Raw genomic sequence first — 57,671 nt, forward strand, 5'->3', positions numbered from 1 at the left:
CGCCTATCGGCACCCCCCTTATCAAGGGGGATCCCCCCGCCTATCGGCACCCCCCTTATCAAGGGGGATCCCCCCGCCTATCGGCACCCCCCTTATCAAGGGGGGCAGGGGGGATCGAAGCTAAAATCCATTTTTAATTTAATTATAACCAGCTACTTATTTTCAAAAAAAGTTATTCGTTCTTGGGTGCGCTTAATTCCTTCTTGAAGTTCTTGCAGTCTTTCGGTTAATGCGTCTTCAATAAATTTTTTTAAGGAGTTTAGATGTTTAGATATAAGTTTTACTTCAGCCATAATGCTTCCGAGTTGATAATCGCTGCTGTTTGCCATTCGTCAGTCCATCCTAATTCTAGTTCATCTACTGCTAAAAAAGCTTGGGCGAGTTCTTCTGCTTCTTGTTGTTGTCGCCATTGTTGTAAAATTGAGGCGATGAAAATGCTTTTATCTTCTACTTTCTGGTCTAGGTAATTAACCAGTTCATCAGGTAAAGAAATGGAGATTTTAGCCATTGTTATCTCTTTAGCTATTTGATTCTAATATAGACTATTTTGATTGAGATAAAATAACAGAATTAAGGGGGAAAGACTCAGTTTCTAAACGAGTTAAATCAACAATTTGACTAGCTTGATCAATATCAATTCCAACTAATTTTCCTTCGCTATCAAAATCTAAAACAATATCAGGGGCGATTTCTTGAGAATCGGTGCTTGTTTTTTCTGATAGGCTAATGTATAGAGAATCGGTTTCAGGATAATAACTAAATTTCATTTTTTACTCCTTAAAGTTACGATCTGGGAAGGCGTTATAAATGGTTTCTCCATCATCTAGAGTGACAACTCGCAAGTATTTTCCTAATTCGGGAATGTATAACCAATGACGAATGCGTCCATTTGGTTCTATTTCTCGTCTAACTGGATTCTGAATAGCCTGTTGACACTATTCTCGCTTAAGATAGGGTCTTTTGACCAAGACTTATTCTTCAAAGTAGCGGGTAGTTTTCATTCATCATTTTTCTGATCGATTCCTTCTATCATAATTTTAACGAAATTTAGATAAATTTCCCCAGATACTAAATTCTCCCCCCTTTTTAAGGGGGGCAGGGGGGGGATCAAATCCCATCACACAAATGCCTATCTTCCTCCCTAACATCAGAATTAGGATTGTGCAAATAAGCCCGCACCCAATCGCAACTACTCTCCATTAAAGCATCTAAATTCAATAAATTCGAGTCTGTTTCTACCTTCCAGAGTTTGATAGTGTTGTCCCAACTACCGCTCACCAAAGTCTTGCCGTTGCGACTAAAATTAACGCTTCTGACACGGCTATTATGCCCATGGAGGGTGCGGATTTCTTGGCGTTTTTCTACATTCCAGAGTTTGATAGTTTTGTCATCACTACCGCTCACCAAAGTCTTGCCGTTAGGACTAAAATTAACGCTTCTGACAGGGCCATCATGCCCCTCGAAGGTGTGGATTTCTTTGCCTGTTTTTACATCCCAGAGTTTGATAGTCTTGTCATAACTACCGCTCACCAAAGTCTCGCCGTTGGGACTAAAATTAACGCTTCTGACAGGGCCTTCATGCCCCTTGAAGGCATAGGAGGTGGGGATTTCTTTGCCTGTTTTTACATCCCAGAGTTTGATAGTATTGTCATTACTACCGCTCACCAAAGTCTTGCCGTTGGGACTAAAATTAACGCTTCTGACACGATGATGCCCCTGGAAGCCATGGAAGGTGGGGATTTCCTTGCCTGTTTTTACATTCCAGAGTTTGATAGTCCCGTCCCAACTACCGCTCACCAAAGTCTTGCCGTCGGGACTAAAATTAACGCTTCTGACAAGGCCATTATGCCCATAGAAGGTGTGGAGTTTTTCGCCTGTTTTTACATCCCAGAGTATGATAGTTTTGTCATCACTACCGCTCACCAAAGTATTGCCGTCGGGACTAAAATTAACGCTTCTGACAGGACCATCATGCCCCTTGAGGGTGAGGATTTCTTCGCCTGTTTTTACATCCCAGAGCTTGATAGTCTCGTCATCACTACTGCTCACCAAAGTATTGCCCTCGGGACTAAAATTAACGCTATTGACAAGGTCATCATGCCCCTTGAGGGTTTGGACTATTTCTACATTCCAGAGTTTGATAGTCCCGTCATCACTACCGCTCACCAAAGTCTTGCCCTCGTCAGGACTAAAATTAACGCTCCAGACAGGGCCTTCATGCCCCTTGAGGGTGAGGATTTCTTGGCCTGTTGACTCATTCCAGAGTTTGATGGTGTTGTCCCAACTACCGCTCACCAAAGTCTTGCCGTCGCGACTAAAATTAACGCTTCTGACACGGCTATTATGCCCCTTGAGGGTGCGGATTTCTTGGGGTTTTTCTACATTCCAGAGTTTGATAGTCTTGTCACCACTACCGCTCACCAAAGTCTTACCGTCGTGACTAAAATTAACGCTATAGACAGGGCTATTATGCCCCTTGAGGGTACGGATTTCTTGGGGTTTTTCTACATTCCAGAGTTTGATAGTCTTGTCACCACTACCGCTCACCAAAGTCTTGCCGTCGGGACTAAAATTAACGCTATAGACAGGGCCACCATGCCCCTCGAAGGTGTGGAGTTTTTCGCCTGTTTCTACATCCCAGAGTTTGATAGTTTTGTCATCACTACCGCTCACCAAAGTCTTGCCGTCGGGACTAAAATTAACGCTATAGACAGGGCCACCATGCCCCTTGAGGGTACGGATTTCTTTGCCTGTTTCTACATTCCAGATTTTGATAGTTTTGATAGTTTTGTCATCACTACCGCTTACCAAAGTCTTGCCGTCAGGACTAAAATTAACGCTATAGACAGGGCCATTATGCCCCTTGAGGGTGTGGAGTTTTTGGCCTGTTTCTACATTCCAGAGTTTGATAGTTTTGTCATCACTACCGCTCACCAAAGTCTTGCCGTTAGGACTAAAATTAACGCTATGGACATATCTACCATGCCCTTCTAAGCGATTGCGTTCACTTTTGCGGTTGAGAAGTTCCTGTAAGGCATTCGTCACCTTCGTGTCGGATGCCTGCTGCTTTTGTAGGGTTTTTCCTGCTTTAATCGCTTCAACAAAAGCCTCTAATTCTTTTCCTCTATCAAACAAAGACAAGGAAGAAAACCCGCGAGCATTTGCCAGATTGAGTTCCGCTTGTTGTGTTTGTTTCCACGCCATTAAACCAAATCCAGTACTAATCACCACCGCCACCAAAGAACCCGCTGTAATTATTCGCGCTGTTCTAATTTTTTCATTTTTTTGTCGTTCTGCTTGACTAATACTCGCCTTAATAAACTCAATCGCCAAAGCCTCTAAATTAGGCAGAGAATTATTCTTTTGAAACTCAACAATTTTAGCCAACTTAGAACCGCCCCAAAGCTCACTACTCGCTTTTACTGCATCTTGCTTCTGTAAATCATCCCACTGTTTTGCATCAGCATATAAACGACTTCTGAGAACAATTATCTCCTCCTTTTCCCTAATTAAATCCTGTAACACTTTCCAAGAACGAATTAACGCCTCATGCGCTATCTCAACCGTTGCTTTCCCGTCTTCTCCCTTACTCACCAAAAGACGATTATCTATCAATTGATAGAGAACCTCCCTTTGCATTTCCTCCGGTTCAAAACTCGATTTATCCGCCCTTCTGCTAACCGCTTTTTCCCCTTCTAAACTAATTAACTCTAGAAAAATTTCCTCTGCTGCTTTCCGTTGCTGTTCATTAAATTGACTATAAATTTTATCCGCTTGTTTTTCTAGCGCACCCGTTACCCCACCAATCTCTTGATAAGTCTTAATATTTAAAACCCGCTCTTGAATATGATCTTTTTCCCACAATAAATCTAACGTATATTGTAACAGAGGTAAAGAGCCAGCCTGTTCATAAAAATCGGCAATAATTTGATTAATTAATCCCTGTTCAAAAATTACCCCATTTCTCGCCGCCGGTTCAGCAATAGCTAATCTTAACTCACTTTCATCCATATCCGTTAACATCTTGCTATACTGATCATGGATTTTTCCTAAACTGGGATAAGGACTTAATTTATCTAAAAAATCCGCCCTCATCGTCATCACAATTTTAACTAAACTATTATTATTTTCAATTAATTTAATCAAACTTTTAATGAAAATATCTCTTTCCGTCTTCGGTGTACGAGTAAATAATTCCTCAAATTGGTCAATAAAAATAAACCATAAATCAGAATTATTTTTTAATCCTTCAACCACCTTAATTAAAGTATCTTCCTTAACAGCTTGTGCTAATTGTGCTTCGGATTGTGTATATCTATTCCTTAAAAGACAATAAAAAGACTCAAAGGGATTAACATCAGGAACAAAAGTTAAATTAACCAATCTATTTGCGCCAAAATTATCCTTTAACTTAGGAATTAAACCCGCTTGCACGAGAGAAGACTTACCACTTCCCGACGCACCTAAAAGCAATAAAACATTCTTTTGCTTTAAATAATCGGTTAACTCAACAATCCAATTATCTCGCCCAAAAAACCTATCCTTATCATCTACTTCAAACTTCCTTAAACCCAAATAAGGTGAACCCGTAATTAAAGTTTGAGCCTGAATCTCAACTCCTGACTTTTGGGTGATAATATATTGATTGATTACACCGCCACTAATATCACCTGCAATTCCCTTAAATTCACCATCACCAATAAGACCTTTAACATCACCACCTATTTCTGAATAATAACTTTTATCAGTCATTTTTGCTACCCCAAAATTATTCTTTTCAAGTTAACTTTAAATTGCAGTTTTAGAATTAGCACTCTTTAAGGACTTCCTACTAAACCAAACAATTTAGCCAAACCGCCTAAAATCGTTACAATTAAAGCGACTAAAATCCCTCGACTGACAAACTCTTGATTCTCTAAGCGCTTTTCCAATCCATCAATTTTTCCCTCTAGACGCTTCTCGACACCATCAATTTTTTCCTCCAGACGCTTCTCGACACCATCAATTTTTTCCTCCAGACGCTTCTCGACACCATCGATTTTTTCCTCCAGACGCTTAATTTCACCTTTAACTTCACTAAGTTCAATCTTAATATCAGTAACATCTTTTTGAAGATTATCTAACTTTTGATTGATTTGAATTAGAAAATCTTTAAGTTCTACCTCAACAGTAATTGACATAAATTTCCCTCCTAAATAATCCTCAACTAATTAATGTTCTGACTAATATTTCCACCACTAATATCTCCTGCAATTCCCTTCAAAGTACCATCTCCCACCATTCCTTTAATATCATCACCAACATTAATATTATACTTACCTGCGGCAAATTCTTCAGGTTTTAATTGCTTAAGTAATTCTTCTGCTGTCTTAATAACCTCTGCATCTCTATCAATTTTTGCTTCAAGTAACTCTTCTTTGAGCAGTGTTTTTACCCCCTCTGAATCTGGTTTTTTCTCATGTTTATCGACGATAAGCTAAACGGCTTTTACTTCGGATCACCGATATAGACTCCAAAAGGGTTATAGCTGTTGGATCATGCAGGTTAAGCGCCGTTTAGCTTATCACTATCATCTGTTTTCCCTTTTTCTGCAAATTTCTTCTTAATCAACGCTTTTAAACCCTCATAAGCATCCTTAACGGCTGTTCCTGCCGTATCCTTAGCAGCAGCCGCCGCACCAGCAGCCAACGCAGCGAGAATTATTTCCATTGCCTGAGACTCCAAATTAGATATTGCTGACTCAATTTTAGATCAAAGCAAAGTATCTGACGCAATTATGGCGCAGGTATTGGGCGCAAATGGCTTGCTCGTCGGGGTTGTTGGCTACTACTGCCAGTTGCACATAGGTGGGATAGTAGCGACAGAAGGTGTAAATCCCACCGTCATCGATGCCCTGCTTGTTCGGTAAAAATCGTTCGCACTGAGGGATGATTTCGACGGGATAGCCGAAAATCTGGACAAAACTGGGAGTAGCAGTCCTCTAGATGCGCCCAATCAAGCGCACACTCAGATGAAAATTGCTCAAATTCACTTTAACCTAGATTTGTAGAAGTTGGATTAAATTATCTCAAGGGAACAAAACCGGCTTTTTCAATTAATTCCTGTCCTTGATCGGTTAATAATAAATCAGCGTAAGCTTCCCCCGCTTGTTCGTCTAATTGACCATTTTGTTTGATAATAACAAAAAGACGACGGGTGATCGGGTATTCTCCCTTTTGAAAAGCTAATTCATTCAGTTGATTACGCTTCTGGGGACATTGGGAAGACGGGATCGAAGGTTCTTGATAGGGGGCAACTAACTTATTTTCGCTTTTACCGAGGGGTAAAGTTTTAATTCCACACTGGGGAACTACTTCCGGTGCAGAAGCATAGTAAATTCCTCCTAAATTTTGGGAAACTTTTCTGAGAGCGGGAGTTGTACTATAAACGTACTTAATGTTACTGCCAAAATCGGCTTTTTCTAAAACCTGATCGATAAAAAATTCCACGGTTCCCCCATCTTCCTTGCGTCGGGAATAGGGAATAATCGCTAAATTAGGCCCGCCCACTTGCCGCCAATTGCGAATTTTTCCTGTATAAATATCTTTTAACTGGGTAATTGTTAGACCGGAAACCGGTAAATCGGGATGAACTGCGATCGCAATTCCATCGATAGCCACGGGAACCTCTTTTAAGGTCAATCCCCGTTGTTGAGCGCGTTGTATTTCCTCATCTTTGAGCGATCGAGATGCTTGGGAAAAAGCCAATTGATTCTCGATTAACATCCGAATACCGCTGCCGGTGCCGGGGGTTCCCGTAGTGGGATCGGTATAGACGAGGCGAAATTTCGGCCAGACTTGCTGGATAATAAAGTCCACTTCCTTGCGAATCGGGGCCCAAGTGGTACTTCCCCCGTAGTTAAATAATCCTTCCGGGACATTTGTAACTGCACCTAAAGTTTCAGAAATTTGATTATTCGAGGAAGAAGAATTAGATCGATCATTGAGATTGGGAAAGGTTTTGTTGAGCAACCACCAAGCAATTCCTCCTAAAAGTGCCGATGTCACCATAACCGTCAACAGCAGCGGAAGAATTTCATTTTTCTGGGACATAAAATCAGGATCACGATTCGGACTACTTTAATGATAATCCCAGCTTTTTTTAATGACCCTAACTTTTACAATTCTTTCGGGTTGTGCCAAGGGTTAAGGATCAACCATAGAGACACGAACAACAGAAAGCAGAGCGCAGAACACCTTCCAACAGCAAAAAACTTGAACAACAAAAACTAGAACAGCAAGGGATGGAGGCAACCCCATCCCCAAACTAGACAATTATGCTATTCTTTTTTATACATCACCTCCACCACGGTATGTACGTTACCTCTGGGATGAAAATCCCCCTTAACTTTCATCTGCAAGGGTTCGCAAGCGGCCACCAAATCATCTAAAATTTGGTTAATTGCTTCTTCGTGGGAAATATAACGATCGCGATAACTATTAATATAAAGTTTAATCGCCTTTAATTCCATCACCTTTTGATCGGGAACGTAGCTAAGATAAATAGTGGCAAAATCGGGATAACCGGAAAAGGGACACTTACAGGTATATTCCGGCAGAGTGATCTGAATATCGTAATTTCTGCCGGGACGTGGATTAGGGAAAGTAATTAATGTTCCTTCGGCAATTTCTCTTTCCCCGTACTTAACTTCAATTTTTTCGGAAGACTGAACCATGTTTTTTTCCTAACTAGACACTGTTTTCTATCATAGCTGGAATATTCTCTCAAGAGGTGTTACCGAATCAAGAGATGAATAGTAAGTAGCTGGTTATAATTAAATTAAAAATGGATTTTAGGTTCGATCCCCCCTAGCCCCCCTTGATAAGGGGGGAAGCCGAAGGCGGGGGGATCCCCCTTGATAAGGGGGGTGCCGATCCCCCCTTAGTCCCCCCTTAATAAGGGGGGTGCCGATCCCCCCTTAGTCCCCCCTTGATAAGGGGGGTGTCTGACAACTTTTAACGCCTACCTACTTAACTCCTGCATCCTCTTGACAAATTAGCTTAGTCCTGGGTTGAAAGAGTGCCGAGAAGACAGTTGAGACTGAAAATCAGCCAGACCCAACTTTTCAGGTAAAAAATGCTCTATGATTAACCCTAAAGATACTGTAAAACTGGTTTCATGCTCTCCGAGATTAAAAACATAGCCGAGAGTCTCGCACCCCGATTAGTGGAGATTCGCCGCCACATTCACGCGAATCCAGAGTTAAGTGGGCAAGAATATCAAACTGCCGCCTATATTGCCGGGGTTTTGTCTTCCTGTGGTCTATCGGTGCAGGAAGCGGTGGGAAAAACGGGAGTTAAGGGAGAATTGGCGGGAAAAGGCAGTGATCGGAGAATTTTAGCCATCCGGGCCGATATGGATGCCCTACCGATCCAAGAAAGAACCGATTTAGACTTTGCTTCCCGTAAACCGGGGATTATGCACGCCTGCGGTCACGATGTTCATGCTACCGTCGGTTTAGGGGTGGCGATGGTGCTTTCCCGTCTCTCGGAACCTTTGGGGGGAAAAATACGCTTTCTCTTTCAACCAGCAGAGGAAATCGCCCAGGGGGCCAGTTGGATGATCCGGGAAGGGGTGATGCGGGATGTCAGTGCCGTTTTCGGGCTGCACGTTTTCCCCTCGATTCCGGCCCGATCGATCGGGGTTCGTTACGGGGCCTTAACTGCGGCTGCCGACGATCTGGAGATTTTTATTCAAGGAGAATCGGGCCACGGGGCCCGGCCCCACGAGGCGATCGATGCTATCTGGATCGCCTCGCAAGTAATCACCACTTTACAACAGGCAATTAGTCGGACTCAAAACCCTTTGCGTCCCATCGTCCTCACCATCGGCCAGATTAGCGGTGGTCGCGCCCCCAACGTCATCGCCGATCAGGTACGCATGGCGGGAACCGTGCGATCGCTGCACCCAGAAACCCACGCCCATCTCCCGGAATGGATCGAGAGTTTGGTCACGAATGTCTGTAGCACATATAACGCTAAATGTCAAGTAAATTATCGCCGGGGCGTGCCATCGGTACAAAATGACCAATTTTTAACCCGGTTAGTCGAAGAAGCTGGTTTAGAAGCTTGGGGACAGGATCGGGTTTTAATTCTCTCGGAACCCTCCATGGGGGCCGAGGATTTTTCCCTTTATTTGCAACAGGCCCCGGGGACAATGTTCCGTCTGGGAGTGGGTTCTCCTCACCTCCTCAATCCCCCCCTTCACCATCCGGAATTTTTAGTGGATGAGTCGGCAATTCTGACGGGAGTGATTACTTTAGCCTACGCGGCCTATAAATATTGGCAAAGGGAAGATTAAGTGGGTGGGTGGAATTAAATATAAGATGAACGTAGGTTGGGTTGAAGCATGAAACCCAACACCCGCACGGGTTACGCTACCGCTAACCCATCCTACCAATAATTGTGCCTCCCTACTTAAACCGGTTTTTCAAGATAATTTTATGGAAATTTGGGAAGATTTAGCTATTATAGCTTGGACAGAATTGCTGCTGGATAATTATGAACGGTTAATCGGGCGATCGCTTTTACCCCGGATCGGTACTGGCAAAGAACAGAGTAAAATGCTCTTTTATGCCCCTTTTGTCCTGGTTTCCCACGGTACGCAAACTAATCCGATCTTCAATTATGGTAATCGCGGTGCCCTCGATCTCTGGGGTTTAACTTGGCCAGAATTATTAACAACTCCTTCGCGAGCGACGGTAGAGGGGGAGGAAATCGCCAAAGAACGCCAAAAAATGCTAGATTTAGTCAAAAAACAAGGTTATATCAACGATTATCACGGGGTAAGGATCACGAAAAACGGTCAACTATTTCGCATTGAAAAAGCGATCGTTTGGAATATCATCGATCGTGATGGCATTTACTGCGGACAGGCTGCCACTTTTGCCGATTGGATTTTTCTCTGATTTATCGCCCCAATATGACCAACTCAGACCGAATTATTGTTCCTCTCGATGTGCCGGATTTAGAATCAGCGATCGCACTGCTTGATCTGTTGCCGGAAGTCAATTTTTGGAAAGTGGGACTAGAATTATTTGTCAGTAGCGGTGCAGAAATTCTAGGGATTCTGCAAGAAAGACAAAAAAAGAGCTTTCTCGATCTAAAATTTCATGATATTCCCAATACGGTCGCTGGGGCCTGTCGTTCCGCCAGTCGCTATCGAGTGGATTTACTTACCCTCCACGCAACAGCCGGACGGCAAGCAATGACGGCAGCTAAGGCGGCAATCTCTGACCTGCTATCGCCGCCAAAACTTCTCGCTATCACCGTTTTAACCAGCCTTAACGCCAGGGAATTAGCCCTCGACCTCAAAATTCCCCTAGAACTATCGGAATATGCCTTAAATCTGGCATTATTGGGCAAAGAATCGGGAATTGATGGGGCGGTTTGTTCTCCCCAAGAAGTGGCGCAATTGCGGTGCGTCTGTGGAGAGGATTTTCTCTTAGTTTGCCCCGGAGTTCGTCCCTCCTGGTCAAGCAAAGGGGATCAAAGTCGGGTGATGACTCCAGGCCAAGCGCTTAAAGCTGGGGCTGATTATCTAGTAATTGGACGACCGATCACCGGTGCCGAGGAGCCAAAGGTAGCATGGACAAAAATTTGTCACGAATTAGCCGATATTTAGGGGTATTACTGGTTATTTTCGGGATTAACTCACCGGCTGTTAGTCGTCCTCTTTCTAGCTGTCCGGAGGATTTAAATCTTTTAGTCGATCGCCTCTTGTCAGATTTACCCGGTTATGCTAATCGAGTTATTACCCGTTCCCAAATCGACCAAAAATTATCTACACCAGTTTTTGTGATTATTGCCGGTCGTCCCGAATTTGCACCCCTACCTTTAAGTGCTAATCAATATTCCGGTCAAATTGCCGATGACACTCAACAGGTTTTTTTTACGACTTTAGAGCGTCAGTACAGCAAAAATCGCTCTGTCACTCTCCAAAATTATCACTGGTTATTTTTAACTAAAACTGGGGAAGGATGGCGATTAGTGACGGTTTACAGTCAATTAGCTGCCCTTGAACCCGCTCAAGTCCCCTTACCTCCCCTAGAAACCAGCCAAGGCACCATCGGCCAAGCGGTGCGTCTCTGGCTGCGGGACTGCGAAGCGGCTGCATTGCGCTAAATTCGCTCGGCCAAAACAAAGCGATCGAAACCTGCTAGGTCGTTAATAATCTGAATTTGTCGATAATTGCCCTGATTTTCCAGCATTTGCGCTACTTTTTCCCCTTGACCGGCTCTCATTTCCACTAGCCAAAGACCTCCCGATCGCAGATAATCGGGAGCAGTGGCCACTAGATAGCGCAATGCGGTCAATCCGTCTTCACCTCCATCGAGGGCCAAACGGGGTTCATGTTCCCGCACTTCAATTTGTAGGTCAAGGATTTCTGCACTGGGAATATAGGGAGGATTGGACACCATACCGCTAATCTGTCCCTTCCACTTCCCTAGGGGTGTCCACCAAGAACCCTGTTTTAAGATAATTCTGTCGGCAAAACCCGTCTTGATGATATTTTCTTTGGCGATCGCTAGAGCCGTTGGACTGTAATCAATAGCATATATTGCCGCTTTTGTCAAGATACTAGCTAAACCAATAGCGATCGCACCGCTACCGGTTCCCAGATCTACCCAGATTCCCCCGTCGTCTCCTCTGACGGTTTCGCCAACAATATCGATTAATAACTCGGTTTCGGGACGAGGAATTAAGACATCTGGGGAGACTTTCAGGGTAAAATTACGCCAGACCACCGATTCGAGCAAATACTGCAAGGGAACCCTTGCTTGCAGGCGTTTTTGCCAGCGTTTAGTAATTTCCGACCAAGAATAACTCAAAGGGATTTTTTCTCGTTCGCGAAAGGATTGTAAGCGCAGGGAAAGAGTATCTAAATCTGTCACTGCTTGCAGAAAGATATCCACTTCCTTGGCAGATAGTTGCGCTTGCGCTAAATCAGCGATCGCCTGTTGGCGCCATTGACTTAATTCTTGACCGGAAATACTAGCAGACACAAGGCTTAACGATTAGGGGCGGGGGGATTATTGGTATTATTATTAGGGCGTGGCTGATTTGCCGGGGGTTGGTTGGGAGCTTTTTGGTTACTATTTGCCCGAATAAAATCAATCGTTTCTTGACTAGGATAGAGGAGAATTTTAGTTAAAGCTTCATCGTTGCTTTGTTGTAGGGTGGCGATGACATTTTCTAAGGGAATAACATCAATTTTCACCGTGGCTGCTTCGGCGGGATTAGCTTTTTTATATTGTTCTACCATTTGCAAAGCGGCGGCTTTTTCAAAGAAGAAAGGAATAAAATCCTGATTATTGCGATTGATCACCAGAAAATTACTCTCTTTTCCTGCTTTCGGCACAAATAAAGGTACACCACCTTGATACTGTTGACCTCTTTCACTGAGCAGTTTTTTCGCCGATTCTACTTCCGACTCTTTGGGAACAAAATCGATAATTAAACGATTTTGATCGGTTTGACTGGTTTGCATTTTATAGACTTGTGCCAAGGAAACAGCCTGAACTTTAACTTTGCTGGCCACTTCAGGATTCTCTTTTTTCAGTCGTTCAAAAAAGTTTTGTGCGTCCTGCTTACTAATAAAAACCCCCGTGAATTTCTGTTCTTTTTCTCCTACGGCAATTAGGGGAACTCCTTGATCATCGGCAATAGCGAAGACAGGTACAGACTGCAAGGTTTTGACGATTTGTTCTTCCGGTAAAGCGAGTGCTTTAGAATAGCTGCCCAGCAGCGAAGTCAACATTGTCGTTCCTACTAAACCAAGAGTTGCCGTCCAACGAATGAGAGATTTCATCAAAATAATTACCTCGTTATTACTATTAACCAATATTTGCCGTTAATCTGAACTATATCGTCTGCTTAACTCCTCCGATCAGGAGTTTTCTGATGAATAACCAGCCCCAAAAGTTCCCTTTATTGGCTTGCTTCTGAACCATCATAGCTAAAAAGATCCGCACTTGGTCAGATGTGGTGGCAGCAGCAGCCCGGAAACAGGGGCAATTTACGGGCTGATCTGGGGAATAATAGGGATTAATTAGATTTTTTAAGTTAAATTTCCCGAAAAAATCCCTTTAGCTCCGGTTTAAGCTTGCTTTTGCTTTCATAAGCACCAACTTGAGATCAAAAGGCCTCCTCTTGTCTGAATCAGTTAGTCAACCGGCCACCTTTTGATCTTGCCACTACTAATGACTTTCCGAGAGATGGTGCGGATGGGCGATCGCTAACCGCAGCCATTGATAGGAAACTAGATTTAAAATCAGTCCGATGATCAACAAAATTGCCATGAGAGCGATTTGATACCAGGCAATCGGTCTGACCAAAAGATCGGCGATTAGATGGGCTAAATTCAAGACAGAATAGAGAATTGTCAGCCAGAAATGGACTTTTCTCAAGGAGCGACTTTCGCTAAAATTGACCCCGATAATCGCTAACATTGGCAGCAAAAAAAAGAGCAACATTCCCCAGAAAATCGGATCGAGATTGCTGGTTTGATGGCTCTCGACGATCGATTGACCATGGAAAAGCGGCATTAAACCCAGTTGGGTGTGAAATAGGGTTCCCAAGAGGAATGTTGTCCAGAGAGCGGCAATTTTTTCGGGATATTTCGCTGTTTTCACGGTAATTATCCTCGGAATTAGTTAATATAAAAGCTCGGACTAAGTGAGAAAGTATTTTTCAATTTTTCCTAGTCACTTATCTAAGTAGGTAGGCGTTAAAAATTATCAGATGCCCCCTTTATCAAGGGGGGATTAAGGGGGGATCGGCACCCCCCTTATCAAGGGGGGATTAAGGGGGGATCGGCACCCCCCTTATCAAGGGGGGATTAAGGGGGGATCGGCACCCCCCTTATCAAGACCTAAAATCCATTTTTAATTTAATTATAACTAGCTACTTATACATTCTAAAAAAAGTTTCTGTATTTAAAATTACTTTTTACAAAAAAACACAAAATAAGACCTCTTATAAAAATCAAAAATTTTTGTTATGGTCAGGAGTCAGGAGATAGGAGATAGGAGATAGGAGTCAGGAGACGGGAGACGGGAGATTATTTTTATTTATTCTCCCCACACCCCACACCCCACACCCTCTTTCAAGTCAGGAGCCAGTAGTCAGGAGAATTAGGAATGAATAATAAATAATCAATTAAATGCCCTATTTAGGGATTTTATGCAGTTTTATGTCTATTTTTGTCATTTTTGAACTCTCAAAAATTAATTAGGCAAGAAGTCTATGTGGTAAATTTGGCCAATTCTCAATCTAAAAATGTTATGACCACAACCACTTGCGAGAGTAACTCGATCTATCCCGTGCGTTGGCAAGATAATAAAGTCTGGCTGATCGATCAAACCCGTTTACCCATGGAGTATGGGGAAGTTGAGATCACCAGCAGTGAAGCCATGGCCCGGGCGATCGAAACGATGATTGTCCGCGGCGCTCCGGCGATCGGGGTGGCGGCTGCCTATGGTATGGTTTTAGGAGCGCAGGAAATTAAAACCGACCAGAAAGAGGAATTTCTGGCTGATTTAACTAGAATAGCCGATCGATTAGCCCAAACCCGGCCGACGGCGGTGAATTTATTCTGGGCGATCGAGCGAATGTTAAAAGTGGCCAGGGAAAGTGGCCCAGAAGTGGCAGTAATTACCAAAAATCTCCTTGAAACTGCCCAAAATATCCAAAAAGAAGACGTGGAAACCTGTCGGGCGATCGGTCACCATGGTTTATTGGCGCTGCCGGAGCAACCGGAAAAACTGACAATTTTAACCCACTGTAATACTGGTTCCCTAGCCACGGCCGGTTATGGTACTGCTTTAGGGGTAATTCGTTCCGCTTGGACAGCAGGGAGATTAATACAAGTGTATGCAGACGAAACCCGGCCGCGGCTGCAAGGGGCAAAATTAACCGCCTGGGAATGTCTGCGGGAGGGAATTCCCGTCACCGTGATCACCGATAGCATGGCGGCCCACTGTATGCAGCAAAAACTGATCGATGCGGTGATCGTTGGGGCCGATCGCATTGCGGCCAATGGGGACACGGCCAACAAAATTGGCACCTATTCCCTGGCAGTGCTGGCAAAAGCTCATCATCTGCCTTTTTATGTGGCCGCGCCGCTATCGACGGTGGATTTTTCCCTTAAGGATGGTACGGGGATACCGATCGAACAGCGCGATAGTGCCGAAATTTATCAGGTGGGGACGACTACCCTTTGCCCTAGAAATGTTAACTTTTATAACCCCGCCTTCGATGTTACTCCGGCCGCTTTCATTACCGCTATCATCACCGAAAAAGGAGCGGTAACACCGGCTGAATTAATTTTTTTACAGCAATCCTAGGGGGTGAGCTTTTTCCCCACTGATACCATTTTTATTGGCGTTGTCAAATTGAAAGATGCTCCGAATCAGCCCGGAACTGAAATTACTTTGATAGGAAGGATAGCATTGCATCTTGACAATTAGTGTTTAATGAACGAATAGTGCCGATAGTTGGGCTTAAGTGGGGAACAAGACTTGCCCTGAGCCAACTTGCCCTGAGCCAAGTCGAAGGGGTCGAAGGGCTTGCCCTGAGCCAAGTCGAAGGGGTCGCTCGATTTAGTAGTGGAATTAGCCCTACAATCGGCGTAGGGCTAATTCATGAATTAGCCCTACAATCGGCGTTGTCAAATGGAAAGATGCTCCGAATCAGCACCGGAGCATTGCATCTTTCCTCTTCTGATCTGACAACGCCTTTTTATTTGTTTATATCGACTGGCACAGTGGGGAAAAATTCTGCCTCAATCCAATTGGAGGTGACGGCTAGGGAGAAAATGGGTAAGATCACTATTGACAAATAAACCAAAATGGTCTATAACGATAACATCAAAAAAGATAATGATTAAAATTTACTTTTATCTATAGTTAAATACTATTATTCAGTTAATTAATCTTAATTAATCTCCAAATGTATCTTTTTTGTTGACTTAAAAGATTTTTGTTGAGAACGTAGGTTGGGTTGAAGCATGAAACCCAACGCCGGCATGGGTTACGCTACCGCTAACCCATCCTACAAATAATTTTGCCTCCTTGCTTAATAATCCTAATGAGTCTCCAAATGTATCCTTTTTTTGACCGAGACCGAAAATGCCTAAGTCCCAATAGACTAAAAAATTAATTGAACCAGAGCTTGGTTCTCTTCTCTGAAAATCCAAGCAAATCGAAGATGTATTTTTGTTAACTAATCGGCTCTTCTCGACTTTGTGTGATAATTTTTGCTTATATAATTTCAAATACTTATCGGGAAAGACTTTAAGGACTATTTTCTTAAATAAACTATCAGTATAGACCTCGTTTCCACACAGAAACCAGAAAAGCCAAATCCTTGCATAATCGAGATTTGCATGATATTATAAAAAAATAATTAAAGCAGAAAAATCTGGGTAAATTGGGGTAGATTTGAGTAGATTTTAGGGGAGGCTAAGTATATTGGCAATCTCTGCTTTTAGTAAGTACCTAGGCAAAATTATTTACACATGACGATCATTGCCCCGTAAGGGTTTTAGCTCGATCGGGCAGGTAATTAATTTTGCATGACTACTTAATTAGAAATAAAATCAACCGGAAAAAGGGGATTGCCGAATGAAGAATAAGAAAGCGGAATTCAGAGAAGGAGGAAGGGAGTGAAGTCAATGTTAAGGAGCGGCTCTAATAATCGAAAAGCCAAAATTAGCAAATCATCGCCTAATTCGGCGAAACTGGTCAAAAAATATGGATAAAGTCCGGGTTATCGTTGTAGAAGATCACGATTTAACCCGCATGGGCTTAGTGGCGGCTCTCCAGCATCGGGAAGGTATTCAAGTGGTAGGGGAAGCGATCAGTGGATTACAGGGACTGAAACTGCTAGAGGAGACTAAACCCGATGTGGCGATCATCGATATAGGTTTACCCACGATCGATGGGATCGAGTTAGTGCGACGCTGCCAACAAAATCGGGGCGAGGACCCCCTGGCCACGAAAATCCTCATGCTAACCATGCACAAAACCCCAGAACTGGTTTTAGCGGCTTTTAGTGCTGGGGCTGATTCCTACTGTATGAAGGATATTAACGTCGATAAATTAGTCGAGGCGATTTATTGCACCTACGAAGGCAATCCCTGGATCGATCCCTTGATCGCCAATATTGTCCTGCAACAAGTGCGCCAAAAAGTTCCCGTGGGTGGGGCTGCCGGGGCGAAAACAGTGGCAATTCACGGCGTTGACCGGGAATGTCGTCAATTATTGGAAAATGCGCCCCTAACGGGACGAGAGCTAGAAATTCTCGATCTGATTGTCGGGGGTTGCAGTAATGCCCAGATTGCCTACCGACTCTATATCACCATCGGCACGGTGAAAACCCATGTCCGCAATATCTTAAATAAACTCTCTGTGGATGATCGCACTCAAGCGGCAGTGCTGGCCCTGCGATCGGGATTAGTAGCTTAAAAAAAACCGGCATCCTAACCATATAGGATGCCGGTTCGGTCAAAACTAAAAACTAGACTGACGCTGCCACTTTTGCTTCGGCTGCCATTAGTTTTTCGTAGGTTTCACGCATTTTGAGACCGACCAATACTTGGAATAAACCCGTACCATTGGTGGAACCGGGATAATCCTTGTGTTTGAGCAGTAATTCCGTCATTTCACCGTAGTATTTAGTGCCAGTTTTGCTCAAATGGCTTTCGATGTAGATCATTTCTTCGAGGTTATCGAATTGACCATCTAGTTCCAGAATCGACACTTCATTTCCCAAGAAGCCATCCGGACCATAGTAGAGTTTAATACCGGGATAAGTGCAGGTCAATTTACGACCACAGGGCCGCCAATCGATGGTGGAACCTTCATCAAACAGATAAGCGGGTTCAAAGTTTTCTACCCCTTCTTTCTGGATTAAACGGACCCGCAGTAATTTACTTTCGTGATCTTCAAGTAATTTGGTGGGCAGCACTTGAATCACCACGTCAGCGTACTGTCTTTGGGGGTCGATATAGGCACTGAAATCGGGTTTTCTAGAATTAATGGCCGCCATGACATCATCATAGGTGTGACCGCGCTCGGCCATATCCCGTTGAATTTTCCAGTTAACTTTGACTTCATCGCTAATATCGAGATAAACGCTGAAATCTAATAGGGACCGGACTCGTTCATCATATAAGGGGTGTAGTCCCTCGATCACGATTACCTTATTCGGTTCGATGATTTCGGGGGGATCGATCATCCCCGTTTCATGATTATAAATAGGTTTATTAATGGCTTGACCTCCCTTAAGAGCTTTAATCTGCTCATACATCAGGTCAAAGTTATTCGCTTTCGGATTGAGTGCGGTGACACCCACCTCTTTTCTCTGTTTGCGATCGAGGCAATGGTAGTCATCTAAACAGATCACTGTCATAAACTCGGCCCCGAATAAATCGGTCAAACGACGTAAAAAAGTAGATTTCCCACAGCCGGAGTCCCCAGCTACACCGATTAGAACCACGCGCTCTGGCTTATTGGCCATAGTTTCCCTCTAAATACACGACTAATTGTTAACCCATAGTAGTAATTAAACCAGACTCTGGATCCAGCAGCACCCCGCCGCCACAAATTTCTGCTGCTGACAGGTTCGGCAAGAGTCTCACGCTAGATTGAGTAGGTATTTGATCCTAGATTCTCTGTTCAGATCATACCGGAATCAGTGACCAAAATCAGTTATCAGTAATCAGTTATCAGTAAACAGTGATCAGTGAAAGGACAGCACTGTTAATGCTATTTCATCCTCCTCACTTAATACCCCTGACTAAAAACCCAGAGCTGATAACTGGTAACTGATCACTGATCACTGATTACTGACAGGCTGTGGTGGATGTGGAGAAATTTAGTCATTTCCTCCACTGCTAGAGGGCCACTGATGCGATTGCCTTGCATTCTCTCGCAACCTAATTCTTGCAGGATTTCTAATTGTTGTTGGGTTTCTACTCCCTTGGCGATCACTATTAAGTTAAAACTTTTCGCTATCGCCAACAATGACGAGATAAAACGGGTATCTTGGGGATTATTACTCAGGTTTTTCGTTAAAGATTGCTCTATTTTCAGTTTTTTCACGGGAAATTGACCGAGATAGGCGATCGACGCGTAACCGCTGCCAAAATCATCAAGGGTAATACCAATACCCAATTCCTGCAAATCCCCAAGAATTCGACCAGTTTCGCTGCTATTTTCTAGTAAACTTGTTTCGGTTATTTCCATCTCCAGAAAGAAAGTCCCGATTTTGGTTTCAGTCAAGACTTCTTTGAGGATGGTGAGCAACTGGGGATCCCGCAATTGGTGCGGGGACAGATTGATCGAGATGGGAGTGTATAATAATCCTCGCTGCTGCCATATTTGTGCTTGTTGACAGGCATTTTTCAGCACCCAACGATTAAGCTCAAGGATTAACTCGCTTTCTTGGATTAAGGGTAAGAAACGATTAGGAGCGATTAATCCGAATTGAGGGTGTAACCAGCGCAATAATACCTCTAACCCTTCCACTTGTCCCTGAGTCATATTAACTTGCGGTTGATAGTAAAGAGCTAATTCATTATTTCTGATTGCCTGATAGAGAAAATATTCAACTTTAGAACTACGAGTATTTTTAGGGTGAACATTAACTGACTCTATCCTGGAGTTATTATTGATATTATTCTTGACCGCTACTAAATTTTCCTCCAGTTTCTGTAAAATTATTTTTCTGTCTGTGCCGACGGGGGGACAGATAACTGAACCTAAATTTAATCGCACGGCTAGGGAGTGATTTTCGATTTCGTAATTATTTTCTAGGGTTTTAATAATTCTTTGACTAACTTTTTCCAGATCATTAGCATTATTAATTTGTGGCAGCAGGATAATAAATTCGTCCCCTCCCCAACGAGCGACTATATCCCCCGATCTCAAATTTTTTCTTAACCGTTCACTGACGATTTTTAAGAGCTTATCTCCCAGTCGATAACCTAGTCGATTATTGACATTTCTTAGCCGCTCTACATCCACTAATAACAGACCGAGCAGTTGATTACTTTTCTGGGCATTATTAATAGCATTTGACAGATATTCATTAAAGAGAGAACGGTTAGGCAAATTCGTGAGAGGATCTAGGAAAGATTCCTCTTGAGTCCTGTTATCAAAACTAATGGTCTGGGATGGGGAATGATGGAGAATTAGGGTACTTTTCGTGTGGAAGTTATCCCGGCTATAATTTGCTTCATTTTCCGTCAGATCCACTCGTACCTGTCCTGAACTTTTAACTGGTGCTTGCTCTATTTTTTCTTGACTGGCTATTAAATGAAAACTGGCATTTATATCACAGCCAAAGTTAATTAAATCACCATCTTTTAATTCATGAACCAAGCATTTAGAGCCATTGACATAAATACCATTATGACTTTTATTCCCCTCTAAATCACCATCAAGAATCCAATAGGAAAAATTTTGGCGATCAATACTCTTTTTAATTAAAGTCGCATGATAACGAGACGCGTATTTGGAGCGAAGAACAATTTGATTATCGGACTTACGGCCGAGAGAATATTTCATGTCTTCTAGGGTAATTGTTCTTCTCCCTTGAGGATCTTCCACAATGAGGAGATAACGGGAATTGGATGAACCATTAATCATTTTTTCGGTACCTCGACAAAATATAAGTTAATATGCTCCCTCAAAAAGTCATGGCTTATTCGTCTTTGACTTAATTTATTTTCTCAATAAAGTGTTGGGTGTGATTCGGAACAGTTCCTTAACGGCAATTGCGTCACATCTTCTGGTTTCAAGGCCTGAGTAACCCAAAATCTTTGTACCTGTTCAAATTCTGTACTAGGCCGATTATAGTCGATAACATGGCTAAATGCTCGGTTTTTGATGGTAAAGATTGGATAAAGGTTCGATCTTCAAGCTGTCGAGGGGATATTTATAAATATAACTTAAGAAGGAATAGTCAGCATCAAAATTATCTCAAACTAACTGTACCCCTAATTCCTTGGCTTAAAGCTGACCCCGCTTTTAGGGGGTCTTAACGAGTAATTTAGATAGTCAACAGCTTACCGACAATCAGCAATTATCAGTCATCCTTAAACTGGTACAAATGTATGAAAAATCCCGTGTAAGCATCCCACTTGCAAAGCTAATGCTTTCCAGCGTTTGGGGGGTAGAATCCCCCAAGAGTCAAAGATTAAGTGATAAAATCGGAAATAACAGCCAATTTTAGCTGAGGGTTTTCCCGGAAAAATCCCAACCTAGTAAATTTATACAAATGAGATGCAACCGATAGGAGTTCTCGCTATGGATAGCAATCGATTAATCGAAGAATTAAAAAATCCTGACTTTTATCCTCATTCTGTCAAAATTCCCGTTGAAATTATCCAAACCCATGCTTCAATTATCTTCTTGACAGGAGATTATGCCTATAAAGTCAAGAAACCAGTTAATTATAAGTTTTTAGATTTCTCCACTTTAGAAAAGAGAAAGTATTATCTAGAACAGGAACTAGAGTTAAATAAAAAAGTCGCCGATAATATCTATCTAGAAGTTTTGTCAATTAATGATCAACAGGGTAGCATAAGTTTAAATGGAGAAGGAAAAGCGATCGAATACATTTTAAAAATGAATCAGTTTCCCCAAGAATGTTTACTGAGTAAAGTTTTTGAACGGGGAGAACTAACGGAAAAAGCTATAAAATCTTTGGCTGAAAAAGTGGCAGGATTTCATCGACAAGCTGTGACTAATTCCTATATTACTCAATTTGGCAATTTAGAAGTTATTAAACAGGCTTTTGATGAAAACTACCAACAAACCGAGAAATATATTAATTTTGTCCAAACCCAAAAACAATACGATGAAACGAAAGCTTATACAGATAAATTCTTCGCAGAACACGGAGATTGGTTAGAAGAAAGACAAATAAAAGGGATGATTCGCGAATGTCACGGTGACTTACATTTAAATAATATCTGTCAGTGGCAGGGAGAAATACAATTATTTGATCGCCTAGAATTTAATGAATCTTTTCGCTTCGTTGATGTCATGTATGATATTGCTTTTACAGTCATGGATTTAACCGCTAGGGGGAGAGGAGATTTCGCTAATTTATTGGTGAATACTTATTTAGAACAAACCGCCGACTGGGAGGGTTTAAAAGTCTTGCCTCTCTACCTGACTAGACAAGCATATGTGAGGGCAAAAGTCAATAGTTTTTTGCTTGATGGTGACAGTTTTTCCGAGAAAATTAAAGCCAATGCACAGGATTATTATCAATTAGCTTGGCAGTACACCCAACCGCAGAAACCGAGATTAATTCTGATGTCGGGATTTTCTGCATCGGGTAAAAGTACCATAGGGAAAGTAATTGCTAAAAATCTTAATGCTATTCAGATTCGTTCCGATGCAGTTCGCAAACATTTGGCTGGAATTGACTTAAATCAAACAGGAAGTCTAGACATATATAGTCTCGAAATGAGTCAAAAAACCTTCGCTAGACTGGCGGAATTAGCCCGAATTTTAATAGCTTTAGGTTATCCGGTTATTCTCGATGCACGCTACGATAAATATGCTTGGCGAGAACCCTTATTAACCTATGCCCAAAATTTACAGATTCCTTTTCATATTGTCCATTGTCACGCACCTATAGAAGTTTTAAAACAACGGATTGCCGCTAGAAAAGGCGATATTTCTGATGCTACTATCGAGGTTTTAAATGCCCAAATTGAGAAAACAGAACCTTTTAATGAAAGGGAACAACCCTATCTAATTTCCCTAGACACTACTAATCCCGATTGGCCAGAATTTTTAGAGAGTCAATTAGGTAAATAGGTTGAGATGAAGCAACGATATAGCCATTCTTATAAAGCAGCAAGAAGGAGAAGCGATTATGGAAACTGTAGTGTTAAATATCGATGCAGTTAATCTGACCGATGAACAATTTTATCATCTCTGTCAGGCTAATCAAACATGGAATTTAGAACGTAATCAAAAAGGAGAATTATTAATTATGCCTCCCGTGGGTGGAAATAGTGGTAATCGAGAAGCTGATTTAATTGCTGATGTAACGATTTGGAATCGTCAAAGTAATTCTGGTAAAGTCTTTAGTTCTTCGACAATTTTTCGTTTACCAAAGGGAGGATATCGTTCTCCTGATGTTGCTTGGATAAAACGGGAAAGATGGGAAGCTTTGAGCGCAGAAGAGCGAGAAAAGTTCCCACCTTTATGTCCCGATTTTGTGATTGAATTACGTTCTCGTACTGATTCCTTAGGCTCTTCTGGTTTCTGTGTGGAAACGAGGTCTATACTGATACTTTCTTCCGCAAAATAGCCCTAAAAGTCTTGCCCGATAAGCATTTCACGATTCCATAAGCAAAAATTATCACACCTTCCTTAATCTCTTTACAGGACAAGATGCGCGAATATTTAGCCAGTGGTTTACGTTTAGGTTGGTTGATTAATCCTCAACAGCAGCAGGTGGAAATCTACCGACTAAATAGCGATGGGGAAATTATTAATTTACCTGCTACCTTATCTGGGGAAGATGTCTTACCCGGGTTTGTTTTGAATTTAACTTAGGAAGGATTGAGTACCCAGACAGAATTAATTACACATATTTTTCTCTGAACTGATAACTGATACAGCAGTTCTGGCGTTCCCTAAAACCAGAGACTTTGTACCTCACTCTTAAGATAAATGCGATGAGTTATAGTGTATAAAGTAGCAAGAAGGAGAAGCGATTATGGAAACTGTAGTGTTAAATCTAGAGACAGTTAATTTGACTGATGAACAATTTTATCATCTCTGTCAGGCTAATCAAACATGGAATTTAGAACGTAATCAAAAAGGAGAATTATTAATTATGCCTCCCGTGGGTGGAAATACTGGTAAACAAGAAGCTAATTTGATTGTTAAAGTTGGGGTATGGAACGAGCAAACTCAACTTGGTGAGGTGTTTAGTTCTTCGACAATTTTTCGTTTACCAAATGGAGGATATCGTTCTCCTGATGTTGCTTGGATAAAACGGGAGAGATGGGAAGCTTTGAGCGCAGAAGAGCGAGAAAAGTTCCCACCTTTGTGTCCCGATTTTGTGATTGAATTACGTTCTCGTACCGATTCCTTAACCTCTTTACGCGACAAGATGCGCGAATATTTAGCCAGTGGTTTACGTTTAGGTTGGTTGATTAATCCGCAACAGCAGCAGGTGGAAATCTACCGACTAAATAGCGATGGTGAAATTATTAATTTACCTGCTATTTTATCCGGGGAAGATGTCTTACCCGGGTTTGTTTTGAATTTAACTTAGGAAGGATTACAGGGAATAACAAAGGGAATGAGACAGAATCAGGATATCTCTATTGTGTCAAAACATTTCCGGAAAAGCGATCGATTGTCAGCTTGGCGATGTATAATCTCTCAAAAGCCAGCATCAAGCTACAAAGTTCTCAATATTGCCCAAAAAAACAATCAGGATTTCAGGAACAGATGCTCTGGCTTCTTCTTCAAAGAAAGAGGAAACTCTCAGTCACAACATTGATATTTGTCAATAATGTCCCCTAAAATTTTCAATCATCACTTTACTCCTCTTAAATCCCTCTCTCTGGGATTATTTCTCCTGCAAGCTTTCACTCCCCTCACCCTAGCAGCCCCCCCGCGAGAACCGGATCAAAGCGTCGGCTGTGATATTCTGGTGGTGGGTGGTGGTTTAGCCGGTGCCGGTGCAGCCTACGAAGCTTTATTATTAGGAAAAACCGTCTGTTTAACCGAGATTACCGACTGGGTGGGGGGACAGATATCTTCTCAGGGAACCTCCGCATTAGATGAAAGACGGACACAAAGAGAAAAATTATTTTTCCCGAAAGGTTATCTAGAATTTAGGGAAAGAATTAGAAAGCATTACGGGAAACGCAACCCCGGAGAATGTTGGGTAAGCGGGTCTTGTTTTTTGCCTTTTGATGGACATAAATTATTATTTCAACAGTTAGAAGACGCTGCCAAAAAAGGCAAAGGAACCCTGAAATGGTTTCCCTCCACGGTAGTCAAAGAATTAAATATTGAAACTTTACCCAATCGCGGCACCGGTCAACAGATTACCAGTGTAATTGCTATTCAACATAGTCCCGCAAAAGGTACTCCTCCCCTAAATACCGAGTTTTTATCGCAAAAAATGGAGGATATCTATCGCTACGAAAATTCTCCCCGTTTTGATAAGAAAATCCTCCGTTTTGTCCCCAAATCCTCCCAACCGAATCAATTAGCAGATTGGTATGTGATTGAAGCGACCGAAACCGGGGAAATAATCGGATTATCAGATATTCCCTACCGTTTAGGTGTCGATAAGCGCAGTTATCTCGAACCTTCTTCCTCTAGCGTCACTGGCGACCCCTACTGTACCCAGGGTTTTACCTATACCTTCGCCATGGAGGAAACAGAAAAACCACAAACCCACGAGAAACCCGTTTATTATGAACGCTATGCCCCCTATTTTAGCTATGAATTGCCGCGATTAGCCGATTTTGACCTAGTTTTCACCTATCGTCGTATTTGGAGTCCGCAACTGGGTAAAGAGAAAACCTTTGGGGGAATTACTTTTACCGAACCCGTCCCGGGGGATATTTCCATGCAGAATTGGACCTGGGGAAATGATTACCGTCCGGGGACTGCTAAGGATAACTTTATCTACACCCGTGAACAGTTGCAAGAGTTAGGACAGTTATCTCCCGGGGGATGGATGGGAGGATTACGCACCGAAACCCTCGCGAGGGGCGAAGAACACGCCATTTCCTACTATTATTGGTTAGTAGAAGGAACCACCGATTCCCAGTTAGGAGACGGGGTAAAAGTTCCCCATTTGAATAACCGTTATCTCTCCGGTTTTGATTCTCCCATGGGTACTGCTCACGGTTTGTCAAAATATCCCTATATTCGGGAAGCAAGACGGATTATCGGTCGTCCTTCCCTGACTTTCCCCGATGGTTTTACCGTCACAGAAATCGATATTTCCCGACAAAATTTTCAAAGCGATTTCTATCGTCAAAATCTTTCCCCAGCAGAATATCGGCGCTTAATTGCCACCTTGGCAGGATTAGAGGGATTTTCCGTACTTGATGGCACATTATCCCCCGACAAGGCCGTTAAACGCAAGCGATCGACTATTTACCCCGATTCCGTCGGTATCGGTCACTACGCGATTGATTTTCACCCCTGCATGACGGAACATCCCCCCGAAAAACCGGGTAATACAGAAAAAGCAGGAGAAAGACAGGGACAGGGCCAAGCTTACCCCTTCGAGATACCTTTAAGGGCTATAATTCCCCAAAAAATCGATAATTTATTGATAGCGGGTAAAAGTATCGCTCTTAGTCATATTGCTGCGGCCGCCTATCGTGTCCATTCCTTCGAGTGGTCTTCCGGGGTAGCTGCTGGCATCACGGCAGTGTATGCTTTAGATAATAATGTACTGCCCTATCAATTAGTAGAAAGTGATTTTCTCATCGGGAATAAACAATTGCGAGAATTACGGCAAAAAATCGACGCTAGTGGTAATCCAACTATGTTCCCCGATGCCTCAATTTTCCGGTCGACAGATAATTGGTATTAATTAGGGTTTACTGAAAAAACTTTTTCAGCAGACCCTAGGTACTGCTCATCTATGTCTCTCAGATTGCCAGATTTCGTCCGCCACCTAAACGGTTACGACTGTTTTGGGTTGAGAATACTATTAATAATCAGAGCGTTTTTTGGAAGATAAGGAGGATCAATCATTTCACGATGAATACCAGTGGCATAATGATTGATTCTTTCTCCTTTTGTTGCTTGTGTCCAATCATCTTGAGCTTCATAGTTTCCCTCAGCACGAATCAAATGAATAGTCCCTTGAATTTGTACATTTTTTAAATCAGAATTCCAAAGAAAATTAAAGTATTCCCACACTTGATGATAAGTGCGGTCGCGGAGTTTTTGATTCCCTAAAAAGTAACCTCTTAATTCCTGACGTTTGGGATTTAATAAGAAAGCATCAACCCCTTCTTGAATCTCTGACATATCAGCTTTTTTAGCCTCACGTCCTCCTCTGTAAGTATCCAGTAAAATGACATCAGAAACAACTCTCCCTCGACTTTCTAATTGTTGAGCCATTAACATCGCTAAAAATCCGCCAGCGGAATGTCCCATTAATTTTATATCTTGATCCTGAGCTAAATTCTCAATTAATTCAGCGTATTTTTCTAACATTAATTCATCGCTAATATAGCGAAAAGTATAGAGAGCATAATCCGTTATATACTCCGCTAAATTGGCATAAGCAGCAGCGAAACCAAGGGCGGGTGGAAATAAAAAGACGGCCTTTTCTTGCTCCTTATTAAACACCACATAAGGACGTTCTTTCGGTTGAATATTCATCTCCTGAGCATAGATAATATAATCGCTTAATTCGGCTACTGTTGGCTTTTCATAAATCATTGATAAAGGAATTTCTATGGCGATTTTTTCATAAATTAAAGCCATAAGATTCATAGCTTGTAAGGAATGACCCCCCAACTCAAAGAAGTTATCATTAACCCCTATCTTGCCAGCTTGTAGAAGCTGTTGCCAAAGGCTTACTAAGATAGTTTCCGTTTGATTGCGGGGTGCTAAATAGGGTGATTCAACTAAAGAAGTCTCATCCGGTATAGGCAATTTATGAAAGTCTATTTTCCCATTAGGATTTAAGGGAAAATCCGACAACATCACAAAGGCAGAAGGGATCATATAAACGGGTAATTTCTGCTGCAAGAAACGGCGCAGATCCTGAGAAGTTAATAAGGGTTCTTTTCTCATTACATAAGCAACTAACCGTTGATTATATAAGGTATCTTCCCGCATAATCACAACAGTTTGTTCAACGTTGGGATGAGTTTCTAAAACTGTCTGAATTTCTCCTAATTCAATGCGGAAACCTCTCAGCTTAACTTGATTATCAATCCGCCCTAAATATTCAATATTTCCATCAGGAAGATAGCGAGCTAAATCCCCCGTTTTATATAATTTACCCTCGGCAAAAGGATGAGGAATAAATTTTTCAGCCGTTAATTCAGCTTGGTTGAGGTATCCACGCGCTAAACCCATTCCACCAATATGTAATTCTCCAGCAACACCAATAGGAACCGGTTGGAGATAACTATCGAGAATATAAACTTGGACATTAGCAAGGGGGCGCCCAATAGAAATTAACTGGGAATTGGGCTGACAGCACCAGACAGTAGTATCAACGGCGGATTCTGTTGGTCCATAAATGTTATATAATTTACAGTTTAACTGCTGAAAAAATCGTTGATTGAGTTCATAAGGTAGGGCTTCTCCCCCGACAATTACTCGTTTTAAACAGTGGCAATCTTTGCTCTTAGGATGTTGCAGAAAAACTCGCAATATTGAGGGAACAGCAGTAAAATAAGTCACTTGTTCTTTCAGAATTAAATCTATTAAATAATCTATATCTTTATAGCGATCAGATTTAGTGATCACTAGGGTAGCACCTGAGGTTAAAGACAAGAAAATTTCCCAGACTGAAACATCAAAACTAAAGGCAGTAATTTGGAGAACGCGATCTTCAGAGGTAAGATTATAATGATCAATAGTATATTTTAGAGTATTACAAATTCCTTTATGAATATTCATCACGCCTTTAGGTTTTCCCGTTGAACCCGAAGTGTATATAACATAAGCTAAATTTTCTGGGGTAACTGGAGAGGTCAAATTCTCTTGACTATAATTAGCTATCCTTGACCAATCTGTATCTAAACACAGTATTTCGGCTTGATTTTCGGGCAGAAATTGGACTAAAGATTGTTGAGTTAACAACAGAGAGATAGCAGAATCAGATATCATATAATCCAAGCGCTCAGGGGGATAATTAGGATCCAAAGGAACATAAGCTCCCCCGGCTTTAATAATTCCCAATATTCCGATGATCATCTCAAAAGAACGCTCAATAAAAATCCCCACTAATACTTCTGAAGTTACGCCTTTTTCTTGTAAATAGTGACCGACTTGATTAGCTCGATTATTTAACTCTCGATAGGTCAATTTTTTGCCCTCAAAAATAATAGCTATTGCCTCGGGATTATCTCTAACTTTTTCTTCAAATAACTGGTGCAGACACTGTTGAGAATAAGCGACTTCGGTTTGATTCCACTCTATTAGTAATTGATGCCGTTCTTCAGGGGTTAATAAATTAATCTCAGATAATTTACAATCGGGATTCTGAATTACACTTTCAATAATTTGTAAAAAGTGACCGCTCATTCTGGCGATAGTTTCAGGCAAAAATAAATCCGGCTCATATTCAATAGCTAATGTAAGATTATGACTATCTTCAAAGAAGCTCCAAGTCATATCAAATTGAGCCATCCGTGGTTTTAAGGGATAAGGTTGATGTTCCAAACCAGGAATTTTTAAGACAGTTTTGCTTTCTTTACTCAGTAGAGAAAACATGACATCAAATAAGGGATTTCTGGACAAATCACGTTCTAAATTGAGAGCGGATACTAATTTATCAAAAGGATAATCACGATATTCATAGGCATCAAGACAGGTGTTAGTTACTTCCCCTAAGACTTGCTTAAAAGTTACTCCCTCTGGTAATAAAGATCTCAAAGCCAAGGTGTTAACATAAAACCCGATCTGGTTTTCTAAATCAGGATGATTTCGTGCTGAAATAGGGATACCAACTACTAAATCACGCTGGCCGGTGTGGCGGTAGAGTAATATTTTAAAGAAGGTCAGTAGGGTAATAAATAGAGTCGTATTATTTTGAGTGGCAAAGGTTTGTAATTGTTGGCTAAGACTCTCACTAAATTGATAAGTGTAGGAAGCCGCTTGAGAAGATTTTACTTGAGGTCGAGGGAAGTCTATCGGTAAGTTTAAGATAGGGGGATGTTCGGCAAAAACCTCACACCAATACTCATGTTGTTCTCTAACTTCTTCACTTTCTAACCACTGATTTTGCCAGGCCGCATAATCTTTATACTGTAGGGTAAGAGGGGGTAATTCAGCTTTTTTTTGTTGAGTATAAGCAGAGTATAATATAAAGAACTCTTGAAAGATAATATCAAGTGATTGTGCATCTCCAATAATATGATGGACAGTCAAACCAAAGATAAATTCTTCTGAATTAATCTGCACCAATAAGACTCGAATAAGGGGCAGCTTTTCTAAACTAAAAGGTAAATTTGCCGACTCTTGAATTAAATCATCTGCCAAGAGTTCAGCATCTTTTTCTCCTCTTAAATCTTTAAAAATGATTAACTGTTCTGTGGGGATTCCCTCATGAATAACTTGCTTAATATTGCCCCCAACACTGGCAAAAGTGGTTCTGAGAATTTCATGTCGGTTTACCAGTTCTTGAAAGGCTGCTGTTAATATAGAAACATCTAATTTGCCATTAATTCTCATGGCAAGCCTAATATTATAAGCACTAGAAGATTCGCTGATATGCTGCAAAATCCAAAGCCTTCTTTGACCGTGAGAGACTTCGTAATATTTCTGTTTTTTCAGTGGGTTAATTGAGTCAGATTGTGGTAAGTTGATCATCATTTTTGTCGGGATTGAATTAATACAGCTTGTTCTTTTAAAGTATTATGGGTAAAAATTTCCCGTAATCGGAGGGAAACCCCAAATTGATTACGGATTTGTGACACTAAGCGCATCGCCTTTAGACTGTTTCCTCCTAGTTCAAAAAACGACTGATTACTGTTACTCACTTCTGCTTCTAATAACTCACCCCAAAGGGAAGCTAATAAAGCTTCTTGTGGATTAAAATCTGGGACTTGGTTAGTTAAGTGAGTAATATTTTCTTCAGGTTTTGGCAAAGCTAGACGATGAATTTTTCCATTGGGTAACAAGGGAAAAGCTTCTAACCGCATTAAAAAGCTAGGCTGCATATAAATCGGTAAGAGTTGCTTTAATTTACCTCGAATATATTCCTGATGAACTGTATCCTCTGCCTGATAATAAGCAATTACGGTTACTAATTCCTCCTTTTTATTAGCTATAACTAAAGCTTTTTCTACTCCCTCAATCCCACTGAGGACATCTTCAATCTCTCCTAATTCAATCCGTACCCCATTTAATTTAATTTGATTGTCACTGCGTCCTATTACCTCTAAAGTTAGATCAGGAAGCAATCTGCCTAAGTCTCCAGTACGATAAACTATATCCCTCCCCCCATTCAAAGGATTAGGCACAAAAACTGAATGAGTTAAGCTTTCATCTTGATAATAACCTTTGGTTAAATAGGGGGATTTAACGAACACTTCTCCTACTTCTCCTATTGCCCTGGCGCGATTTCCATCAACCACTGCATAAGCGGTATCTGGCAAAGTTTGACCACCCGGAACCCGTTCATAGGGAATATTATTAGGGTTTGGAATTCGATAAAAATGCTTAACAAATGTAGTTTCACTTGCCCCATAAATATTCACAAATTCTGTCTGAGAGCCAAAAATTTGATGCCATTCAGCCAGTTCTTTCACAAATAAAGGCTCTCCTCCTAAGACAAAAATTCGCAAACTTTTCAGGAGATTATGTGCATTAACTAAACCACGCCCTATCTTTAAAAACAGACGCATTACCGAGGGGACAGTGTGTAGTAAATTGATTTGCCATTCTCCTATTCGCAGTAATAAAAGCTCTAAGTCTTCTCGCTCTGTACTCTCTGGAATATACAGAGTTCCCCCTGAGCATAAAGTCACACAGGTTTCCCTCAAATAAGCATCAAAATTAATTTGAGCAATTTGTAAACAGCGCCAATTTTCATTGATGTCAAATTCCCGTTTTTCCCAATTAATGAAATGACGTAAGCTGCCGTGACTGCCTAAGATTGCTTTAGGTTCACCGGTTGAGCCAGAAGTAAACATAATATAATTAGAATCATCAGCATCCGGCATAGCTAGAACGGGTTTCAGGTTGCTTAATTGGCAAGGAAACTCTTGATAATCCATGCCATTCCACTGATGATATTGCTGAATTTTATCAGCCTTAACCACTAGGATATGAGGCGGTTTTTCTAATGCGGATAGTTGGGGTTTAATCTTCTCTAAATTCTCGGCCGCAACTAAGATAATTTCGGGGCTGGTTTTAATCATCATGCGTTGCCAGCGCTCCTCTGGTTCATCTAAACGTAGAGGTAAATAGATTCCCCCGGCTTTAAATACTGCCAGCATAGCGATTAACTGACGATAATCTCCTTCTAGGAGAACACCACAAACCTTATCTTTTTCCACGCCTAATTCTTTTAAGGCATAAGCCCAAAAGTTAGTTAGTTCATGTAATTCTTGATAGCTAAATTTACCCCCGGGATAAATTATCGATGTTTTCTCTGGTGTGGCTTCAACTTGGTCAATAAAATCATGGATAACCGTGCGAGTTTCTAAGCGAGGAATAGGATTGATAAAATTGGCAATGAAAGCGGTTTCTGCCTCCGATAACAAAGAAATGTCTTTGACGGGTTGGGCGGGGTTAGATAGCATTTCATTCAAGAGTTTATCGAAGTGAATGAGACATTTTTTCATCCTCTCCTCTTGGAATAAGTCGGTGTTATAAATTAGCTCTAATCTGAGTTTTTCCTCATCTTCACTGAATACAAAAGATAGGTCAAATTTACTGGTCGGGGTGAGGGAATCTAGAGATTTTATTTGTATATTTTCCAAGCCTACAGATTGCTCAAAATTTTGCAGAAGGACTAATATATCAAACAAGGGAGTGCGGTTAATTTCTCTAGAAACAGCTAATTTCTCTACTAAAATATCAAAGGGATAATCGGAATGTTCTAAGGCTTCAGTAACGGTTTGACGAACCTTTGCGAGTAGATTTTTGTAGCCTTTTTGGGGTTCAATTTGGTCACGAATAACTAAGGTATTGAGAAATAAACCGATTAGAGATTGCAGTTGAGGATGGTTTCTAGTGGCGATTTCTGTACCAATAGTAATATCATGTTGACCACTGTAGCGATACAGCAATATTTTGACAGCCGCTACCAATGCCATGAATAGGGTTATTTCGTTTTCCTGACAAATTTTTCTTAATTTAGAAATCGTTTCTCGGTCAAATGTCCAGCTTAAATGAGAACCCTTAAACGTCTTTATTTGGGGACGTTTAAAGTCTGTCGGTAAGTGAACTCTGGTCAGTTGTCCATTGTCCAGTTTTTGCCGCCAGTAATCTAGGTTTTTTGAATTATTTTCGCTCCTTAAAAGATTATTTTGCCACCCTGCATAATCTTTATATTGTATCGGCAATGGCTCTATATTAGGCTGTAATCCTTTGGCTAAATCAGAGTAGTATTCTAAGCATTCTTTAGCTAACAAACTCATTGACCAACCATCACAGATAATATGATGAATTTCTAACTCCAAAATATATTCATTCGGAGACAGTTTATAAACCTTAGAGCGCACCAGGGGACTTTTTTCTAAGTCAAACGCTTTTCTCTCTTTTGCAATCGTTTCTAAGATTTCTTCATCAGGTTTATTTGTCCAGTCTTTAAATTCCCAATCAAAAGGACGATTTTGCAGGATTTTCTGTTGTGGTTCACCGTTAATTAAAATGAAAGATGTCCGCAGGGATTCATGACGGGAAATCAATAATTGTATGGCTTTTTCAAAGACATCTGGGCTAAAATTTCCTGCTATTTTGAGGGTGGAAACAATATGATAAGCTACATTATTGAGCTCCATCTGTTGCAAGACATAGAAACGTCTCTGAGCATGGGATGTTTCGTAGGTTTCTTGTGCAGATACAAGGGGAATAGTGGCTACCGTCAGAGGGGGAACAGTGCTTAATAATTCTGCTTGTTCAGCAATGGTAGGATGAGCAAATACTTGTTTGATGGGCAAAGATTGCCCTAACTTTTCTTGAATTTTACTCACTAGAGAAATAGCTTTTAAGCTATGTCCTCCTAACTCAAAGAAGTTGTCATTAACCCCTATTTGTGATAGCTGAAGAACATCTTGCCAAATCTGAGCTAAGAGGCTTTCTTTTTCATTTCTTGGGGCTAGATAAGCAGATTCAATAATTGATGTCTCATCGGGGACAGGTAATTTTTTCCTGTCTATCTTGCCATTGTTATTTAAGGGAAAATCTGACAACATGACAAAGGCAGAAGGAACCATATAAGCGGGGAGTTGCTGCTGCAAGAAACGGCGCAATTCTCCGATACCTAATGAGGGGAATTTCCTGACTATATAAGCGACTAAGCGTTGATTTTCTGACGTATCTTCTCGCAAAATAACTACGGCTTTTTCCACTTGAGAATGGGTCTCTAAAACTGCTTCTATTTCCCCTAATTCAATCCGTAATCCCCTCAGCTTAACCTGATTATCAATGCGCCCTAAAAATTCAATATTGCCCTCTGGAAGATAGCGAACTAAATCCCCCGTTTTATATAATATACCCGAATTAAAAGGGTTAGAAATAAATTTTTCTTTAGTTAATTCCAGACGATTGAGATAACCCCGCGCTAACCCCACACTGCTAATATGTAACTCTCCAGGAACCCCAATCGGAAGCGGTTGTAAATTCTGATCTAAAATATAAATTTTTGTGTTAGAAATTGGCTTGCCAATAGACGGGGATGAGGAGTTTCCTTCCTCATAATCGGGAACTATTCCTGAAGTGGTTACTACTGTATTCTCTGTAGGACCATAATTATTAATAAGCTTAAAAGGCATTGATACTGAAGGATAATGATGGAGTTTATCCCCACCCGTTAAGATAATTCTGAGGGCTATATTTTCATCCCATTCTAAAGATAAAATCTTCTCAACTAGGGGAGTTGGTAAAAAGCTGACGGTGATTTCTTGGGCAATTAACCAGTCTCGCAACTCCGGGGGAGATTGCATGATTTCAGGTTTAACTAAGACAAGACTCGCACCGGCTGTTAAACAGGGCCATAACTCCCAAACCGCAGCATCAAAAGCGCTTCTTGCTAGTTGAGTAGTTTTGTCTAAAGGCGTAATTTCAAAAGCGTCTTGATGCCAACAAATTAAATTCATTAACCCCCGATGGCTAATTAATACTCCTTTGGGTTTTCCCGTTGAACCTGATGTATAAATAACATAGGCTAAATTCTCAGGAGTCGTTAGATTGAAGGGATTTTCTGGGCTATAGGTAGCTATCTTTTCCCAATCCCTATCTAAACACAGTAATTCGGCACCAGTTTGGGGAAGAAAATCCCCTAAAGATTCCTGAGTTAACACCAAAGAAACACCCGAATCTGAGAGGATATCCCCCAAGCGCTCGGTAGGATAATCTGGCTCTAAAGGTACATAAGCTCCCCCAGCTTTTAATATCCCTAATAAACCGATGACCATCTCTAGGGAACGCTCCATAAAAATCCCGACCAAACTTTCTGGATTCACCCCCTTATCTCGTAAACAGTGAGCTAACTGATTTCCCCGGTTATTTAACTGTTGATAGGTCAATTTGTGTCCTTCAAAAATAACCGCTATTCCCTCGGGATTCTGGGCAACTTGTTCCTCAAATAATTGATGTAAAGACTTATCTAAAGGATAATCAGCCTCAGTATTGTTCCACTCTACTAATAACTGATGTTGCTCTTCTGTTGTCAATATAGGTAATTGTGTTACTCGTTGCAGAGGTTCAGTAACAATTCCTGTTAAAATAGTCTGTAAATGTCCTGCCATCCGTTCAATCGTATCCTGAGTAAAACGGCCAGTATCATAGATTAACTGAATCAGTAACTCCTGTTTAGGAATAGCAACCACCGTCAAAGGATAATTAGTTTCCTCAAAATTCTCCACATCCTTAACCCTTAAGGATTGACGAGAATCTCTCGATAACGCTTCTCTGGGATAATTCTCAAAAACGACCAAACTCTCAAACAGGGGAACCCCCGGTGGAATATCACTCAATCTCTGTATTTCAGCCAGAGAAACATAAGCATAATCCTGAATTTCTGCTTGCTTTTGCTGTAATTCCTGTAACCAAGATAACAATAAATCTGATTCTCTGATGGAGACGCGCAGCGGCAATGTATTAATAAATAATCCTACCCTATGTTCCACCCCTGATAAATCATGGGGGCGACCAGAAACCGTAACCCCAAATAAAACTTCTGATTCCCCACTATAGCGACTGAGAAGAATCGCCCAAGCGGCCTGTACTAGAGTAGATAAGGTCAGATTATGCTTTTGCGCCAAAGATTGCAGGTCTTTGGAGTGAGAAGCCGATAAATGACAGTTATACTCTTTATAAGTCGGCTTACCTTCAGATTTCATTAACTGGAGTCTGTCCACCCTCAGGGGGGTGGGAGTCATAAACCCTTCAAGAGTTCGCTGCCAATAACTCTCAGCAATAGATGGGTTTTGCTCCTGTAACCAAACAATATAATCTTGATAAGGACGCGGTGAAGGAAGATGATAACTTTTCCCTTGAATACCTGCCTCATAAAACCCTAAAACTTCTTGATAAATAATAGGCATACTCCAACCATCCAGAATAATATGATGATGATTGCAGAGGAATTTATAAGTTTGGTCTGATAGTTGAATCATCAAGCAGCGCATTAAAGGAGCAACTTTGAATTCAAACCCTTGTTGACGCTCTGTTTGTAACAATAAATCTAAACGCTGTTGTTGTTCTGTGGGGGAAAGATTGCGCCAATCCTGATAATCCCAAGGCAAATCAACCTTTTTTCGCACAATTTGCAGAGGTTTTTCCCGTTTTTCCCAAAGAAATAGAGTCCTTAATACCGAGTGACGCTCTACAACTTTTTCCCACGCTTGCCTAAAAACTGTAAGGTTAATTTCTCCCTCCAGAGTAATTAGAGTTTGACTACAATAAATCCCTGAATCAGGAGTATAAAGACTATGAAAGAGCATCCCTTCCTGCATGGGGGAAAGAGGATAAATAGACTCCACATTTTTGGCGGGTTGATTTTTTGTGTCTGCCATGAAAGATTCTCCTTATTAGTCAATTTCTGCCAGAATATCGTCTAATTCCTGTTGATTCAAGTGCGCTACTGGAAAATCCGAGGGAGTGTAACCCCCAGCATCAGGAGATAAACAATGCTCAATCAATTTCAGCAAAGCTTCTTTATAGCTGCGCCCTAAATATTCTACCGTCGAACGTTCATAGATGAGATGGCTATAAGTCCAGTTTACTTGTAACTGTCCCTCGATAACTCTGGCCGTAATCTCTAATAAATGACTACGATGTCCCTTAAGACTGTGATTAGGCCCCTTAGACTCATCCGCTAATTTCCACTCCCCTTTTTGCAATCGTCCTTGCTCAAATTGACCTAAATAATTAAACAAAACTTCTCTGGCAGGAATTTCAGCTAATTGAGACTTAATATCAGCATCATCACTCAAATATCGCGAAATTCCATAGCCAATTCCCCTGTGAGGAATAGCTCGTAACTGTTCTTTAATAGATTTGAGCCGCTCACCGGGGTGATTTTCGGGGGGGAGTCGCAAAATAACCGGAAAAAGACTGGTAAACCAACCCACCGTCCTCGATAAGTCAACCTCACTGAACAAATCTTCTCGTCCGTGTCCTTCTAAATCAAGGGATATGGTCAAATTTTCTGTCCATTCTGTCAAAGTTTCCGCTAAAGCGGTTAACAAAACCTCATTAATTTGAGTGTTATAGGCAGCGGGGACTTTTTGCAAGAGGGCGCGGGTTTGCTCTTCATCTAGAGTCACCGTGACATCATTGGCCGTCGCTACTGTATTGTATGGTTTTCCAGTCTCGTCATCTACAGGTAAATTGCTCGCCTCTAACCAAGGTTGAGTTAACCAATAGTCTAATGGCTCTCTCGCTTTCTCCCCTTGTCCATAATCCCTCAAGAGAAGCGCCCAATCCTGAAAGGCTATGGTTTTAGGTGGAAGTTCTACATTCTCCCCCCTTTCTAGCTGTTGATAAGTCATCAATAAATCTTCTAACAAAATTCGCCAAGATACACCATCAACCCCCAAGTGATGAATAATAATCAGTAACCGACTGGGTTGATAGGGTGCCAATTCAAATAGCACCGCCTTGATTAATAGTCCACTAGAGAGATTTAAACTTGCTTGTTGAGTTGTTGCCATTGCTAAGAGAGTTTCCCCTTGCTGAGATTGAGGAATCGAAGACAAATCAATCACTTCAAAAGGTACTTCATCCGGCATTCCTCCATTGACTTGTTGCCATTGTCCTTCCTCCACAGTAAACCGTAACCGCAAAGCGTCATGATGTTCAATTAATTTTCTCAGAGATTGAGCTAACAAATCAGCTTTCAGGTGATGGGGAACTTCTAAGAGGACAGACTGATTAAAGTGGTGCATTTCAGCGCGATTTTGCTCAAAAAACCACAGTTGAATGGGAGTAAGAGGCACAATACCCGTCACTAAACCCTGTTTAGCTAATTCCGCTCTGGAATAATCAGCAACTGTAGCCAGTTCCGCAAGAGTAGGATATTCAAATATCTGTTTAGGGGTAATCTTCAACCCGGCTTGACGAGCGCGAGCGACAACCTGAATACTGACAATAGAATCGCCCCCAACTTCAAAAAAGCGGTCATAACGACTCACTTGTTTAATGCTGAGAATATCTTGCCAAATACTGGCCAAAATCTTTTCTTTCTGAGTATGAGGAGGAACAAAATCCTGCTCAGATGTGGAAGGTATCTCAGGGATGGGTAATCTGGAACGGTCAATTTTTCCATTAGGAGTCAGCGGGAGAGCTTCTAAGGAGACAAAAAGAGCCGGAATCATATACTCTGGCAATTTCTGTCCCAAGAAACGACGCAAATCCTCAGTATTTATCGGGCCATTTTCTCCTACTAGATAAGCGACTAACCTCTTATTCCGATAGGAGTCTTCCCAAACCTTCACCACCTTTTGCTTAACTTGGGGATAAGTCCCTAGAGTTGCCTCAATTTCTCCTAATTCAATGCGGAAACCCCGCAATTTTACCTGATTATCACCCCGCCCCAAAAAATCAATATTTCCATCGGGTAAATATCGGGCTAAATCTCCTGTTTTATAGAGTTTGGCATTGGGTTCATTACTAAACGGATTGGCGATAAATTTCTCGGCGGTTAATTCAGGTTGATTCAGATAACATCGAGCTAACCCTTCACCCCCGATATATAAATCACCAATAGTTCCTAAAGGAACCGGTTGTTTAAAAGAGTCCAGAATATAAACTTGAGTATTGGCAATAGGCCGGCCGATACTCGGTTGTCCATGGTGTCCTTTCGGCACTAAGCTAAAAGTGGAATAAGTGGTATCTTCTGAAGGACCGTAGAGATTATAAACATTCTTAATGTTTTCCTGCTGGTAAAGCTTCTGGACTAATTGATTAGACAAAGCTTCTCCGGCGAGGTTTACCGTTCGCACAGTCTCAGGTATCGCCTCAATTTCCAGTAGTTGGGCGACCGCTGTAGGTACGGTATTAATTAATGTTACCTCTTTGGCTGCACTTAAACTAGGCAAATCTAGAACATTCTGGGCCAGAATAATCTTACCCCCCACAGCTAAGGGCAAAAATAGTTCAAATACTGACAAATCAAAACAAATAGAAGTAGAACCCAAAACCCCCGCTAATTCCTCACTGCTAAAGACTTCCTTGGACCAATTCAGTAAGGTTGTGGTGCTGTGATGCTCAATGACAACCCCTTTCGGTTTCCCCGTTGAACCGGAGGTATAAATCACATAAGCGCTATTACTAGAACTTACGGGTAAAGAGAGGTTTTCGGTACTTTCTAGGGCTATATTTTTTTGTTCTGCCTCTAATATCACCAGATTCCCTTGATAATTCCCTAATTTCTCTACTAATTTTTCTTGTGTTAGCAACAAGGAAACTTGAGCATCTTCTAAGATAACATTGAGGCGTTCAGTTGGATAAGCTGGATCTAAAGGTACATAAGCTCCCCCTGCTTTGAGAATGGCTAATAACCCTATAACCATCTCAGTGGTTCGTTCTAGGCAAATTCCCACCAAAGCTTCAGATTTTACCCCTTTTCTCGCCAAATATCGCCCCAATTGATTCGCTTTTTCGTTTAATTGACGGTAGGTTAATTGTTCATTTTCTGTAATAATAGCGATTGCGTCAGGACTGCGCTTAACTTGCTCCTCAAACAATTGATGAATACAGCCATCGGGATAGTGAACCTCGGTATCATTCCATTCTTTTAATAATTGATGTTGTTCTTGCTCAGAAAGTAAACAACAAGTTTCATAACTTTCTAACCCTTCCGTTGCCATAGCGATGAGAGTTTTCTCGTAGTATCCTCCGATTAACTCCATCTGCTTTTCCCCTAGATAATTCCCATCATATTTAAGGGTAAGTTCTATTTGAGATGAAAGGGGATGAAGACTAAAATTAGCTAACAATGTAAAATTAGTTTGATTAAAAAACTTCCCTCCTAAGACTTCTAAATCTTTCACCCCGATGATACCTTGATAAACATGGAAATGAATAAAATTAAAAGCCGTATCAAACAAAGGTTGACCTGATTTTTGTAACTCAGCGAGGGGATATCTTCGCCAAGATAAGCATTCTCTTTCAACATCAAAAGCTTGCTTAACTAAATCGCTCCAAAGGCCTCCAGATAACTCTAAACGTAGGGGCAAAGTATTCAAAAATAAACCTAATATCTTTTCCCCATCGGCTGCTTCTAACCGTCCATTAGAGACTAAACCCGTAACAATATCCCTCTGATTATTCAGTAAACTTAATACCCGAAAATGAGCCGCCAATAAAACACTTTTTAGGGGTACTCCCACTTGTTTACCGAGTTGTTTTAATCCCTGAGATACCTGACTAGATATAGGAACGAACCAATCCCAATCTTGATTAACTCGATTAGATTTCGACCACTGAGGAAGTTTGGTCAGCGTCACATCTCTGAGTTTTTCTTGCCAATAATTCTGGCATTCTGGCGATTGAATAGTTTTCTTTTCTAAGGCGACAAAATCCCTAAAACTGAGAGCGGGAGTTGGAGAGAGAGGGAGAACTTTTTTGTCGAGAAGATAGAGATACTGTTGTAACAATTCTGTGAGCAACGAAGCTACACTCCAACCATCTAAAATAGAGTGATGAAAACTGAAAGTTAGGTTAAAGTTATCCTGACTGCGGCGATGGAGATGAAAGCGAAATAAAGGAGGACTATTCCAGTCAAAAGTGCGGATTTTTTCCCGCTCAATCCAATCATCAATAGCCGTATCTTGTTCAGAAGTAGATAGATGGGTTAGGTCATCTAATCCTAAAGGAACATCGATTTGTCGATGAACTAATTGTAGGGGTTCCTGATATTCAAAGAGTGCGAAACTGGTTCGTAATACTGGATGCCGCTGGACAATCTCCTGAATAGCACTATGTAAAGCTGGAAAACTAAAATCAGCACGAATATGATAGGTAAACACATCATGGTACACCGATAGATTCCCCTGATATTCACTATGAAATATCATCCCCAATTGTAGAGCAGTTAGAGGATAAGCATCCTCCACTTCCTCCGGTAAATTGAGGCGAACTTCTTGAGAAATTAAACTAAAAACTTCCGTTTTTTCAGTCCCTAAAGTATCAATTTCATAGCTAACGCAATTGGCCAATTCTTGAATGGTTTGATGTTGCAATAATTGGGGTAAGGAAAAATGAAAACCCATTTGTCGCGCCTTAGCGATCACTTGTATTGCCCGAATCGAATCCCCCCCAAGTTCAAAAAAATTATCGTGAATACCAACCTCTTCGATGCCCAAAACTTCAGCCCAAATCAGTGCTAAAATTTCCTCAAGAGGGGTACAAGGTGCTACAAAATTCTCCGAATTCCTTAAACTGTTATAGCTTGGAGAGGGTAGGGCGCGACGGTCAATTTTTCCACTATTTGTCAGAGGAATAGCATCCAATTGCACAAAGGCATGAGGTATCATGTATTCTGGGAGTTGCTTTTGCAGATAACTCCGCAGTTGGGGAATCAGTTTACTGTTTAACTTAGACCTTAAAGGGTGATTTGCATAAAGTTGCCATTCAGGTTTTGCGGTGTGGGTGGGGGTAAAAGCGATGTAATTTCTCTGGGAATTTTCCAGCGGGGCAAAAATCACATCGTAACGGTCCGGAGTATCCGACCAAGTTACCCAAACCGAAAGGGATAAATCCTCAGCTAAAGCCGAAAAATCTTCAGGTTCTACGGCATTTTCTGGGATAATTTCCGATTTAATAGCTTGAAATTCCTCGGTCGTCCCAAAGTCTTGAGAATTTCTGAACAATTCCACACTTTTTAAAGGTCTGAACAAGCGAGAATTAGGGACACCTATCACCCTTAACCCCTCAGATTTCCCCAGTTGATTTCTTACCTCAGATAAAGTCAGCTGCTGTTCAGTCCAGTTTAATTCTGGAAAGTCGGTGCTAAAATCCAGAATCGTTTCAATCCGCAGAACAACATTATAACGGAATTGAGTTAATTCGTTGTGGTGTTGACCTCTCTCTAGATGAATCTCGACTTCAGTAATCTGAGGAAAATAGGACTGAATTGCTCTAAAAAAATCTGGGTCAATAAATAATTCATTTTCTTGCTCAATTTTTCTCTGTACTCGCTGTTTAAAATCCTTAATCGCATCCTCAGGGTTAGCCTTATAAAGTTCTACATCAGCGTGAAAAGCTTCCATGAGTTGCAAGTTTCGCACATCTCCAAGGAAAATACACCCCCCCGGAGTTAGTACCTTGATAGCTCCCTCTAAAACCCGCAGTAAGTAATCTATATGGGGGAAATACTGCACAACCGAGTTAAGGATAATTGTATCGAATCCTTCTGACTCCAAACCCTCAAATTTATCGGCTGTGCTATGCAATAGCCTGACTTGCTCTAGCTTCGGCCCTTCTTGATTAATTCGCTGAATATGGTCTAAGGCAACGGATGAAATATCGGTTCCCCAATAACACTGGCAATGGGGAGCAACTTGGAATAATATTAACCCGGTTCCACAACCTATTTCCAGAACTTTTTTCGGTTGTTGAGCCAGAATAACCTTAACTTTATCATCTAGCCATTCTCGCATCTGGGCGGCAGGGATAGGTTCCCCCGTGTAACTGCTATTCCAGCCAACAATATTAAATATACCCTGAGAATCTGCCGATGTTTGGCTGTAAATTTGATTATAGAGGCTTTGCCATTGCTCGATTTGCTCATCGAATAATTGCCCTTTTTCTGAAGTCGCCAAGAGTTCCCCCTCTTGAGACTGACCCACAACATAAGCAATTAGTGTTTGACTCCCTGTTTCTGTCTCCGATGCAATAACTACCGCTTGCTCAACTGCTGGATGTTGACTGAGTATAGCTTCAATTTCCCCCAACTCAATCCGGAAACCTCGAATCTTAACTTGATGGTCAATCCGCCCTAAAAACTCAATATTTCCATCGGGTAAATACCGGGCTAAATCTCCCGTTTTATATAATTTTGCCCTAATTTCTCCCCCTATTCCTGCTTCCACCTTAGCAAAAGGATTAGGGATAAATTTCTCGGCCGTCAATTCGGGACGATTGAGATATCCACGAGCTAAACCTATCCCACCAATATGTAATTCTCCCACAATCCCTATAGGAACTGGTTGTAAGTGCGGATTAAGAATATAAATCTGAGTATTGGCAATCGGTCGGCCAATACTCACTATGGCTTTTTGACTCTCCGGCAAACAAGGCCAGTAAGTCACATCAATCGCCGCCTCAGTCGGACCATAGAGGTTGTGAAGTTCACAGTCAAAATGCTCAAAAAAGCGTTGTGTTAAGTCTAATGACAAAGCTTCTCCACTACAGAAAACCCGCTTGAGAGAACTACATCCTTTTAGCTCTGGTTCTTGCAGAAACACCCGCAACATGGAGGGGACAAAATGAAGGGTAGTGATTTGCTGCTTTTGGATCAATTGTATTAAATAGGTACTATCTTTATGACCTTCGGGTTTTGCTACCACTAGGGTTGCACCCGCTAATAAAGGCCAAAAGAATTCCCACACTGAAACATCGAAACTAAAAGGGGTTTTTTGTAAAATGCAATCACTCTTAGTTAACTGATAAGTATCCTGCATCCACAACAAACGATTCCTAATCCCCTTATGATTATTCATCACGCCCTTAGGTTTACCTGTGGAACCGGAAGTGTAGATAACATAAGCTAAATTTTCCCCAGTTACACCACTGTCACAATTGTTCTGACTTTCTTGAGAAATTGCTGACCAATCTGTATCCAAAGCAACAACAATTCCTCGGTATTCGTCCAACAATCCCCGCAGCGATTCCCCAGTAATAATAACTTTTACCCCAGTATCTTCTAATAGATAACTTAGGCGTTCTTGAGGATAATTAGGATCTAAGGGAACGTAAGCTCCTCCGGCCTTCAAAACAGCTAATAATCCTACTACCATTTCTAAGGAACGCTCTAGATAAATTCCTACTAATTCCTCTGGTTTTACTCCTAATTTTTGTAGGTAATGACCAAGTTGATTGGCTTTTTCATTTAATTCTTGATAAGTTAATTCTTGATTTTCAAAAATGACCGCCTCTCTCTCAGGGTAAAGTTTGGCTTGCTCTTCAAATAGCTGATGAATCCATTGCTTTTCAGGATATTCAATGGCCGTATCATTCCAATCTCTCAGTAATTGTTCTCGTTCTTCGGTCGTTAATATATCAATTTCTGACAAATCTATATCGGGATTACTCGTCACCATTTCTAAGATTTCTAGGTAATGTCCTAGCATTCTCTCGACAAAATCCCTGGGAAATTTATCTTTAATAAAAGTGACAGAAACACCACTATCATCCGCTTCTATGGTAAAAACTAATTGAAACCGATTTAACGAAGAAATGTCCGCACACAGTCCTTCTTTAATCACAGCAACGTCAAAAATGTTCTCTAGATTTCCTCCTCTTGCTGCCAAGGTTTTGACCAAACTATCCAGCGTATAGTTTTGATGGCGATAGCCTTCTTGTAAATCTTTACGAATGATCCTTAGTAAATCTTTAAATGAACTAAAATTATGTTGATTGAACCGGCAAAATATCAGGCTATCTAATGTTTTTGTATTCAAAGCTGCTGTAGCCGTGGCAAACTCGACTTGAGCAGTGTATTTAAACATTAAAACTTGAACAACAGCCAGATGAAATGCTAAATTATTAACAAAATTATTTGCCGTTAAACTGTTAGTTTTTTCCTGTAAATCTGTAGAGATGACCTCAAGAACGCTATCCTGCTCCCCGGTTTTATTCTGACTTACATTACCAAATAGAGTAGTTACTGGATCTATTTCTTGAAGTTGCCGAATTTGGTAATCTATTGAAACCAGATGTGCTTCCATTGCTGTTCTAACTTTTTCCCTAAATAGTGGTTGATGGCGGTATTCAGAGTCATGGGGTACAATGCTTTTTTCCCCGTTCCCTTAAAGCGATAATTCCTGTCTCTGACGAGTGGGATTATTGCTATTTGAACTACAGGAAACCCGACTACGGCTAAGGTCAGGGTTTCTGTCGCTTCTTCAAAATTGTTCTGAGCCTCGACATTGTAGCATACTAACCGACATTCTGCACATCTCCATATACTTTTACAAATTTTTACATTCCCTGGGATGTTTTGACAAAAAATCTTCACTGTAGAAACCACTGAACCCAATAAATTAGTAAAAATTATTAATTGAATATTAAGAAGTGCAGAAAGTGTGACATTTAAAGATATGATTGCGCGAAACCAGCAGAGCAGAGCTTAGGATGCCACACCCCATAAACGTTTATTGCAGATGTCTATTGACAATTACTACCTTGGTCAGGTACGATTAGATGTCTGGTCGTAATAGCTGAAGGGGTGACAACGAGGTTGAAATTTAAGTGAGGTGGGGGAAAAATTTCCTCACTGTGAGCCATCAAATTAATCGACTTACTCGGCAAAAACCAAATTCCCTCGTTATCTTTCGGCGAAAGTCTCAAGCTTTTTCCCTAAACCCGACACTCTACACCCTGTTTCACTTTCCATCTGCTTGTCACCCCGTCAGTCGCAATAATTATTCTTTTCCAAGTCGATTCTAACAATATGGACTTTCAAGATAAAAAGAACTTATCCGAAAACGACCAATCAATCCAAACTAGAGTTTTTAAAGCTCTTAGTGAAGCTAAAGAAAAATTAAAAGCTTTCGAGTCTCAACAAAGAGAACCCTTAGCTATCGTGGGTTTAGGTTGTCGTTTCGGTCATAATATTGCGACACCTGAATCCTTCTGGTCTTTCCTGAAAGCGGGTAAAAATCACCTCAGAGAAATACCTAAAGAGCGCTGGAACCAGCAGGATTTTTATGATTCAGATCGGAATAAACTGGGTAAAATCTATGTTTCTCAGGGGGGGTTTCTCGATGATGTCTCCCAGTTTGATGCCCATTTTTTCGGAATTGCTCCCAAGGAAGCCGTCGCTATGGATCCTCAGCAAAGATTGCTTTTAGAGGTAGCCTATGAAGCTTTGGAAAATGCAGGAATGGCAACAACGACGGCTAGAAGGGGAAAAACAGGGGTTTTTATCGGGATTACTAACAATGACTATGCCCGTATTCTTACCTCAAATGAGGACTATAATGCCATCGGAGCCTATCATATTTCGGGCAATCATACTAACGCGGCAGCTGGGCGTATTTCTTACCTTTTAAATCTTAATGGTCCGAGTTTGGCAGTAGATACCGCTTGCTCTTCCTCCTTAGTCGCTGTTCATCTCGCTTGCCGTTCCTTACGTTCCCAAGAATGCAGACAAGCTTTAGTCGGAGGAGTGAACTTAGTTTTAACTCCAGAAGTCGTCATCGCCTTGTGCCGCAATCAGATGTTGGCCCCAGATGGCCAATGCAAAACCTTTGACGAAAGTGCCGATGGGTTTGGAATCGGCGAAGGTTGCGGAGTCATCGTCTTAAAAAGACTCAGTGACGCTCTTGAAGATGGTGATCACATTTGGGCCGTGATTCGAGGGACCGCAGTCAACAACGATGGAGCCAGTGGCGGCTTTACCGTTCCTAATGGGCCCGTACAGAGCGAATTAATCAGAGAAGCTCTAGCTGACGCTCGTTTAGATGCCGAGGCTATCGATTATGTTGAAGCTCACGGTACAGGAACATCTTTGGGAGATCCCATCGAAATTAAAGCCATAGCCGAGGCATTATGCGTCAATCGTCGCAAATCTAACCCTTTATTAGTCGGTTCTCTCAAAACTAATTTAGGTCATCTGGCGGCGGCGGCGGGAATTTCAGGATTAATTAAAACCGCATTATCGCTACACTACCGTGAAATTCCGGCTCATCTAAACCTTAAAAAACCCAATCCTCATATTAATTGGGATGCCTTGCCGATTAGTATCGTTACGCAAAATTGTCCTTGGAATGTTAATAATGGCAAGCTCAAAGCGGCTGGAGTCAGTTCTTTTGGAGCATCGGGAACCAACGCTCATGTTATTTTAAGTGAACCGCCTCAACCGCAACCCCAAACCCCAAAAATATCCCCCATTCTCGTTACTTTTTCGGCTAAAGAACCCGAACGTTTACGTCTTTTTACGACTCAATTTGTGGATTATCTTGAGCAGAAAACATCTCTCAACGTCAAGGACATTGCCCTATCTTTAAATACCGGTCGTTTTCCCCATAAACATCGTCTCGCTCTTTTAGTTTCTAATCAAGAGAATCTGCGCCAAGGCATTCAGGCTTTTCTCAAGAGCGATGGGGATGAAAAGCAATTTCAAAATATTCAAAATAATAGCTTCGACATCATTTATGGAGAAGCGCAAAGCCATCCTAAAATTGCTTTTCTCTGCCATGACGAGCAAGAAATTAGTCTAGAAATCATTGAAACCCTGCTCAATAATGAGCCAATATTTTATGATGCTTTTAGGCACTGTGATCATCTGTTTAAAAAATATTTAGAATTTTCTCTTCAGGAATTATTGTCATCTAAAAAAGCCTTAGAGCCTCAGATTCCTTTGTCTGTACAACCGGTATTATTTGCCTATCAATATGCTCTTTGTGAACTCTGGAAATCGTGGGGAATTTCTCCTTCTGCGATTTTAGGTTCTGGATTAGGGGAATATCTCGCCGCTCAACAAGCGGGCGTTTTTTCCCTTGAAGATACCGTCAAGCTGGTGGCGAAACGCGCTAAAATTAGCCCACAAAACCCCAACTCAGAAGACCTTTTATCCTTGCTCAAAAGCACCCCAGAAGTCGATTCTAACTCTCCCGATATTACCCTAATTTATCAGGGTGAAGTTGTGAAAAAATCTCTCACAAATTTGGTGAATAGAGGGGAAAAGATTAGGCAGAAATCCGACGAAATCGCCCAGGGAATTTCTACTCTGCATCAAATGGGCTATCAAATCTTCCTAGAAATGGGAATCGGTGCCAATCTCATTAATATAGGTCGTCAAAAGTTAGGGGTAAATTCAATTCTATGGTTATCTAGTTTAGGGGAAGATTGTCACAGTGACCACCATGAGCAAAGGGTACTAGGTCAACTCTATGTGAGAGGATTTAATATTAACTGGGAAGCCTTTCATCGCTCACATCCAGGGCAAAAAATTAGTTTACCTAATTCGCCTTTTATCCGCAAACGCTACTGGATAAATTCTGGCAATAAATCAGAGTCTTCTAGCTATAAAAACCCTAATTATTACTCTGGACATCCCTTACTAGGCGAGCATTTTTCTTCTCCCTTAGCTCTGCTTCAATATCGAGGGAGCATTAGTCAACATAAACCTGCATTTTTAGGAGAACATCAGGTTTTTGAGCAGGCCATATTGCCAGCATCTGCCTTAATAGAAATGGCTTTAGCTGCCGGGGAGAATCAAAAAGTTATTTTAGAAAATGTTGAATTTAAGAAGGCATTAATTTTAAAAGATACGGAAGACACATTACAGTTAATCATTGAGCAAAAAAGCTTTAAAATTTACCATGCACTTGAGCCAAATTGGGAAGTATTAGTTACTGGAACAATTGAGGAATTGAAATCAACTAATTTAACCCATTGTGATTTAGAAGAAATCGCCAAAAATTGTCCTGAAGAAGTCGATATCAACTCCTTTTATGAAACTTATCAAAAATCAGGGATAAATTACGGGAGTAACTTTCGGCTCATTCATCAACTAAAGCGCGGAGAAAATACAGCTTTTGCTCAAATCAAATTAACCGATAGATTAGAGCGGGAAAAATATCATTTTCATCCTGCTATGTTGGATGCTTGTTTTCAAGGTATTGCTGCCATTTTATTTAAAGAAGAATCCTCAGTAACTTATGTTCCTGTTCGTCTTGGTAAATTGGCATTTTTCTACCCTCCTGATGAGCAGGTAATCAGCGCGGTTCGACTGAAAAACTCCTCCCCTAACCCTAACATTATCATCGCTGATATTGATATCTATTCCCTCCAGGGTCAACCCTTAGCATCCCTCACCAACTTAGAACTAAAAGCCGTTCAATCCCAAGAGATTATCCCCCAAGAAATCCCCCCTCAAATCTATCTAGAAGAATGGATACCTTGCGAGGAATTATTAGGGAATGGCAGAGACACTTTAGTAGCTCCCCAGGTGATTAAAAATCAAATTCACCCCGCACAGTTAGAACAACAACTAGGGGAAAAATTGGCGCAATATGAGCGCTTAATGGCAGCTTTGGAAAAGTTAAGCGTTGTCTATATCTGGGAAGCCTTAACAAAACTTAATGGACAGCCAAAATTAGGTCAAACTTATTCCGAAGCACAGATAGCAAATCAAGGTCAAATTGTCGATTTTTACCGACCTTTATTATCTCGATGTTTAAGCATTTTAGCTGAAGAAAAAATCGTTAATCAGACAAAAGATGGCTGGTTATTCCTCAAAAAATTAGAAGCACCTTCATCCCAATCACAAATTAAAATTCTCCGCCAAGAATTTGCCGATTATCCAGCAGAAATTAGTCTAATGGAGCGTTGTGGCTCTGCTTTAGCCGAAGTCATGAGTCGTCAAGTTGATCCCTTAGAATTACTCTTTCCTCAAGGGGATTTAGAAGCGATCGCATCAATTTATTCGGAAGCCGCCGGAGCTAAATTGATGAATCAGTTAGTCGCCACCACAATCAGCCGTGCTATTGCAAATTTCCCCCCCTATTATCCCCTAAGAATTCTCGAAATTGGAGGAGGCACAGGAGCCGCTACTGCTGGCCTTTTACCTCACTTACCCAAAGAACATATCGAATATGTATTCACCGATATTTCCTCTAGTTTCTTAACAAGAGCCAAGGAAAATTTTAGAAACTATCCCTTTATTAAATATCAAACTTTAGACATTGAAAAAAATCCCTTTACTCAGGATTTTCTCCCTGGCAGTTTTGACATAATCATTGCCGCTAATGTTCTTCATGCCACAGCCAACCTTCAAAAAACCCTTGAAAATGTGCGCTCTCTCATCGCTCCCAAGGGACTACTAATCCTCTTAGAAAGTACAGGGGCAAGACGTTGGGTAGATTTAACCTTTGGCTTGACAGAAGGATGGTGGTTATGTAGTCAAGATCTGCGGCGGAATGGTTATCCGTTAATCAGCACAAAAGATTGGCAAAATTTACTGATTGAGAATCAATTTGAAGACATTAATATTATCGAACCAAGCCAAGCAAAAACCCGAAATTTATTAAAACAAAGTGTCATTATTGGTAGAAGCAGTGAGCAATTACCTTCTCTGCCAGCAAAATCTTACTCTCATCAAATAATCTGGGCAGATAGTCAAGGAATTGCTAACGGTTTAATCCCTCTATTCCAACAGAGAGGAATAAGTTGTTCTTGCGTCTTTACCCAAGATATTAACCTGGAGATTGCTGAAGATTACCTATCAATATTGAGAAACTCGATAACTTCAGAAACTCGTCAAATACTGTACTTCTGGGGCTTAGAAAACATCCCCGAAGAAATTGATCAACAAGTCGAGATTCATTGTCAACGATTTCTCTTTTTCTTACAAGCATTATTGCAGCAAGAAAACCCACCAGCTCTGGTTTTAGTGACTCAAGGAGCAGTACCAGCAAAAGCCTTTAAACCCCTAACCTCTCCCTCTCAAGCCTCCTTATTAGGAATAGCCTTCAGCCTAGTCTTAGAACATCCTGAACTTAATTTTAAGGCGATTGACCTAGATCCAGATGAAGTAAACGCAGCCGACAAACTGCTGCAAGAAATCTACAGTAATCCCCAAGAAAACCGGGTTGCTTTGCGGGGGGAACAGCGTTTTTATCCTCGTTTGGTGCAGAGAAAACTTGAAGATGGAAAGATCAATTTTAGTCCTGATGCCTATTATTTAATCACAGGAGGCACAGGGGGGTTAGGATTAGCAACAACCCGATGGATGATTGAAAAAGGGGCGCGGAATCTAGTTTTGTGTAGTCGTCGAGGGGCAGAAGGAATTAGCCCTGAAATATTAGCAAATTTCTCCTCTAGTGGGGCAGAAGTTACCCTTAAAAAACTTGATATTACCGATGCTGAAAAACTGCACGCCGTCCTAGAAGAATGCCGTTCTAAATATCCTATACGGGGCATTTTTCACATTGCTGGAACCTTAGACGATACAACCTTATTAAGACTAACACCAGAGAGCTTTAATTATGTTTTAGCTCCCAAAGTTAAAGGAACTTGGTTGCTTCATCAACTCACCCTAAATGACCCATTGGAATTCTTTGTCTGTTATACTTCTGCTGTATCTTTAATTGGCTCGGCAGGACAAGCTAATGCTGCGGCAGCTAATGCCTTTGAAGACGCTTTTATCTATTATCGTCAGGCGCATCATTTACCCGGAACGGTCATAAATTGGGGTCCTTGGAGCGAAATAGGTGCAGCAGTAGATCGCAATGTTTTGGAGAGATTAGCCGCTAAAGGATATGGGGCTATGAAACCCGATTTAGCCCTTAATGCTCTCGAAAAAATTCTCCTAAATCAGATTATTCGCGCTGGTGTAATTAATATTGACTGGCAACAATTTCCTTATATTCATCAAAGCTTTTATAAAAACTTTCTGCCTCAAGGAAAACCCCAAGCTGCCCCCTCATCTGAGTTTTTAAAACAATGGCAAAATTTAACCTTAAAAGAGCGTACTAATTGGCTAACTAATCATATCATTATGCGTGTTTCTACTGTCTTAGGACGCTCAAATGATGAAACTTTTTCCCCTCAACAAGGCTTTTTTGATTTGGGGATGGACTCTCTCACTTCTACAGAGTTACGAAATCTGTTACAAACTGACTTTAATTGTTCTCTCCCTTCGACAATTACTTTTCGTTTTCCGAATGTTGAAGTCTTAGCTAATTATTTACAGCGAGAAGTTCTAGATAATTGTCAACCGGTATTTACCCCTCAAATAAAAGCAGAAATTTCTCAAAAACCGCCAGAAAAATCACAACTCGATGATGATCCTATTGTTATTGTCGGCATGGCTTGTCGATTCCCCGGCGGTGCTAAGAATTTACAATCTTTCTGGGAACTTTTAGAACAGGGAAAAGATGCTATAACAGAAATCCCTCAAGATCGCTGGGATCAGGAAACATGGTATGATCCTAATCCCGATGTCCCAGGCAAAATATACGCTCCTTACGGTGCATTTCTAGAACAAATTGAGGAATTTGATGGAGAATTTTTTGGCATTATTCCTAGAGAATCTGTCGCCATGGATCCTCAGCAGCGTTTACTCTTGGAAACTACTTGGCAAGCTTTAGAATCTGCTGGACAAAATCCCCAAAAATTACGCAACAGTCAGACGGGAGTTTTTATCGGTTGCATGACTCAAGATTATGCCCAATTAAGTTATTCTCCTCAAGCCATTAATGCTTATACTGGTTCAGGAACTTCTGTTAGTATGGCGGCGGGTCGTCTTTCTTATGTTCTTGGTTTACAGGGTCCATCAATGACTATTGACACCGCTTGTTCCTCCTCATTAGTAGCGATTCATTTAGCTTATAATGCCTTACTTAATGGTGAGTGCGATCTGGCTTTAGCTGGAGGGGTTAATATTATTTTAACTCCCATTATTTCTTTAATCGAAAGTCGCGCCCATATGCTTGCCCCTGATGGACATTGCAAAACCTTTGATGAGAGCGCAAATGGCATGGTGCGAGGAGAAGGCTGTGGAATAGTTGTTCTGAAAAGATTGAGCCAAGCAGTTAAGAATGGAGACCAAATTTTAGCGAAAATTTATGGCACAGCCGTCAATCATGATGGTCCAAGTAGTGGGCTAACTGTTCCTAATGGTCAAGCTCAAGAAAAATTATTACATCAAGCCCTTAAAAGTGCTAATCTCAAGCCTGAACAAATCGATTATATTGAAGCTCACGGCACTGGAACAGCCCTTGGTGATCCCATTGAATTAGAAAGTATGTCCGCCGTTTTTGGTCAACGCTCCCCTAATCGGCCTTTAATTATTGGTTCAGTAAAAACGAATTTAGGCCATTTAGAAGGTGCTGCCGGAATTGCTGGATTAATTAAAACAGTTCTAGCTTTACAACACCATAAAATACCTCCTCATCTTCACTTTAAAAATCCTAATCCCCGCTTTGATTGGAGTTCTCATATTTTTGAAGTTCCTGTACAAGGAAAACCTTGGCATATCAGCGAACGTTCAAGGATTGCTGGAGTAAGTTCCTTTGGATTTAGTGGAACGAATGCTCATATCATTGTTGGGGAAATTGACGCTGATTTACCTCAACCTTCGGAGAATAATTTTTATCTATTACCCCTTTCGGCTCGTTCTGAAAAATCGCTGCAAGAGTTAGCGAGAAATTATCAAGATATTTTGACTGAGTCTATCAATTTAGCTGATGTTTGTTTTACCGCCAGTACAGGGCGGGGGATTTTTCCGCAACGAATCTGTATTTTAGCAGACTCAATAACGACGGCACAACGAGCATTAATTGATTACCAAGATGGTGAAGATTCTGACTCATTAATCCGACCGATTTTATCAGAGACTCCGCCAAAGATAGCTTTCCTCTTTTCTGGACAAGGCTCTCAATATTCTGGCATGGGAGAAACCCTTTATAACCGAGAAGTTGTTTTTAAGGAAACATTAGATCTTTGTGATCAAATTCTAGAACCCCTTTTAGAAAAATCTCTCCTAGATTTAATCTTTCAAGAGCAAAATAGCCAGTTATTAGAGGAAACCCAAATCACTCAGCCGGTGATTTTTTCCCTTGAATATGCACTCGCCAAATTATGGCAATCTTGGGGAATACAACCTTCAGCCCTTTTAGGACATAGTATCGGGGAATATGTGGCGGCTTGTTGGGCAGGAGTCTTTTCTTTAGAAGATGCCTTAAAATTAGTGACTCAACGGGGTAAATTAATGGGAAAATTGCCCCACAATGGCAGTATGTCCGCTATTTATGCTGATTATGAGACGGTAGCAAACGCTCTAACTTCTTATGAAAATCAAGTTAATATTGCTTCAGCCAATGGCTCAATTACTGTCATTTCTGGATTTAAAGAGATTGTTGAGCAACTGGAAAAAGACTTTATTGATCAAGGGTATAAAACTAAACGTTTAGCGGTATCTCATGCTTTTCATTCTCCCTTAATGCAGCCTATTCTTGATGACTTTTCCCAGGTCTTAAAAACAATTTCTTTTCATGAACCTAACTTAACCATTATTAGTAATCTGACAGGGAAAGCTGTAGGTTCAGAAATTACAACTCCTGATTATTGGGTAGCTCATCTGCGTAATACTGTACAGTTTAGTCAAGGATTTAAGTCTTTAATTGATCAGGGTTATCGTTGTTTTCTAGAAGTCGGTTCTAAGCCTGTATTACTGAGTATGGCTCGCCTTATTTCCGCTAACCAAGACCTATTATGGTTGCCTAGTATTGTACCCGGGCAGGATGAACAGGCACAAATGTATAGAAGTTTAGCGACACTTTTTGTTAATGGTTATTCCCTAGACTGGGCTAAAGTATTTAAACAAGGTAAGCGGATTATTTTACCGACTTATCCTTTTCAAAGAGAACGGTATTGGTTATCTAATTCGGAATTTTCTCTAGGGCAAATCAAGACTCAGTTACATCCTTTTATTAGAGATTTTAAAAAGTTAGCAACGGGAGACATGATCTTTGAAGGTGAGGTGAGTTCTCTTAACCCTAGTTATTTAGAAGAACATAAGGTATTTGAAAACATTGTATTTCCGGCTACTGGTTTTATTGAAGCTATTTTAGCCGCAAGTCAGAAAATATTTGATGGGCATTTTGTCACCCTTGAAAATGTCTCTATCCATCAGGGACTACTCTTATCTCCAACTCCCTCAATAATCCAGATAATTTTTAAACCTAAAAAATCATCTCAACTGATTTATACTTTTGAGATATTTAGCAGCGATTCTGCACAAGAACAATGGGTTCTTCATGTTACAGGTGAAGTCAAACCTAAGGATATACAAAGCTTGGCTGCCTCAGAATTAACCCAAACTAAATTAGAAAGGGAAAACCCTAAAGAATCGATTTCTATTCGTGAATTCTATCAGCTTTATCAGCAGATGGGTATCAGGTATGGGGAGCAGTTTAAAGCGATTCAAGAGTTATATTATTTCAAAAAAGGCTCTCAAGCTAAAATTAGTATTAACCCTAGTTTAGCGGATCGGCGTTATTATTTTCATCCAGTTCTTTTGGATGCTTGCTTACAGAGTATTGGGGCAGCTTTCCCCGAAATTCATGGTCAAGAATTGCATCTACCTTATGGATTCTCTTCCTTGGAAATATTCCTAAATCCAACTTCGCAAGTTTGGACAAAAGTTCAGGTCATCTCAGATACTAATGGTGAAATGAGAGTAAATGTTAATATTTATAATGAACAAGAACAGCTTTGCGCTCGCTTTACTGACTTAACAGCCCGGCGCATAAATCCAGCTATTTTACAGAGTTTATGGCAAGAAAAGTCAAATAATTGCTTTTATAAAGTGGAATGGAAAAAACTTTCTTCAATGCCAACTGTTGCCGTTGATCCTCAAAATTCTTGGTTAGTCTTGGTTCGTCCAGAAACAGACTTAAATTCCCTAATTAATTTATACAAAAAGGCAGGAGAAAAAGTAATTACTGTAGAAATGGGGCAGAATTATCAATGTCATTCTCAAGATTCTTTTGTCATCAATGCCGCTCAGAAATCTGATTTTCAGCGTCTCTATCAAGAAGCTTATCCATCTGGAGAATTTCCGACTGGTGTTGTTTTTTGTTGGGAATCTTCAGAAGCTGAAGATGTTCTAGATACGGTATATCAGAGTTCTCATGCCGTCTTAAATTTAGTGCAAACCCTCACTAATAACTGGGAGAAATTACCCCATTTATGGCTGATTACTCGCGGGGCTAATAAGATGATCAATGATACGGCTTTATCTCCTCAACAGTCTCATTTATGGGGATTAGGAGCAGTCATTAATCAAGAGTATCCTAAAATGGGTTGTGTTTGTTTAGATTTACCAATCCATAAAGAAGCTAATGAAGCTGAACTTTTATTCAATGAATTAAAGTGTTTCCCCCATGAATTCCGTTTGGCTTTACGTCAAGGAAACCGCTACGCAGCCAGGTTAGTTTCTGCATCTCTTCCTATCTCAGAAAAACGACAGTTTATTAATCAGTCAGGGGCTTATTTAATCACGGGAGGGGGAGGAAAACTGGGCGGATTAGTGGCTCAATGGTTATCAGAAATGGGAGCAAGTCACTTAGTTTTGTGTAGTCGCCATGTTAAATCTTCAACAGAATTGATAGCTTCATTAGTGAAAAAAGGAACAAAAGTAACCTTGATTGAAGCTGATATTACTTCCCCCACAGATATGAAAAATTTATTCTCTCGTTTTGGCGCAGACTTGCCCGTCTTACGAGGAATAATTCACGCGGCAGCGGTCTTAGAAGATGGGCTGATCAGTAATCAAAGTTGGCAAAAATATCAAAAGGTAATCAGTCCAAAAGTAGCAGGAACTTTATTATTAGATCGTTATACTCGCTCTCTATCTTTAGACTTTTTCGTAAGCTTTTCTTCTGCGGCTGTTATCCTTGGTTCACCGGGTCAAAGTAATTATGCGGCGGCTAATGCTTTCATGGATGCTCTAATGCAGCAACGGCAAAGTTTAGGATTACCTGGTATTAGTATCAATTGGGGAGCTTGGGAGACGAGCAACCAAATTGATCAACAACGTTTCGCTAATTGGGGTTTGCAGATGATGCCTTCTGAGCAAGCGTTTCAATATCTCAACCAGATAATTTTAGGTGAAATTAACCCAGGGATAGTTATCGATATTAATTGGTCGATTTTTAATCAAACTTTCAATATTAATCAACCCTTCTTTAGCGAGGTATTAACCCTAAAAAATCAAAAACAAACAAGTCCAGCAAAACTATTAGAACGATTAAAATCTGTCTCTATAGACGAACGAATAAACGCTTTAGTAGAAGGACTGGAGAAAATATTAAGAGAAGTGACAGGGTTAAATGAGAATAAGGTTATTCCTCAACAAACATCATTCTTAGACTTAGGTTTAAACTCTCTAATGGTCATAGAATTTAAAAATCGCTTAGAAAGAGATTTAGGGTGTAAATTGCCATCCTCGATCATTTTCGATTATCCTAATCTTCTCAGCTTAAGTACCTATTTAAGGGAAGAAATTCTAGCC

The 57,671-nt window shown here is 41.0% G+C and carries 27 protein-coding genes and 3 pseudogenes (1 of these 30 running past the window's edge); 13 read left to right on the forward strand and 17 right to left on the reverse strand.

Annotated elements, in window-relative coordinates; translation table 11 throughout:
- Positions 1–152: 152 nt before the first annotated feature.
- The 9 genes and pseudogenes from EWV66_RS15165 to queF form a co-directional block, all read right to left on the reverse strand.
- A complete protein-coding gene (locus EWV66_RS15165; RefSeq protein WP_287107987.1) occupies positions 153–293 on the reverse strand; it encodes a hypothetical protein in 141 nt (46 codons plus the stop codon).
- Entirely contained in the window at positions 281–508 is a 228-nt protein-coding gene (locus tag EWV66_RS15170) for a DUF8778 family protein (RefSeq protein ID WP_052277900.1), read from the reverse strand. Before EWV66_RS15170 ends, EWV66_RS15165 begins: the two co-directional genes overlap by 13 nt.
- 34 nt (positions 509–542) lie before the next feature.
- A complete protein-coding gene (locus EWV66_RS15175; RefSeq protein ID WP_072923712.1) occupies positions 543–767 on the reverse strand; it encodes a DUF2283 domain-containing protein in 225 nt (74 codons plus the stop codon).
- A gap of 340 nt (positions 768–1,107) precedes the next feature.
- Positions 1,108–4,752, reverse strand: a complete 3,645-nt coding sequence (locus EWV66_RS15180) for a WD40 repeat domain-containing protein (RefSeq protein ID WP_287107985.1) — start codon at positions 4,750–4,752, stop codon at positions 1,108–1,110.
- A gap of 65 nt (positions 4,753–4,817) precedes the next feature.
- Positions 4,818–5,180 carry a coiled-coil domain-containing protein gene (locus tag EWV66_RS15185; RefSeq protein WP_002763821.1) on the reverse strand — a complete coding sequence of 121 codons (363 nt, stop codon included), beginning with the start codon at positions 5,178–5,180 and terminating at the stop codon, positions 4,818–4,820.
- Between the two features lie 26 nt (positions 5,181–5,206).
- The gene (locus tag EWV66_RS24455; protein ID WP_502706150.1) at positions 5,207–5,473 is read right to left on the reverse strand and encodes a Het-E N-terminal domain-containing protein; all 267 of its coding nucleotides are present in this window, start codon (positions 5,471–5,473) and stop codon (positions 5,207–5,209) included.
- 85 nt (positions 5,474–5,558) lie between these two features.
- Positions 5,559–5,709: pseudogene (locus tag EWV66_RS24460) on the reverse strand (Het-E N-terminal domain-containing protein); the annotation flags it as partial.
- 353 nt (positions 5,710–6,062) lie between these two features.
- Positions 6,063–7,091, reverse strand: a complete 1,029-nt coding sequence (locus EWV66_RS15195) for a PstS family phosphate ABC transporter substrate-binding protein (protein ID WP_287107983.1) — start codon at positions 7,089–7,091, stop codon at positions 6,063–6,065.
- A gap of 227 nt (positions 7,092–7,318) precedes the next feature.
- On the reverse strand, positions 7,319–7,714 hold the full coding sequence (gene queF / locus EWV66_RS15200; protein WP_002740916.1) for a preQ(1) synthase: 396 nt from the start codon (positions 7,712–7,714) through the stop codon (positions 7,319–7,321).
- 443 nt (positions 7,715–8,157) lie between these two features.
- On the opposite strand from queF, the gene EWV66_RS15205 reads away from it, so the two are divergent.
- From EWV66_RS15205 to EWV66_RS15220, 4 genes are all read left to right on the forward strand, one after another.
- Positions 8,158–9,339, forward strand: a complete 1,182-nt coding sequence (locus EWV66_RS15205; protein ID WP_193961353.1) for a M20 family metallopeptidase — start codon at positions 8,158–8,160, stop codon at positions 9,337–9,339.
- Between the two features lie 142 nt (positions 9,340–9,481).
- Positions 9,482–9,946, forward strand: coding sequence for an MEKHLA domain-containing protein (locus EWV66_RS15210; RefSeq protein WP_287107981.1), 465 nt, complete (start codon positions 9,482–9,484; stop codon positions 9,944–9,946).
- Between the two features lie 14 nt (positions 9,947–9,960).
- Positions 9,961–10,662: an orotidine-5'-phosphate decarboxylase gene (gene pyrF / locus EWV66_RS15215; protein ID WP_072927142.1), complete on the forward strand. Its 702-nt coding sequence runs from the start codon at positions 9,961–9,963 to the stop codon at positions 10,660–10,662.
- Positions 10,626–11,162 (forward strand): hypothetical protein, encoded by a 537-nt coding sequence (locus tag EWV66_RS15220; protein ID WP_072927139.1) that lies wholly within the window; start codon positions 10,626–10,628, stop codon positions 11,160–11,162. The genes pyrF and EWV66_RS15220 overlap by 37 nt, the downstream gene beginning before the upstream one ends.
- On the opposite strand, the gene prmC is transcribed toward EWV66_RS15220, so the two are convergent.
- The 3 genes from prmC to EWV66_RS15235 form a co-directional block, all read right to left on the reverse strand.
- Positions 11,159–12,043: a peptide chain release factor N(5)-glutamine methyltransferase gene (gene prmC / locus EWV66_RS15225; protein ID WP_072927138.1), complete on the reverse strand. Its 885-nt coding sequence runs from the start codon at positions 12,041–12,043 to the stop codon at positions 11,159–11,161. The two genes, EWV66_RS15220 and prmC, sit on opposite strands and share 4 nt — an antisense overlap.
- A 5-nt stretch (positions 12,044–12,048) precedes the next feature.
- Positions 12,049–12,849, reverse strand: coding sequence for a Tic22 family protein (locus EWV66_RS15230; RefSeq protein WP_072927137.1), 801 nt, complete (start codon positions 12,847–12,849; stop codon positions 12,049–12,051).
- 388 nt (positions 12,850–13,237) lie between these two features.
- Positions 13,238–13,672 (reverse strand): hypothetical protein, encoded by a 435-nt coding sequence (locus tag EWV66_RS15235; RefSeq protein ID WP_002733588.1) that lies wholly within the window; start codon positions 13,670–13,672, stop codon positions 13,238–13,240.
- Positions 13,673–14,323: 651 nt separating this feature from the next.
- On the opposite strand from EWV66_RS15235, the gene mtnA reads away from it, so the two are divergent.
- The 3 genes from mtnA to EWV66_RS15250 all read left to right on the forward strand — a co-directional run bounded on the left by mtnA (position 14,324) and on the right by EWV66_RS15250 (position 17,506).
- Positions 14,324–15,385, forward strand: a complete 1,062-nt coding sequence (gene mtnA, locus EWV66_RS15240) for an S-methyl-5-thioribose-1-phosphate isomerase (RefSeq protein WP_287107994.1) — start codon at positions 14,324–14,326, stop codon at positions 15,383–15,385.
- 122 nt (positions 15,386–15,507) lie between these two features.
- On the forward strand, positions 15,508–15,882 hold the full coding sequence (locus EWV66_RS15245; RefSeq protein WP_043996648.1) for a hypothetical protein: 375 nt from the start codon (positions 15,508–15,510) through the stop codon (positions 15,880–15,882).
- A 910-nt stretch (positions 15,883–16,792) separates the two neighbouring features.
- A complete protein-coding gene (locus EWV66_RS15250; RefSeq protein WP_287107976.1) occupies positions 16,793–17,506 on the forward strand; it encodes a response regulator in 714 nt (237 codons plus the stop codon).
- A 52-nt stretch (positions 17,507–17,558) separates the two neighbouring features.
- Here the strand turns inward: EWV66_RS15250 and EWV66_RS15255 are convergent, their stop codons facing one another.
- Entirely contained in the window at positions 17,559–18,560 is a 1,002-nt protein-coding gene (locus EWV66_RS15255) for a phosphoribulokinase (RefSeq protein WP_002740086.1), read from the reverse strand.
- Between the two features lie 311 nt (positions 18,561–18,871).
- Positions 18,872–20,692 carry an EAL domain-containing protein gene (locus EWV66_RS15260; protein ID WP_052277914.1) on the reverse strand — a complete coding sequence of 607 codons (1,821 nt, stop codon included), beginning with the start codon at positions 20,690–20,692 and terminating at the stop codon, positions 18,872–18,874.
- 660 nt (positions 20,693–21,352) lie between these two features.
- Between EWV66_RS15260 and EWV66_RS15265 the strand changes: the two genes are divergently transcribed.
- The 5 genes and pseudogenes from EWV66_RS15265 to EWV66_RS15285 all read left to right on the forward strand — a co-directional run bounded on the left by EWV66_RS15265 (position 21,353) and on the right by EWV66_RS15285 (position 26,648).
- Entirely contained in the window at positions 21,353–22,879 is a 1,527-nt protein-coding gene (locus EWV66_RS15265) for a bifunctional aminoglycoside phosphotransferase/ATP-binding protein (protein ID WP_287107974.1), read from the forward strand.
- Positions 22,880–22,937: 58 nt separating this feature from the next.
- A pseudogene (locus EWV66_RS15270) lies at positions 22,938–23,312 on the forward strand (Uma2 family endonuclease); the annotation flags it as partial.
- 125 nt (positions 23,313–23,437) lie between these two features.
- Positions 23,438–23,626, forward strand: a pseudogene (locus tag EWV66_RS15275) (Uma2 family endonuclease); the annotation flags it as partial.
- Between the two features lie 163 nt (positions 23,627–23,789).
- Positions 23,790–24,353 (forward strand): Uma2 family endonuclease, encoded by a 564-nt coding sequence (locus EWV66_RS15280; protein ID WP_002761711.1) that lies wholly within the window; start codon positions 23,790–23,792, stop codon positions 24,351–24,353.
- Positions 24,354–24,596: 243 nt separating this feature from the next.
- Positions 24,597–26,648: an FAD-dependent oxidoreductase gene (locus tag EWV66_RS15285; protein ID WP_287107973.1), complete on the forward strand. Its 2,052-nt coding sequence runs from the start codon at positions 24,597–24,599 to the stop codon at positions 26,646–26,648.
- Positions 26,649–26,740: 92 nt separating this feature from the next.
- Here the strand turns inward: EWV66_RS15285 and EWV66_RS15290 are convergent, their stop codons facing one another.
- The 3 genes from EWV66_RS15290 to EWV66_RS15300 are packed head-to-tail and all read right to left on the reverse strand — an operon-like array spanning position 26,741 to position 45,372.
- Complete coding sequence (locus tag EWV66_RS15290; RefSeq protein ID WP_287107971.1) at positions 26,741–30,616, reverse strand: non-ribosomal peptide synthetase; 3,876 nt, start codon at positions 30,614–30,616, stop codon at positions 26,741–26,743.
- Positions 30,616–36,993 carry a non-ribosomal peptide synthetase gene (locus EWV66_RS15295; RefSeq protein ID WP_287107969.1) on the reverse strand — a complete coding sequence of 2,126 codons (6,378 nt, stop codon included), beginning with the start codon at positions 36,991–36,993 and terminating at the stop codon, positions 30,616–30,618. The genes EWV66_RS15290 and EWV66_RS15295 overlap by 1 nt, the downstream gene beginning before the upstream one ends.
- Before the next feature lie 15 nt (positions 36,994–37,008).
- Entirely contained in the window at positions 37,009–45,372 is an 8,364-nt protein-coding gene (locus tag EWV66_RS15300; protein ID WP_287107967.1) for a non-ribosomal peptide synthetase, read from the reverse strand.
- A gap of 725 nt (positions 45,373–46,097) precedes the next feature.
- On the opposite strand from EWV66_RS15300, the gene EWV66_RS15305 reads away from it, so the two are divergent.
- A protein-coding gene (locus EWV66_RS15305; RefSeq protein ID WP_287107966.1) for a type I polyketide synthase crosses the window boundary here: on the forward strand, positions 46,098–57,671 show its 5' portion. The gene runs 132 nt beyond the window's last position; the window shows 11,574 of its 11,706 coding nt (coding positions 1–11,574); it begins with the start codon at positions 46,098–46,100; its stop codon lies beyond the right edge, outside the window.

The organism is Microcystis sp. M_OC_Ca_00000000_C217Col, assembly GCF_007095585.1.
GTDB classification, from domain to species: Bacteria; Cyanobacteriota; Cyanobacteriia; order Cyanobacteriales; family Microcystaceae; genus Microcystis; species Microcystis panniformis.

Bases quoted from the DNA above. Each gene is read 5' to 3' on its own strand.
- EWV66_RS15165 (WP_287107987.1), bottom strand. From the start codon at position 293: ATGGCTGAAGTAAAACTTATATCTAAACATCTAAACTCCTTAAAAAAA.
- EWV66_RS15170 (WP_052277900.1), bottom strand. From the start codon at position 508: ATGGCTAAAATCTCCATTTCTTTACCTGATGAACTGGTTAATTACCTA.
- EWV66_RS15175 (WP_072923712.1), bottom strand. From the start codon at position 767: ATGAAATTTAGTTATTATCCTGAAACCGATTCTCTATACATTAGCCTA.
- EWV66_RS15180 (WP_287107985.1), bottom strand. From the start codon at position 4,752: ATGACTGATAAAAGTTATTATTCAGAAATAGGTGGTGATGTTAAAGGT.
- EWV66_RS15185 (WP_002763821.1), bottom strand. From the start codon at position 5,180: ATGTCAATTACTGTTGAGGTAGAACTTAAAGATTTTCTAATTCAAATC.
- EWV66_RS15195 (WP_287107983.1), bottom strand. From the start codon at position 7,091: ATGTCCCAGAAAAATGAAATTCTTCCGCTGCTGTTGACGGTTATGGTG.
- queF (WP_002740916.1), bottom strand. From the start codon at position 7,714: ATGGTTCAGTCTTCCGAAAAAATTGAAGTTAAGTACGGGGAAAGAGAA.
- EWV66_RS15205 (WP_193961353.1), top strand. From the start codon at position 8,158: ATGCTCTCCGAGATTAAAAACATAGCCGAGAGTCTCGCACCCCGATTA.
- EWV66_RS15210 (WP_287107981.1), top strand. From the start codon at position 9,482: ATGGAAATTTGGGAAGATTTAGCTATTATAGCTTGGACAGAATTGCTG.
- pyrF (WP_072927142.1), top strand. From the start codon at position 9,961: ATGACCAACTCAGACCGAATTATTGTTCCTCTCGATGTGCCGGATTTA.
- EWV66_RS15220 (WP_072927139.1), top strand. From the start codon at position 10,626: ATGGACAAAAATTTGTCACGAATTAGCCGATATTTAGGGGTATTACTG.
- EWV66_RS15230 (WP_072927137.1), bottom strand. From the start codon at position 12,849: ATGAAATCTCTCATTCGTTGGACGGCAACTCTTGGTTTAGTAGGAACG.
- mtnA (WP_287107994.1), top strand. From the start codon at position 14,324: ATGACCACAACCACTTGCGAGAGTAACTCGATCTATCCCGTGCGTTGG.
- EWV66_RS15250 (WP_287107976.1), top strand. From the start codon at position 16,793: ATGGATAAAGTCCGGGTTATCGTTGTAGAAGATCACGATTTAACCCGC.
- EWV66_RS15255 (WP_002740086.1), bottom strand. From the start codon at position 18,560: ATGGCCAATAAGCCAGAGCGCGTGGTTCTAATCGGTGTAGCTGGGGAC.
- EWV66_RS15260 (WP_052277914.1), bottom strand. From the start codon at position 20,692: ATGATTAATGGTTCATCCAATTCCCGTTATCTCCTCATTGTGGAAGAT.
- EWV66_RS15265 (WP_287107974.1), top strand. From the start codon at position 21,353: ATGGATAGCAATCGATTAATCGAAGAATTAAAAAATCCTGACTTTTAT.
- EWV66_RS15280 (WP_002761711.1), top strand. From the start codon at position 23,790: ATGGAAACTGTAGTGTTAAATCTAGAGACAGTTAATTTGACTGATGAA.
- EWV66_RS15285 (WP_287107973.1), top strand. From the start codon at position 24,597: ATGTCCCCTAAAATTTTCAATCATCACTTTACTCCTCTTAAATCCCTC.
- EWV66_RS15290 (WP_287107971.1), bottom strand. From the start codon at position 30,616: ATGATCAACTTACCACAATCTGACTCAATTAACCCACTGAAAAAACAG.
- EWV66_RS15295 (WP_287107969.1), bottom strand. From the start codon at position 36,993: ATGGCAGACACAAAAAATCAACCCGCCAAAAATGTGGAGTCTATTTAT.
- EWV66_RS15300 (WP_287107967.1), bottom strand. From the start codon at position 45,372: ATGGAAGCACATCTGGTTTCAATAGATTACCAAATTCGGCAACTTCAA.